The sequence below is a fragment of the Microcoleus sp. F4-D5 genome, assembly GCF_036704885.1.
Taxonomy (GTDB): domain Bacteria; phylum Cyanobacteriota; class Cyanobacteriia; order Cyanobacteriales; family Microcoleaceae; genus Microcoleus.
Map to the genome: position 1 here is coordinate 54,861 of NZ_JAUBSX010000009.1, position 56,170 is coordinate 111,030.

A 56,170-nucleotide genomic window follows, 5' to 3' on the forward strand; every position below is an offset into this window, starting at 1 on the left:
ATCTCGAAAGGGCGATCGAGTTTTATCGGGCTGCTTTAACTGTTTATACCCTTGAGGATTTCCCCGAAAAATGGGCAATGACTCAAAATAACCTAGCTGCTGCCTACAGTGACAGAATCAACGGTTCGCGGGCTGATAATCTGGAAAGGGCGATCGAGTTTTATCAGGCTGCTTTAACAATCATAACTCGTGAGGCTTTCCCGCAAAATCATGCAGTAACTTTATATGGTTTAAGCGATCTTTACCGAAGCAACCAGCAATGGCAACTAGCCTATGATAATTACGCCCTAGCGATGGAAACAGTAGAAATTTTACGGGGTGAGGAATCTGGGGATGAAAACAAACAGAAATTAGCCGAAGCATGGAATCAACTTTACCTTGGCATGGTAGAAGTTTGCATCGAACTGAAACGCTACACCGAAGCTGTGGAATATGCGGAACGTTCCAAGGCGCAAAACTTAATCGAGTTGCTATCGGTAAAAGATTTGTATCCCCAAGGAGAAATCCCTCCCGAAGTGCGCCAAGAGTTGCAACAGTTAAGGCTGAGAATTGCTGAGGAAAATCAACGGTTAAAACAAGCTGAAGAGAAAAACTACGACACCATCAACCAACTTCGCCAAGATTTAGCAGCAAAATATCCCTATACACCTCTCAATTTTGGTGATATTCAGCAGTTAGCAGGTCAAAAAACAGCAATTGTTGAATGGTACATTTTGAATAATATCTTTTGTGCTTTTACGCTCACCAATAACAACTCCCAACCACAATTCTTATCATTTAATGAATCAGATTTAGACAAGTTAACTGATTGGACAAATGAATATTTAGGAGATTATTACAGCAACAGCCAACAATGGCAAAACAGCCTGGGAACCAAACTAGCAAACCTCGCCCAAATTCTCCACATTGATGAAATACTCGCAGCCATTCCCGAAACTTGCGATAAACTAATCCTGATTCCCCACCGCTACCTGCATTTATTCCCAATTCACGCCCTCCCTGTCAGCGGGGAAATTTGGCAGCGCTTTCACCGCGACAACGAAAATTGCCCTCTAAATCCCTGTCTCGTTGACTGCTTCGACAATGGAGTTTCCTACACCCCCAGTTGCAAAATTCTCCACCAAGTCCAAAAATACAAACGGGGTAAATTCGATAAATTATTCGCCATTCAAAATCCCACAGATGACTTGATGGCTGCCGACATGGAAGTAGAAAGCATCAAAAACATCTTCCCCAGCCCAGAAGTATTAGCCAGCCAAGATGCCAAAAAAGGCGCCAAATCAAAGGAAACACTAGAAATCGCCGAAAGAGTCGCCGACAGCCATCATCTGTTCTTTTCCTGTCACGGTTTCTTCGACCCCAACGATCCGCTAAAATCGGGTTTGCAACTAGCCGACGGTACTCTCACCCTAGAAGAAATCATCTGCTATTTCAACCTCAGCGAATGCAGTCTAGTCACCCTTTCCGCCTGCGAAACCGGACAAGTCCAACTCGACAACACCGACGAATACATCAGCCTTACCAGCGGTTTCCTACTAGCTGGTAGTCCCAGTTTATACGTCACCCTGTGGTCAGTAAATGCCTTTTCCACAGCAATTTTACTCATCAAAACCTACGAAAACCTCTACCACCAACCGGGTAAACTCGCCCTAGCATTAAATCAGGCCCAAATCTGGGTACGAGACACCGACATCCAAGGCTTCCTCGACTGGACAAACCAAAGTCACCTTTTAGACGATACCTGGCGGCAAATCTTACAAGACTGCTTGGAAGAAGAGAAAGAAACTCAAGGAGTTAGTGCTAAAATTTATCAAAACCCCTATCATTGGGCCGGCTTCTGTGCCGCTGGCAAAGGAGAGCAAAACATGGCTAATAGCACCAGCAAACTAGAAATTTTCCAGGAATTAATTAAAGAATCAGATTTATTTGTTAACCTGAGAGATGCCCTAGTTTCTCTCAAAGGTAAATTAACAGACAATGATGAAGAGAATATCAAAATTATTGAGACTTGGTTGCAAGACAAACCAGAAATCAGGCGAAAATACAATACTAAGTTAATGCAAGCGGGAGTTAAATTAGGCAATAGAGCGCAATCAACTACCAAGCCGGGACAAGAAAGCCAAATATTGAAGGAAATCATAGAAAATCTTATTGTCGCCCCCGAAAAACCTCCCGAACAAAATAAAGATACGCCCTAGTCTCCATGAAAAACTTTAGTATCAGTGTTTGTTTTTTCCATCTAAATCAGACCTTGAATGAACCTCTCGATCGAGTTTCACCGCAAGCCGATTTAATCTGGGAAAATCTAATTAAACTCAGCGAAAAACTGCCTTTCACTGAACTAAAAGATTTGAAATCAAAATTAGCGTGTTATGAGTTCGATTCCGAATCAAATGTTTTCCAGCACAAAGGAGAATCATTAAATTTAATCAATCTCTGGCTGACCAAAGAACAACAGCCGATCGAACTTACTGCCATTAACCAAAATGGATTAGCGATCGGCGGGAAGCTGCAACCCTTTTTATTGAACGATACCTACGCCTTCGACTTAGCTTTATATCCCGAAAATCCCGATCGAGAAATCGCACCAGAAGAACTCTATTTATTTGAACCCAGCAGCCTCTTTTTAGACTGTTCCGAAAACACCCTCGGTGAAACCATCTGGTTTTACGGAGAAACAGCAGTAGGTGATGCAGAATGTCAAGATGCAGCCGATACATTGGTGACAAATTTTCTGAAAAACACTAAATTTACAGCTAGATTAGTCGATGAAGGTAAAGGTAAATTACTGAATGTTCCATTATTGGAATATGAAATTAAACAAGAAAATCAGCCGAATAAACTCTATAAGATTTTAGTCTGGATTAATAATCAAGCCATCAATCCAGACTTTACCTCAGCTTATGACAATTTATTTGGCGCGCTATGGACTCGCCACAAAATAGAATATGTCTACCCACAAGGGCGAGAAAGTTATAAAAAATCCCGAAAAATTTATAGCGAACTAGAAGCAAAAATTAAAGAATTCAAGCAAGATTTGCCTTTAGAAGAACTGCAAAAACTTCTGGAATCAATGCCAGAACTATCAATGCAGTATCAACGGCAACTGAGAAATCTGCAAGCGCATTATACCACAATTAAAACCAATCAGATAAACTATCAAAACTATTTGCAAGAATTCTGGCGATCGGGCGATATTCCCAGTTGGCGGGAGTTTGGCGAAAATACCTGCAAGCGCTATCTCGACCAAATAGAAACCTACCTCAGTTATATCCAGCCGGGTAAAGACTTGATCGGCGAATTTATCAATACATTGCGGGGTTTGGTGGAAATAGAACAAGCCAAGTCCGATCGCCAACTGCAACAAACTTTACAGAAAAAAGAGGAAAAAGAAAAAGAGCGCGATCGCAATTTACAAAACACGATTCAAGCAGTCGGTACCGGCATCGGTGTCGGAGTCGGCTTTGCCGGAATCGTAGCAGCCGGCTACCCCTTAATGGAAAAACCTTGGGATTTCCCTTCTCCCCAACATCCTCTGCTACCGCCGCATCCCTTCATTATTGCCGTTGTACTTAGTTGTTTATCCGGTGGAGGCTTGGGATGGTTGGCTTGGTTTTTCACTAAACGCCTCCTCAACGCTAAATCATCACCTCAGCAGACAAGTTTACCTAGTCCCCAAAATCAACTTCCCTCTGGGGATGTGTAATCGCCCTCTGCTTTCTTTGTTAATTACATTTTCGCAGTCATATTCTCGCGACTTACTGATAAATCTGTTTACTCTTTGACAACATCCATCAACTCTTCAATCAAAACATCGAGGGTGCGAGCTATTTTTTGAATGGATGTGATGTCAACCGTTGCTAGTCCTTCCGATCGCGCATAGTGCCTGACTGTGCTGTACGGAACCTCCGATCGATCGGCAACATCCTTTAGCGTCCATCCTTTTTCGTCAGCCAACTCTCGGATTCGGAACCTAACTAACCCCATTCTACTTGACAAACGATAACTATCTATGTTTTTAATTCAAACACAATAGTCGATCGACAGTTAAACAGTATTTTGTATGGTGCGGATCTGTCAGAAGTTCGATCGCACTTAAAGATATCTGATGAATCCGCACCCTACCGTACTCGATCGACTTTCTAGAAAAACCACTCAATATAAAACAACTGCCGACAGCCAAAACTGTCAACAGTTGTTTTACATATTCAATGCGGATGGCGAGACTCGAACTCGCAAGGACATAATGCCACACGCACCTCAAGCGTGCGCGTATACCAATTCCGCCACATCCGCTCTTTCTGGCACTCTCCGGGATTTTTTCGTTACGAGTTAAAGATTCACAGGTTGAGGTTCCTGACATTTAACTTGTGACTTGCCCTTTTGCACCGCCGATTTACAATCATAGCACCACTACCAGCAAAATGTAAAATAAATTTTTATGAACAATTTCTGGAAAACGATTATCCAGAACATACCGAAAGGCATTATTGTACAGAATATTGAGTGAATTAAGCAGCGAAGATGGGGTTCTCGAAAATTTTAATCGCTAATCGGGGAGAAATAGCTCTCCGCATACTGCGTACGTGCGAGGAAATGGGGATTGCCACGGTCGCCGTTCACTCCACCGTAGATAAACACGCCTTGCACGTCCAGTTGGCAGACGAAGCCGTTTGCATCGGCCCCCCCACCAGCAGCAAAAGCTATTTAAACATCCCCAACATCATCGCGGCCGCCCTGACGCGCAACGCCGCAGCCATTCACCCCGGTTACGGCTTCCTCTCGGAAAATGCCCGCTTTGCCGAAATCTGCGCCGACCATCAAATTACCTTCATCGGCCCTTCTGCTGCCGCGATGCGGGCGATGGGCGACAAATCCACCGCCAAAGAAACGATGCAGCGGGTGAAAGTCCCCACAGTTCCCGGTAGCGACGGATTGCTGGCGGACGAACACGAAGCTTTGTCGATCGCCCGCGACATCGGCTATCCTGTGATGATCAAAGCCACCGCCGGCGGTGGTGGCCGGGGGATGAGGCTAGTGAGAGAAGCATCCGAACTCCCCAAACTGTTCTCCGCAGCCCAAGGCGAAGCCGATGCAGCCTTCGGCAACCCCGGACTTTACCTCGAAAAATTCATCGAAAAACCCCGGCACATCGAAATCCAAATTCTCGCCGACAACTACGGTAACGTCATCCACCTCGGCGAGAGAGATTGTTCCATTCAGCGCCGACACCAGAAACTCCTCGAAGAAGCCCCCAGCCCAGCCCTCACCCAGAAACTCCGAGATCAGATGGGTCACGCCGCCGTCGCTGCAGCCAAATCCATCAACTACACGGGTGCCGGCACAGTCGAATTTTTGCTTGACAAATCGGGCAAGTTCTACTTCATGGAAATGAACACCCGCATCCAAGTAGAACATCCCGTCACCGAGATGATTACAGGCCTCGACTTGATAGCCGAACAAATTCGCATCGCCCAAGGCGAAAAACTGCAAATCAAGCAAAACCAAGTAATTCTCAACGGCCACGCCATCGAGTGCCGCATCAATGCTGAAGACCCCGATCGCAATTTCCGACCTCACCCCGGCAGAATCAGCGGTTATTTGCCTCCGGGCGGCCCCGGCGTGCGGATGGACTCTCACGTTTACACCGATTACGAAATACCCGCTTACTACGATTCTTTAATCGGTAAATTGATCGTCTGGGGGCGCGATCGACCTACAGCCATCCGGCGCATGAAACGCGCCCTGCGGGAATGCGCCATCACCGGCGTCCCCACCACGCTGGGCTTTCACCAAAAAATCCTCGATTCCCCCGAGTTTCTGTGCGGCGAAGTTTACACCAATTTTGTCGAACAGTTCTTGAACCAAAACACTCATTAGTCAGTTGGCAGTTGGCAGTTGGCAGTCAACCGCCAACAGTCAACAGTCAACAGTCAACCGCCAACTCTTACATCATCATCGTCAGCAGCCCTTGCTGACCTAGAATCATTTCTCGCAGCAAGCTACAGATACCGACCCAAATAATCGGCGTAATGTCCACCCCGCCGATCGGCGGTACAATCTTTCTAGTTACGGCTAAAAAAGGTTCCGTCGGCCAAGCAATCAGACTCAACGGCAACTTGCTTAGATTCACCTCGGGATACCAAGTCAGAACGATCCGAAAAATAAAGAGCAAAGTCATCAGCACTAGGACAGAGCCTAGAATCCAACTTGCAACGGTAATACCAGTCATGGGTCTTATCTCGAAATCTTAAGTTTTGTTAAGTCTGCTATTCATAATTTTAACCGTTTGACAGGTGCGATCGAAAGTATAAAATTAATAAAAATCAAATTGTTGTAACAAAGGCTTTGAATCTATGACTCCTTCTCTCGCGAACTTTTTGTACAGCCTGCTGGTGGGCGTGGCTGTGGTAGTGATTCCAACAACGGTCGCCCTGATCTTCATCAGCCAAAAAGACAAAATCAAGCGCACCTACTAAAAAGTCTGGGGGGCTTCGAGTCAGGCGTAAAAGTCAATTTTCGCCTGCACCTCAGGCCTTTTCCCGATCTGAGAAACCTCAGCTACCAGCAACTGTCAAGGCAAAACCTTCAGTTGACTGCCAAGCTGAGGTTTTTTCCCGTTAAACTCATTATTATACTCACTTCCCAAGCTGAAACCCTGACCGGACGCTGCCCCAGAAAGCACAGTCGGGATAACAGACTTAATGATAGATGTAAAATCTAACTCGCTAACATAGGAAAGACATAGGAGATAGGCTAATGGTCAATTTAGGATTGAACTGGAGCAGCCTGTTAGGGATCATCCTAGCAGTAGCAGGGGCAGGACTGTACTTTCTGCGATCGTGGCGTCCCAAACTAGCCCGAGACCACGATATTTTTTTTGCAGCAGTCGGCCTGCTGTGCGGCGGTATTCTGTTATTTCAAGGATGGCGGCTTGACCCAATTCTGGCCTTCGGTCAATTTCTGCTCACCGGTTCGGCAATATTTTTTGCAGCAGAAAGCATTAAGCTACGGGGAGCGACCACAGCCCAAGCCAAAAGTCGCGCTCAATACATAGATGAAGACCGACCTGTCAGCAACGCCTACGCTTACGACGGCTACGATGCCGACATTGAGCAGCTAGAACCAGAAGAAGACTATCCGCAGCGTCGTCGGATTAGAGGCAGCCAAGACTACCGTTCCTCCCGGGAAGCCGAGGACGACGAACCCCGCCGCCGTCCCTCGAATCGCAACGGCAGCGTTAACACCACCAAGCCCGACTCGCCCGATCGACGATCGTCGCGCAAACGTCCCTCTCGCCCAGAAGCCCCGCCCGCCCAAGAGTCTGACAACTGGGACGTTACAGACAACCCCGAAGAAAGACCGGCCCGCAGCCGCAGCAGTCGCCCCCCTGCTTCGGAAAACCGCAGATCCGATACCCCGCCGAGAACCAAAAAACCCCGTCCTGCAGAAACATCGAGGTCTCGCCCCAGCAACCGCGACGTGGAAGCACCGCCGTCAGATTACGTGGAGTATCGACCTGTAGAATACCCGGAAGACCAACCGGATAATTCCCCCAGTTTCGACAAATAGGCAAACACTCAGTAGATGGGTGAAACTAAACATTTATCCCGCAGAGCCGGTTTGGGAAACTTCTGAACTCTAAGTGGCGTTTATGGATACCCATCTACTTATTCTCTGATGTTATAGTTATTAAAAAGACGGTAAATTACGAGTTTGAAACCGCAGATAAACGCAGATATACACAGATAAAAGCTAATTTTTGTATATATATTTTTTTACATACCGAACCTGTGGAACTAATCGACAGCATAATAATCTAAATATAAAATCCCGAATATCCAATCAGCAAGATGCCATTACTCGAAATAGGAGATCCGGCTCCCTGGTTTTCCATTCCTTCTACAAATAACCCCTTATTTCATTTCTCGACGGTTGCCGGCCGGCGAGTCGTGCTGTTTTTCTTTGCCAGCACAGCTTTTGAACAAATCCAAGTTATCCTTAAAAGCTTCCAAAAACTTTCAGAAGAATTCCAAAGCTTGCAAGTACCGCGGTTCGGAGTGAGTGTTGACCCAGCAGACAAAGAACACAACAGACCGACAACAATTGCTCCGTCATTCATATTTTTCTGGGACTTAGACAAACAAGTCAGCCAGCAGTACGGTGTTTTCCGAGATGTCGAAGAAAATGGAGTTGCGGGAGTTCACTATGCACCACAAACTTTTGTTCTCAACGAAAACCTTCAGATCGTTAATATATTGCCGATGGGCGAACCGCAGCAACACGCCCAGCAAGTATTAGATTGTCTCAAAAGTTTGCCCCCAATTGAGGAAGCCCGAGCCGCTACTCGCCACGCACCGGTGTTAGTAATTCCTAACGTTTTGGACAAACAATTTTGCCGTACTTTGATCGATATGTACAAAGCTGACGGTGGCAGTCCGTCGGGCTTTATGAGGCAAATAGACGGGAAAACAGTTGGCCTGCACGACGACAGTTTCAAGAAGCGCCGAGATTTCTTTATTAAAGATGAGGATTTCCAGCGACAATTGAGTGCGATTATTTTCCGCCGGGTGCGGCCGGAAATAGAAAAAGCTTTCCAATTTACAATTACCAGGTTTGAACGGTATTTGATAGGTTGTTATGATGCCGAGACTGGCGGTTATTTTCAGCCACACCGCGACAACACTAGCAAAGCTACGCTGCACCGCCGGTTTGCGATGACGCTAAACTTGAATGTGGGAGAGTACAAGGGGGGATTTTTACGGTTTCCAGAGTACGCGCCGCACGGTTATAAAGGCGATTCTGGCACGGCGATTATTTTTTCGTGTTCTTTGCTGCACGAAGCGACTCCCGTGATTAGCGGCCAGCGTTTTGCTTTGCTGTCATTTTTCTACGGCAATGAGGATGCCGAGGTGCGGAAAGCTAATTTCAAGTATCTTGCTGCTGACTCAGATTCCCGAATTGGAGAACCGGCGTGAGGAAGGTCACTACCGCGGTGCAAGTCCTAAAATAATTAGAGAAGGTAGTTAGCGGTTAGCCACAAAACCTAATTCCTAGCTGCCGATCGCTAAATACTAATCGATCGCCATGAATTTCAAACTTCTAAGTTTAGCAGTATCGGGAATTTTAACGGTTGGGGTAACAGCCAGCGCTGCTGCGGTTGTGACGGCATCCCCTGGGCCGCAATCAACAGATTCAACGGAATTTAACTCGGTGCATTCACAAGGTGCGATCGCCCAAAATGTCGAAGAACAAACCAACATTCGAGTCTACGAAAAGGCCAGTCCGGCGGTTGTTACCGTCGATACAGATAAATCTAACGGCAGCGGCACAATTATCAGCCCTGACGGCATGGTGTTAACCAACGCCCACGTTGTTTCGGCAGGCGGTACCGTCAATATCATTTTGTCAGACGGCAGAAAACTTGTCGCCGATGTCATCGGATTCGGCGAAGAAGGTCTAGACTTAGCCGTGGTGAAGATTCGCGGTCAAAATAATTTACCTACCATTCCTTTAGCCCGTCCCGGTTCGGTGAAAGTCGGGCAACAAGCATTTGCGATCGGCAATCCATTCGGTCAATTTCAAGGTACTTTTACAGTCGGAATCGTCAGCCGCATCGACCAGCAGCGGGGCTTAATTCAAACCGACGCCGCCATCAATCCCGGCAATTCAGGAGGCCCGCTGCTCAACAGTTCAGGAGAATTAATCGGCGTCAATAGTTCTATTTTTACTCGCGGTCGGGGTGGAGGCAATATCGGTATCGGTTTTGCAATTTCCGCAGACAAATTACCCGCTTTCCTGACAGCGGTGCGAGAAGGGCGAGCTCCCCGCGTGGCTCAAGCCCGATCGCCCTTTGGTGGCAACAAATCACCTCAAAAAGTTGCGTTAAACGGGCCCGCCGTCAGCGGCCTCCTCACCGAGAAGTCTAGCGTTCTGCCAACCGACAACAGCTTTTTTGACCTCTACTCCTTTGAGGGAAAAGCCGGCCAGCAAATCACAATAGAAATGAAAAGTCAAGAAATTGACCCTTATTTAATTTTGCTCGGGCCCAACCAGCGCGAAATCGCGCAAGATGATGACGGGGCAGGCAGTAAAGACGCCAGAATTACAGTCAGGCTGCCAGCAGACGGGACTTACACGTTAGTGGCAAATTCCTACCAAGCTAGGCAGTCCGGGGCTTATACGTTAGAACTGAAAGCGAGTGCTCCTACCGCACCTTCTCGGGCGATTTTGCAAGAAGAAGGCGCTTTAGTCGCAGGCGGCCCAGTATTGCCGTCTGACAACAGTCTGTATCGCGAGTATACTTTTGAAGGTCGATCGGGTCAGTCTGTAGTGATTTCCCTCGAAAGCACAGATTTCGATCCCTATGTGGCTATCTTTGGTCCTAACAGCCGATTAGTGGCAGAAAATGACGATGCGAGCGATTCGACTAAAAATGCGTTTTTGAGTGTTACTTTGCCCGCTACGGGTCGCTACCGCGTAATTGTCAATGCTTACGACGCTTCGGGTCGGGGTCGTTACACTCTAACTGTCCGGTGAAAATTGGCCAAACAGGCCAAACAGGCCAAACAGGGCATTGGTAGCACCTAACAAATAACTCATGACTACTGACTGCTGACTACTGACTACTGACTACTGACTTATTCCTTCCTTCTTCTTTGCAAATCGAGGTAATTCATGCGTCAAGTTAGATTTTGGGCGATCGCGCCAATTGCTCTACTAGCTACTTTTTCTGGCAAGCCGAATCTCTCCCTGCCAGTTTCAAATTCAAGTGGAGTTGCTAACAGCAGTTCCACCCTCATTTCAGCAGAATTTCCTCAAAATTTACCTGATGCGAGGCTTGCTGGCAAGGCTGTTGTAGCTCAGGCAACCCCCAATCCGTCGCCATCACCACAGAGTTCGCCAACTCAGAGTCCAACTGTAGAAACTTCGCCGAGTCCCGATCCGGGTTCATCTAAAGTCATTTTAGAGCAAAACGGAGAACTCACCCCTGCTAAGTCTTCTGTACTGCCCTCGGACAGCAGTTTGTACGATGAGTATACCTTTGAAGGCACTCAGGGTCAGAAAGTGGTTGTTACCGTGGAAAGTACCGAGTTTGATACTTATCTCGCTATTTTCAACTCCCAGGGCGAGCTACTTGCAGAAAATGATGATACCACGCAGCAAAATTCCAATTCTGAGCTTACTGTTACTTTGTCTGCGAACGGTCGCTACCGCGTCATTGTCAATGCTTACGATCCGCCTCCAAAAGGTAGAGGCAAGTACAGTTTGACAGTCCGTGAAACAACTGGGAATTAGTTTAAACAAAACTTTGGAGTCAGGGCACGGCATTGCCGTGTCCCGATAATCCTAGGTCGATCGCACTACAAGTAACTGCGATCGACCGGATTACTTCTACAACACATTGTTTGCGATACCGATGCAGTCAATTCATCTGTTTGCTTGCAACTATAAAAGTTATAATCTTCTACCTCTAATTTGATAAACTGTATCTTAAGAAATGAGAATTAAATAAAATCCACTTTTCCTGTTTGTTGTGGGATGGGCGTCCCGCCCGTCCTTTCTGGGCGATCGGGACGACCATCCCACAACAAAAAAGGGAAATTATTTAATTGACGATCCTAAATAAGCATTAAAAATCAAAGGGAAGCTGAAATATCGATAATTTTTCAGCTTCCCTTTTTAATTAATTTTGATTAATTTAACGCAGACCCAGCCATGTCCAAAAATCCTGGCGGGTGAAGAATTCTAGCAGCAAAAGTCCCACGAACCCCACCATCGCAAATCGTCCGTTGATTTGTTCTGCATAGGCATTCCACCCAAACGCTGGTTCTGGTTGTTTTGGGGTATTTGGGGTTGTCGGTTTTGGGGATGGAGGAGTTTGAGCAGTCATTTAAGTCATTTAAAAGTTTTAAGTTTCGAGTTTTGAGTGATGATTTTGGGGAAACTTTGCGATCGCACAACTTGTAATTTACCAGGAAAATGACAGCCGATCGCTAATCTGCTGACTTTTCTAAACTTTGAACCGATTCGATCAGATTTCGCACGGTTTCGGTACCTTCTGAAGGCTCAAAAAACAGGGGGAACTTGCCGCGAGCGATCATTCTCAAACCCAACGGGCCCAGACTCAGCAAACCTTGAACGTCGCGGAAGTAGTTTCCTACTACTTCGATGCCAAATTTGCGCTCATCTATCCAGCCGCCTTCTTTGACGAGATCGATTAAGACTTTGCGGTGGCGGATCGATCGACTGGCTTGGTCGTCTTTGCGATCGAGAATCTCTTGTTTGATCTTACCAATTTGATCCATCGGTGCAACTTCCATCGGACAAACCGAGTTGCAGTAGTAACAGCGGGTGCATCCCCAGACGCCTGCAGTACCCTCGTTGTATTTTTCGAGCCGATTTTCGGTTTCGCTGTCGCGGGAGTCGGCGATCGTGCGGTAAGCTTTGGCGAGGGCGTGGGGGCCGACAAATTCCGGGTTGACTTCGCGGGCGTTGCACTCAGAATAGCACGCGCCGCAGAGGATGCAGTTGCCGGTTTGGTCGAGTTTCGATCGCTCTTCTGGAGTTTGCAGAAATTCCCGTTCTGGAATTGCTCGCGAGGCAGTGCTGACATAGGGTTCAACTGCTTCTAGGTTGTCCCAAAAACTGGTCATGTCAACAACCAAATCTTTAATGACCGGCATATTTCCCATTGGGGCGACGGTGATTTCTGGGATAAAATTGGCAGGCTTTTCTGCTGAGCTGGAATCGGCTATTTTTTGCAGTCTTGCGAGTTCGCCGGCCACATTTTCTTTGCAAGCTAATGCCGATCGACCGTTAATTCGCATAGAACAACTGCCGCAAATTGTATTGCGGCAATTTTTGCGAAAAGCTAAAGTGCCGTCCTGTTCCCACTTGATACTGTTGAGGCAGTCGAGGATGGTATTGCTTTCTTCCACATCTATGGTGTAAGTGTGAACTCGGGGAGGCGCGTTTTGATTTTGGCGGACTACGTTAAAGCGGACTTTCATATTTTGAGTAAGGAATTTAATGTCTATTTTAAGCTAAATTTTCCGACTTGATAGAAAGCTTGTATTTTTTTAACAACTACCTAAAGTCAGATATTTAACAACTTTTATTATTGTTTGCTCGACAGCAATAATTCTTAAGTTATAAATCCGATAATTGCAACTTTTTTAAGGGGATTTTTGAGCTATTAATAGGAGATAAAAGTAATTAATCGCTGCAATTCGCTAGTCGGAGGTGCGTGATGTCCAGCTTGTTTGTATTAACTTTCATGTTTTCAACGCCGGCCTTTTGTCTGGGTTTGCTAAATCCTCAATGGGTGGGACTGGACACTCGCAAGCGATCGGCTGCCTTGTACGGCGGGTTGATGGCAGTTTCGTTCGTTTTGCTTGGGGTTACAGCACCTAAGCCGCCGCAACCAGTTTCCTCGGGGCTGCTGGCCTCAACTGAATGGCCAGAATTTAGGGTAAGCGGACTTTTTCGCTGAACGTAGGTGCTGAGTCTGCACCTCACTTGTATGGCATCGAGATCGAGACTCGATCGCTTGCCAAACACTGCGTTAGATTTGCTCTGCCAAAAACCTCGGTTAATGATGAAGGCTTTTTTCGGTGATTGTACCAATTGAAGAACGCAAATCGATCGGCTAAAATCATCTAATTGTTGAGCTTGCGGTGCTGGTGCAGCTATGACTTACAGCTTGAGAATTGTCGATTTGCCAACGAGCGAACGGCCGCGGGAGCGGCTGATGGCCGGTGGGCCCAAAAGCTTGGCGACTGCGGAATTGATTGCAATTCTCCTCGGTACCGGACAGGGAAAAGGCAAACTTTCGGCCGTCGGGCTCGGACAGTATATTTTAAATCAGTTGAGCTTGCACCAGCGCGACCCTCTGGCTGTGCTCCGCAGTATTAGCGTTCAGGAGTTGACGCAGATTCACGGGATTGGGCCTGCTAAGGCAACGGGGATTTTGGCTGCGGTGGAGTTGGGGAAGCGGGTGTTTCAGTCGCGGCCGCCGGAAATGGCTGTCGTTGACTCTCCGCAAGCGGCGGCGGATGCCCTGAGTCAGGATTTGATGTGGCAGTCTCAGGAACGTTTTGCTGTGGTGCTGCTGGATGTGAAAAATCGGCTGTTGGGTACTCAGATAATTACGATCGGCACAGCTACGGAAACTTTGGCTCACCCGAGGGATATATTTCGGGAGGTGATCCGCCAAGGGGCGACACGGGCGATTATCTCGCACAATCACCCCTCGGGCATTGTGGAACCCAGCCCGGAGGATATTGCTTTGACGCGGCAGTTGCTGGCGGGAGCGCAGTTTTTGTCGATTCCGCTACTGGATCACTTGATTTTGGGGAATGGCGATTTTCGGAGCTTGCGGCAGACTACGACGCTTTGGGACGAGTATCCTCAGGGGGATTGAACTCTTATACTTAACTAATTTGATTGCTGTCATTAGTTATTTGTATCTTTGGGCTGTGCGACGGCTGAATCAGCCCTGACAGCAGGCGAATGTTCAGGCTAGAGTCCCGGACTAGAGCCTGTTTTGGCTGAATGTCGCTGCTGATACTTAGTTTCTAGCCCAACTCGGTTAATCTATTATAGGTAGGCTGAAGAGGTCGCTAATCCGATTTTTTTTGAGCATACTAAACGTATACTAAACCAGCACCTAAATACCCACTTATTAAGAAATTATTAAATGGGATGTAAAATACACGGTGTGGTGATAGGAGGAGAACGTGTTTCTGAGACTTGCAGAACAACACCGTAAATTCGTTCAAGATTTGGTAATGAACCTCCAAGCTTTAGCGATCGTGCTGGAGCATCGGGGTTATCTGGCATCCTGCTACACTTGCGGGGGTCAGATGAACAGTGCCTCATTTATGGTCAGTTTGACGGACAACCATCTGATTCGATTTTTAGTGTCAGATTACGGTATCACTTGGACTGAGATGCGGGACGACCGCGAATTGATGAAACTAGAAGGTGCAGAAGCTATTAGTCAGTTACAAGAACTGGCAAATCTCGTAAAGTATCAAATCCAACCTTCGGAAGCTACTTTAGCGAAGGCGCAGCGAGTTTAGCGATTGCACGGTTCCGAGGAAGGCGACGCAAGAAAGTCGGTGCTTGTCTGCGACAACCGAATCCCCAACGAGTTAGTTGAGAGGGTTCACGTATTGCAGAGCGATGCCTGTTCAACAGACAAGGGTGATCTCAGGGTGCCTTCAGACGCTCAGTTTAGCGCTGAGTCGATCGAACTCTCATCGGGCAGACGGCATACTTTATGCAAAAATTGTCAAACTTGGAACCTCTAGTTTTTTTAGCAGTCGATTCTCCCTTGAGAGCGATTAGCAAAAAGTAGAAGTCTGACTGCGACTCGGCTGCGATGTTAATTTCTAATTTTGGCATTCAAAACTTTGGCATTCAAAAGTCAAAGACTTGAAATTAACTTTGAGCAGGCAGGTAGAATTTAACATCCAGAGTGAGGATAAGGCTGTGAAGATGGGGTGAAGGGCAGACCGCCAGCTATGGCCTACGGCCGATTCAGGAGTCAACTGCAAAGCCAGTAAGGCTTAATTCCAGCCATTAGTCGTCTGGGCTTGATTGAAAACATCTTCATTTGTCTAAAATTCCTGGTTTGGATAGCCGCGAATTCCACTAGACTGTTGGCGCATCAATACTTTGTTGCCTTGGGGGGGTTGAATAATGAACCGCCAAGATGCCAAGTACGCCAAGAAGGAAGAAGAAAGAACAACAGGGATAGAACAAGTAATTGCCGACAATTACCGGAAACGATCTAAGAGGGGTGCGACGGAAGCAAATGTGGGGTGTCACCCTTCACGGATTCGCCAACAGCATCACAATCTTGGCCCAGAGATCAAATTGACACTAATGTCCTTGTGGTCGCCCCAGTAAAGTGTTGCGCACCCCCTACACTCGTCCCAATTCCGGTTGCATCCCCAGTTCTGCCCACACCGGCAGATGATCTGAACCAATTGTTGGTAAAACCTTGGCTGATTTTGCCCCCCAGTGCTGAGAATACCAAACATAGTCAAGCCTCACCAGGGGAAAAGTTAATTTCCAATTTAACTGTTTAACCAGTAAATTCAGATCCCACCCGTTAGGAAAAGTAAAGCCAAAACCCAGTCCTGCGGTTCGGAAAGCATCTTGCATAACCGCTCTCAAATAATAGTAATCTTGAGACTGGTCAGTCAAATTAAAGTCCCCAGCGGCAATAGTCGGCAGCGTTTCTTTCTGGAGTCGCCCCACTAAATCTTGAATTTGTGCCGGCCGGTCGCCGTACTCGTAAACTGGGATTTTGAGGAAAGGCAAAATTTTATGCTGGCGAAACCACGGTGGGGTTGTTGAAATGTTATAAATAACTACATCTTGCTGGTTCATTTCGATAATAGCTCGTTCCTGTGGTTCGTTCCCAGCGGCTAGCTGTAACTTTTGGAAAGAGCGAATCGGATATCTGCTGAGAATCACATGGTATCCGCGCCCCAGGTGGTGCGGGTATAATGCACTCAACTTAGAGAATACTTCTTCGGCGTAATCTTCCTTAATTTCTTGCAAACAAATGAGGTCTGGTTTTTCTTCCTGAATTAGGTTAACCAAAGCTTGTGGGGATTCGTGATGCCAGCCGAGGTTGAGAGAAAAAACCTTGAGGGTTGGCTGAGAGTCACTGATGTTCGCGGGCTGGGGAGAAAAGTAGGTGACGTGTAGCCAACCCAGCAGGCAGATGCCAGCCACAGAGGAAACTATCGCGAACCAGCGTTTCTCGATCAGAAAAAACCCTACAATTGGCAGCAGGAAGATGGGCAAGAAAATCCAAGGAACAAAATCCCCGGTCAAGGCAACCGGCCACAGCCTGTCCCAAAAGATCCGTCTCAGAATCAGATAGCCGACAATCAGTGCTGAGTAGGCGTAGGCGAGAAGTTGAGCAATTCGCTGCAAAAATCGGTAAGACTTAATCATAGCGCCGTCTGCAATAGCATCCTCTTACTGGTCTGCGGACAAAAAACAGGATATTGTCAGCTCAAATTAACTGAAATGGCCGCTCTCCTGCTGAGGCTAGGCAATACACTTCTCCTGTGTCCGGCTCTTTTATTTTATACAGACTTCTGGCTGGAAACAGTGATTGAAAATGGCGATCGGTATTGTCAAACTTCATTAAGCTTGTCAGCATTAATAAACAATATTACTATCATATATAACGCTCCTAATTGAGTTGTGAACACTAACCATACATATAAAGTTTGGGAAATTCAAATATTTGACTATAAACGAAAAAACATAAATAACCTCTTTACTATGGCAAAATATTTACAGCGATAGGCAAATTTATTTAAAAGATTCTTTCCTTGCCACCAAATATCTTAGACTGGATTTTGTTCGGTAGCATTCGGGGAAAATAAAATACAATTTATTTGCCATTTTTCGGGAGGTTTTCCGTGATTTACTAATTTTAAATATTCTCTTAATTCTTGTGATTTATGATAGCTCGCTCCCAAATGATTGTCATTCTTGAGTTGAGGCGTTGTTTTATCAAATATTTTAAAAAGCTAATTGTATTTGATGAATCTCCTTTTTCATAGGGCTGTACTAAAAAATATTTATTTCCATAGTCTAAGGCTCCATAATAGGTTTGCCTCTGTTTTTGATCGGTCATTTCTACTTCTACTCTACGAGCGCTTTTTACCCCAACATACCCACATAAATCTCCCCACAACAAATGACATTCATCTAACACGAACACACATAACTTACCTTGTTTTATATCTGACTGCCATGTTTCTAAATACTCGTTAATTTCTTTTTTTTGAGATTATACCAATTCTGGGTATCCTTTAGGATTCTTCTTTTGAGACTTTTTATAACTAATTTGACCTGATTTAAATAAATAATAGTAACGGGCGTTGTGATTGATACATTACTCCATATTTGGATTATATATAGATAGCTAATTCTGCCAAATCCCACATTGCTGTCTGCCTTAACCAGAGAATTATTTCGGCTTTTTCTGATTTACTTAAGTAGCCCTGCTTCCCTTTGTACGACAGGTTCATCCCTTTCACTTCCAGATTAAAAATTTATTATTCCATTTACTAATAAATCCCACCAACTAAACGTTTAACAGTTTAATATTTTGACGATAAGATATCCCTGACAAACTCCATTTAACTACAAATGCTAGTTTAAGTTATAGAGAATTTGAAATTGATTGAATAAAACCATCTAACTCTTGATTTTTGCGATTGAGTACCTGGCTATGTATTTTGGCAATTTTCTGTTTATTATGTTTTTTAACTTTTATCACATGGGTGTTCAAAAATCAATTATAATTGCTATATTTAGAGTAAGTTGTTGGTTAAATCAAAATTAGCGATCGCGAAGTTAGGAATCTCAAGCAAACGATCGATCTCAGCGAACTACTAGAACCCATCGCCAGTCAATTTCGCAGTCTGGGAATTCCCGAACCAATTACCCATTGGGGGCACCCTGTAATGATGGGGATCGTGGTACTGGCGATGGGCAGTTTTGTCGGGTATACGGGATGGCAAGGACGTTTGGCAACCGATAAAGATGTCGCACTCAAAAGTCGATCGGATCACCGCAAGCTTGCACCGTGGATGTTTCTGTTTTTAGCTTTGGGCTATACAGGCGGCTTGCTGTCGCTGGTGATGCAGCACCAGCCAGTAATGGAAAGCCCGCATTTTTGGACGGGTTCGGCAGTCCTGGTTTTACTGGCTGTTGGCAGCTTGATTTCGCTAACGGGTTTTGGGGGTGGTAAACTAGCACTGCGCGCGGTTCACGCTTATTTAGGCACGGCGGCTCTTGCACTTATGGTGCTGCACGCAGCTTTCGGTTTAAAATTGGGGCTGTCTATTTAGAAGAGGAAGAGGAAGGGGAAGGGGAAGGGAAAGAATGTCAGGAAAGAATTTTTGCGATAACTTACGCACGGGCGGCCAAAAATAGGGTTTTTTATCTATAGTCCTGGACGCATAAATACCAAAGAAACCGGGTTTTTACCAGTTTTAAAGGTCGGGATGCAGTATTTTCGCAAAAACTCGGTTTCTGACCACCCGTGCGTAATATCGTTTGCGGTAGCATCGGAATGATACTGAGGAGACGGCGAGATCGAGAGTGTCCCTACCCGGATTAATTGTAGGGACACTCTCGATCTCGCGGTGTCCTGACTGTGGGTAATATTAATTCCGATGCTACCGGAGTTGATATAACTCCTAATCTAAATACACGGCATTTAGCTTTTTATCTAGTAGGAGTTACGCATGATTGTTTAGAAACCGGGCTTTTTTACGAAAAGACGGGTTGTAGACCCCAGATTCGGTAAAAACCCGGTTTCACCGGCCCCGATGCGTAAGTCCTGTCTAGGTTGAAAAACCCGGTTTTTTTTGTAAGGAGTGCATAAGTCCCGCATAGGTTTCCCTGAAATATTCCCCCTCTAAATTACTAATTAATGAATCAAGCAACGGGTGCAATTTTCTGTCTTGCCTACATTTTGGGATTGATTTCTACAGCGGTTCCTTGGGGTAGATACGCGATACTTGCTTTGGGAATAGCGGTGGCGATCGCCCTGCCGAAATTATTGCGAAAATTTGCTCGAAATTCGGTCAAAGTTACCAAGAAAAGACGCAGCAGACAAAAAGAAAATGCTCTAGAAGAACCCTTAGATGCGAGGGAAGAGTTGAGTTTGTTGGAGATGCTGCCGAGAGCGAAATGGGTGTGGGCAGTTGCGGGTTTGCTAGCATTTCTAGCTAGCGTTTATTTTGCAGTTCGATCGCCCCAACCGGCAATAGATGACATCAGCAAACTGATTCCGGCTGGCGGAAATACTCAAGAAGTCGCAGTGACAGTTCGCGGTAGAGTGGTCGGTACGCCTCGATTGACTCGATCGGGTCGATCGCAATTTTGGCTGGAAACAGATTTAGTTAGCGAAATCAACGGCAGCGAGGGAGGAGCAGTTGTAAACCGCCCAGTATCCGGCAAACTCTACGTTACAGTGCCCCTGCTGCAAGCAACTGGCTTGTACTCCGACAATACGATCGCAGTTGTGGGTTCCTTGTACAAACCGCAGCCGCCGTCGAATCCGGGGGCTTTTGATTTTCAAGAATATTTAGCCAGGGAAGGAGCTTTTGCAGGGCTAAAAGGGCGTCAAATTGACTGGAGGAGAGAAAATGCGATCGCGGATGTCAATCGAGTTAACAGCCAAACGGCTGCTTTCTTCGAGCCAAGCGGGATGCAGCCATCGAAAATTCAAGCGATGCGGCAGCGGATCGTGCGATCGCAGCTATCTCAGTTGAATGTTCCTGAAGGCCCGCTGATCGGTGCGATCGCCCTCGGCAAACAAGCAGTAGATTTACCTTACAACATCCGCGACTATTTTGTGCAGGCTGGATTGGCCCACGCGATCGCAGCTTCCGGCACTCAAGTTTCGATGGTTTTGGCTTTAGTTCTAGCTTTAACCAGGCGTTTTTCCAAACAATTACAATTTTGTTTTGGCGTCGGTGCTTTATTTTTTCTCGTGGCGTTAACTGGCTTTGAAGCTTCTGTATGCCGCGCCGCTTTGATGGGATTTGGAACACTATTTGCTTTGGTGTTGAACCGTGCAATTAAGCCGCTGGGATTGCTGTTAATCGCTGCTACTATTTTACTGATTTTTAACCCTTTGTGGATTTGGGATTTAGGTTTCCAACTGAGTTTTTTGGCCACTTTGGGGTTAATCGTGACAACGCCGCCACTGATGGCAAAGTTGGACTGGATGCCTCCCGCGATCGCTTCAATTTTTGTGGTTCCGATCGCCGCTTCAGTTTGGGTCTTGCCGCTGTTACTTTACGTTTTTAGTGTCGTATCACCTTACAGCATTTTAGTTAATATTATTGCGGCTCCTTTGCTGTGGATTTTGAGTATTGGGGGGATGGTTAGCGCTTTAGCTGGATTGATTTTTCCGCCGGCTGGCACTGTTTTAGCGCAACTTCTGGACTATCCGGCAAAGGGCTTAATTGCGATCGCCCAATATTTCTCGCAATTACCCGGTAATTCGGTAGCTGTCGGTCAAGTATCGGTGTTTCAGCTAATCGCACTTTACAGTTTAATTTGCTGGGTTTGGCTCGGGGGCAGAAAGAAGAAGGAAGAAGCAAGTTCGGCAACAGATTCTGTAACGGATGTAAAGGATAGAAGTAGGAAGGAAGAAAAAAGACGGAAGCCGGAAGCAGTCCGAGGGAAAAACCAGGAAAAGGGGAAAGGGAAGAAAGGGAAAAGTAGAGTTATTGCGCTGCCAGTTTTTTCTGCGGCTTGGATTTTACCGCTGGCGCTGGTGGCGGGAATAAGTATCATAGTTTTGCCAGCTTGGCACGTTCAAGCATCTTTATTTCAAGTTACTTTGCTGGCGACATCTGGGGAACCAGTTTTAGTAATTCAAGATAGGGGAAAAGTGGCGCTGATCAATAGCGGTGATGAAAATACTGTGAGGTTTACAGTGCTGCCTTTTTTGCAGCAACAAGGAATTAATTCTGTGAATTTTGCGATCGCCTCTCACGGTCATTTAGGTTTGAGCGGTGGTTGGGGAAAATTACTAGAACGCTTGCCAATTAAAACATTTTATGATAATAGAGTTCCGAAACAAATTCACCGCCCTAGCAATCAGGAATTTATGACTGCTGTGCAATCGCGCCAATGCGTTTACATTCCTTTAGAAACTAACAGTACAGTCGATCTGGGTTCGACGCGGTTGCAGTTCGTGGATGCGGAGATTCCGGTGGTAGAATTGCTGGTGGGCAATAGAACTTGGTTGCTAGTCGGTGAAATGACACCGGAAGCGCAAAAAAAATTGGCAGCAACGGGAACATTGAAGCCGGCTCAAGTGCTGTGGTGGTCGGGAAAAACCTTGACGGCTGAGTTATTAAGCGCGGTTGGGCCGCAAGTGGCGATCGCATCTGCTGACGAAATCGACCCAGAAACCGCCGCCCAACTGCGCCAAAGCAAAACCCAGATATTCTGGACAGGGCGCGACGGAGCCCTCCAGTGGACTCCAGCAGGGGGATTTAAGACCACTTTGGAATCTGAAGAAAATCAAACTTCTTTTTTATAAAGATTTACAATCTGGCACACTGTGGGGTAAGATGCTTTTAGCTCACATCTCAAATCAATTGGAGAGGTGGCAGAGCGGTTGAATGCGGTAGACTCGAAATCTACTTTAGGGGTAACTCTAACGTGGGTTCAAATCCCACCCTCTCCGTATATCCCTTACTCCACAAAGCTTTGAGGCTATCAGCTTTTTTAGCCACAGGTGCAGTTTTACAGGCAGTGGTATATATGAGTGGTATATGCACCACTGCGGTATATACCACTTTTTGCTTTACCTCCACACCTTGTCAGGGCGATCGGTCAGGACAAAAGTATTTCTAAAATTGTCTCCACGTCTGCCAAGTCCGCCCTTGACTTTTTGCGCCGCGCTTTTAACTGGTTGAGCAAGTTGGCCGCTTCTGGAAATACTGCGACGATCGGAGCTGATTTTTTATTTGCGGTAGTCCTGCATAGTCAGGATAACTGAGGGTTTTATTTAATACCCACATTCCGCAGATCGGGCCCGGAGGGCTGATACTTTTCATGAATTAAGAGCCCTCAAAAATTTTACCATCTAATTTTTGTGGATTTAGTGTCACTTTTTTTCAAATTACTCGACAATTAAAGAAATTAACTTGACAGATACAGCAAATTGCAGGTTTATGAGGTACAGTCAATTTGGGAGTTTACAAGCTAACAGTACGATCGCCTATAGCAGTCAGTGTACGATCGAACCGCAACCTGTGTACGATCGCATAACTAATCGTCTAAAATCCGCTGAAATCACTCGTTCGCCAGCAAGTGTCTTATGAAAGCTTACTCGATCGAATTTAGACAAAAAATAGTCAAAGCGTACTCACAAGGGAACACTTCGATTAGAAAAGTAGCTGCCAGATTTGATGTCTCTAAAAGTTTTGTCCAAAAACTACTGAAAAAACAGAAAGTTGCAGGGCATCTTCACCCAAAAAAAACGGGAGCCCGAGAGCGGAGTGAATTAGCTCAACGTGCACATGAGTTAACCTTAATGGTAACTCTGTATCAGTCATGCAACCTGATATGAATACTGCGAATATTGGGGAAATACCTACGAGAGTTGGGTGAGTAAAAGTAGGATGTGTCGTGCTTTGCAGCGACATCAACTGACATTAAAAAAACTTTACGCAGTAGTCAAGGCTTGACAGCAAAAGTGAGAGAACTACGCTTAGACCTGGAGTTTAGACTAAAAGCGATATGAGAGAACGCAAATCAAATGGAATTAGAGATTAAAAATATTATCTTTTCAGCCTCAAAGCATCCGCGACCTTTGACAATCCTGTAGTATATTTGCTCCAATTATCAGACAATAATCATAATCATGAAAAGGGTGGGAGAGAAACGATTGTCGCTCGTTTCTCTCCCACCGCCCCATATTCGATTATCATTATCAGATGGGGAACGATCGAGAAAAAAAGGGGTGTCTGATTGAATACAGCCCCCTTTTGGCAGAAAGTGAGAAAAGAACTACAATTACTCACCTGCCAACATGAAAAATGCCAGACTTGAAGAGTTTCGTCAAGTAGCTTACAAATATTTAGGTAGAGCTAAAGATTTGGAGTTTAGACTGGACTTCCCCCGTACAAATGTAATAAAATATCTAAAACATTTATCAATTATAGGTTTCAATTGTTGAGTGAAAAAACTGTACCCAAGTTAAAGCAATAGCCGTTTTGGCGAGATCGCAGAACGCCATAGATTCAATATAATTGGCGTAAGCTTGCAGGCGTGAATAACCTACATGGCTACAGAAATTTTACTCAACAATGGAAACTTTTGCAATGATAGGCTTTTGAGCCTATGTAAGTATATTTGCAGGGGGAAGTCCAGACTAAACCTATTCTGTCAGCAGAATCGAGCGTGGCTTCAGCCCGCTTGAGTGTCAAGTACGATAAACTCCCCAGCTTTTCAACCGGGGAGTTATCTAAAAAGGTCAAATCTAAAATTTAGTTGCCTGCTGCTACGTCTGCCCAAGAATTTACGCTCGATGCTTAAAAAATTAAGCTTTTCTAACTAAAATGCTGTTTGCAAGCTGGTCAAAAGACCGATCAAGAATTCCGAGCCGAACTGAAGTACAAAAAACGCAATCAGCGGCGAAAAGTCAATCCCTCCTAAGGGAGGAATAATCGATCGGAATAGATTCAGGTAAGGGTCTGTTAACTGACTCAAGATTGAAAACGGGGGGTCGTACCAATTGATATTCGGGAACCAGCTTAACAGCACCCGAAAAATCATTAGGACTACATAGATTTGCAGAAATGTGGACAGCGTGGTTGCCAAAAGGCCTATGGAATAACTCATATATTCTCGTTGAAGTTTGAGTAAAGTTTACAGACACTTTAACTTAAAGTTTAGCATAGGTGGGGCAGAGGGTGAGCATGAGGCTGTTTGCGGGCGCGCTAGAAGAGCGACGGCCACTATAAAACTCACTCTTGGCTTCACAGGCCAGAAAGGCCCGTTAAGCGAGAATGGTGCTCGGGGCGTGAGTAGCCAGCATCTGCCCGACTAATCTCAAATCTTAAATTGAGTTAGGAGTCTGGGGCGATCGAACCCTCGCTGCCCGGCGCCGGCGCGTTCCCGTTTACGTCGCCGAGTTGCAGCCGCACGTCATCTATTGCCTGATTTAGCTGGGCAATTTTATCTTCTAAACTCAGCCTCGCTACTTCCATCCCTTCGGCTTCGAGTTGGCTGGCTTTCCTCTGGCGGATTTTTCTGGTTTTTGTGTCTGAAGGTTCACTCAGCAAAGCTTCAGCAGCGCGCTGCGACAGCACCGCGCCCAAAACTGCACCCACCAAGCCGCCAACAGCAGCTCCGGCAATAAATCCCCCTGTAAAACCCTCTCGATTGCTCATGGCTCAACTCAACTGCGCGATATTTCTTTAATTTGTTTATTTTGACACTCTCCCGGTGAGAAACCGGGAGATTTTTAGTGGTCACTCAGGTAAGGCGAGAATTCCGACTTCAGAGTTAAAGCGGATCATCTCCAAAGATCGATCGCCATAAAGGTCTTCTATGTGCTCTAAGCAGCACTCGATCGCGAAATCGTTCAATTCAGCAGTCTCAATGCCGTACATTTCCTCAAACACCTCTGAGTCTACCCGACAAAAGCGCGGTCGATCGGGATAAATTCCGCATTCTCGCGTCGCTTTGTCAAAATTGATACACCAACCGTCGTCTCCGACTAAGCTCAAGTAGAGCGCTAATTCGTCTTCAGATAAATACTCGTCTAAGTCAGGGCGTTCTGTTGGGTCGAGGTAACAACAAGCACCGCACTGCTTTACGCAACGCCAAGTAGCCATAGTTTGATTTTAGATTTTAGATTTTAGATTTTAGATTTTAGATTCGGATCGTTATGTGGAAAATCCCAAACTTTAGGAGATTGGGGCCCTTCAAGTATATCAATTGCCAGCCCCGGAGGCGGATATCCCCAAGGGGCGGTTCGATTTTAGATTTTAGACTTTAGATTTTAGATTGGGGGGACTTTCCGGGAAGGGGCATCAAGTCCCTGGTTTCTTGTGACTGGGAGGTCGATCGTAGTTTACATTTTGTTGAATTTTGTAAAGTTCCTTAAAAAATAGGGACGGTAGCCCGGTAAAATCAGAAGCGGATTTTCTAATTCAACAATCTAGACTTAATCACTACAGTCAGGAGGACACATGGACTTTATAACCGATCTTTTCAGCGGCCTGGGCGGTATAAACTACCAACTCATTGTTCAGGTAGCTTTACTCGCAGCCGTCGTGCTTTCGGGCCCGATCGTGATTTTTCTGCTGGCAGCTAGAGGCGGCGACCTGTAATTATAGCACGCTCCGGGGCGATCGAGAGTTGGGAGTTTGGAGTTTTAAATTATGCAAAATTCAAAACGCTCGATCGCCAATTTTCCCTGCTGCACCTGCTTTGTTATCAAATACCGAGCGCTCGAATACCGAGTTATCAAATACCCAGGGCGTGTTTAGCAGTTTGAATCAAATTCTCAAAAAAAGGTAGAGATACATCGACTTCTCTAGCATCTTTGCGGGAGTTGCCCAACAAACCGATGTTTTGTCCGGGTGCAACCACCAGAACTTGCCCTTGAGAGTTGCGAATTCTCAATTCCTCGCTCGATCCGGCGGGAGACAGACTGCAAGAATAAGTGCGATCGCAATAATCAAACTCCACTTTGCCGAACATCGGCGGCCTCGAACTAGCAGCACCTGCCGGCAGCCGAACACCCAACAATTCTAACTCAACCGATGTCTTGCCATTAAAACTATTTTCCCGCAATCGGTAAGCAATATCAACCCGCCGGGGCAAAGGAAAATATTCGCCCCAACGCCAAGCAATCGCCTTCACACTAGCCGATAAATTTCCATCTTGAGTTGCAGTTAGTTTAACGTGACCTCCTTTACCGACAATTTTCTGTTCAGTTATGCAAACATTAGGCGTCCAAAATACAGGAGCCTTATTTTCAATACCGCAAGGTTCCAGAGCATCAATTTGTTGGTAAAGGTCGAGATTAATCTCAGCAAAATCGGCTCGCACATCTACTGAAACCAGAGGTTTTAGATGTTCCGGCTGCAAACATTGATTGGCAAAAATTGACAGTTGATTGCGGAATTGTTCGAGGTTGTCAGCCGGCATCGAAAAACCGCCCGCCGCTTTGTGTCCGCCAAATTTAGTTAATAAATCCGCGCAAAAATTCAGCCCGTCAAATACATTAAACTCAGGAATTCCCCTCGCCGAACCCCTGACAATTTTATGGGCAACCGCCCCTGCAGCCTCATCCTCAAAAGTACCGATAAACACGGGTACGCCGTAGCGTTCCACTAACCGAGAAGCTACAATCCCGATCACCCCGTGGTGCCAACCGGGCTGCACGACAACTAAAACCCGTTCTTGCTGCAAGTCTATCGCACTATTCTCGCACCAAGCAATGGCTTCCTGCTCAATTTCCTGGCACAACTCCTGCCTGCGCTGATTGATTTGTTCGCACTGCATCGCATTTTTGAGAGCCAATTCGCGATCGTCTGCAGTCAGCAACTCTATCACAATTTGAGGGTCAGCCAGCCGCCCCACAGCATTAATCCGGGGCCCTAGCCGAAAACCAATATCTTCAGGCTTTAAGGAATTCTTAGTTTTATTTTGCGAGTTAAGAATTGAAGGACTTTCTGCACTTCCCGGCTGCACTCCAGACACCTGAATCAAAGCCTGAACACCCGCCAATGTCGAGTGAGGTAACAGCCGCAAACCACGCTTCACCCAGCGCCGATTAACTCCTGTCAAAGGCGCTAAATCCGCAATAGTTCCTAAAGTAAATAACTCCAGCAGCGGATTCACCAACCCGCCCACTTTTTTCATATCCTGAGCCAAAGTAATAGCCAAAACATAAGCAACGCCTACGCCAGCCAAACCGCGATAAGGTGAAGATTCCGCAATTAATTTCGGGTTGAGAATAGCATCTGCCGGCGGTAGCTTTGGCGGCAAATCGTGGTGGTCTGTAATAATAACTTTGACACCGAGTTCTCGCGCTCTGGCAACCGGGCCGCAGGCTGCAATTCCGTTGTCAACAGTGAGAATGAGAGCCACACCTTCGGAGTGAAATTCTTCTACAATGCGATCGTTAATCCCGTAACCTTCTCGCATCCGGCTGGGAATAGCATAATCCACATTCGCCCCCAGAGTCCTCAGAGCTCGCAGCAACAAAGCCGTGCTCGTCATCCCGTCAGCATCGTAGTCGCCGCAAATCGCAATTTTTTGCCCTCCCGAAATCGCCTCCCGCAACAATTTGACACTCGCAGCCAAATCTGGAAACTCATCCGTTGGCGCGGGCAAAACCAGAGATTCCGGTTCGATAAACCCTTGCACTTCTTTAACAGAATCTATGCCGCGGTTAATCAGCACCTGTGCTAGCAAGGGCGACAAACCGATTTCGGAGGCCAACTGTTCGGCTTGCTGTGTTTGAGGTGAATAAATTTGCCACCGTTGGTTTGGCAATCGGTGAAAATACGGAGGCACAGATGTCGGTAGCTCTTGCACGGAAGCTGAGGTTTAAAGATACATGATTAATCTTACCGAATTAAGTGCCTCAGTCAATCAATTTTAGATTTTAGATTTTAGATTTTAGATTGATGCTGATGAGTTTTTTGGTTAAAATCCAAAGGTTGTTTGTAGGAAAGCTTTTTTCGGAAGCTCTCACCCACCCAAATAGGGATACAAGCGCTGACAGCAGTCGTGGAGACCAAAAAATTTTAGACCAAAGTTCAAACCCCCAGATTTATCTGTGGAGTCAATCTAAAATCTTGAATCTCCAATCTACTGGCGGGAGTCGAAGAACTAAGTCTAGCAGGTATTTGCGACACCCGAGCTAGGGCGCAGAGTGCTAATTTAAGGAGGAGACTTGCATGAGTGACGATCGGCCGCCTTGGTTTAAAGTTGTATTACAGGTTCGAGGGTCTGTCATTCCCTCCATTTTGCCCCGCGTTTTGGTGTGCGGCGGCTTTGGAGTTTTTATTTCCCTGCTGCACTTTTTTGAGTTGCCGGTTTCCCTGCCGATGTTGTCGAGTATTGTACCGAGCATTGTCCTGGGTTTACTGTTAGTTTTTCGGACAAATACAGCCTACGAAAGATTTTGGGAAGGTCGAAAATTTTGGGGTACGTTAATCAACAATGTCCGCAATTTGGCGCGTCAAATCTGGGTAGCCATTGAAGAAAAAGAGCCGCAGGATATCACACTGAAAAAGTCTGCCCTGCGCCTGTTACCTGCCTTTGCAGTGGCGATGAAACTGCACTTGCGGCAAGAATCTGTAAATCCAGAAGTGGAGCCGTTAATGTCCCCAGCCCAGTACCAAAAGCTCAAGTCGATGAACAATCCGCCCCTAGAAATTGCCTTTTGGATTGAGGATTACTTGCACGAGCAGTATGAGGGCAATTGCATTGATGTCTATCAGTTAACTGCTATGAAGGAGTTGCTCAACTCTATGATTGATGTATTAGGCGGCTGCGAGCGGATTCTGAAGACGCCTATTCCTTTGGCTTACGCGATTCACCTGAAACAACTATTGTTGCTTTACTGTTTGGCACTGCCCTTTCAAATGGTGAACGATTTGACTTGGGGAACCGGCCCTATTGTGGCTTTAATTAGTTTTACTTTGTTCGGCATCGAAGAAATCGGCATTGAAATAGAAAATCCCTTCGGACACGATGCAAATGATTTGCCTTTGGACAACATTTGTGCTACCATGAAGCGCAATATCGATGATTTAATTTCTTTATCTCCTAGCATTCACGAACACGTGAAAGATAAGTAGAGTCATTCGATTTTAGATTTTAGATTTTAGATTTTAGATTGGTATATAAAATCTAAAATCTAAAATTTTCTGGTTAATTTCTAACACTCAACCGCATTAACCCAGCCAATACTAACAATACTGGCGTCAGCCAATCTCCCCACTTCACGTAGAAAGTTCGAGTTTGCCGCCGATAAATAGTAGCATCTCGGACTTCATACGTATTAATTCCCGACTTCCAAACCGTCTCGCCGCGAGGAGTTACAAAAGCAGAGTAACCCGTATTAGTTGCGATAACTGCCCATCTATCAGTTTCAATTGCCCGCATTACATCGAGAGCATGGTGCTGAGCCAACATGGGCGGTTTATAATGGGCATTGTTGGAAGCTGTGAGCATAAATTCGCCTCCATTCGCCGCCTGATATCGGAAAATTTCAGCAAACGCCGAATCGTAACAAATTCCGACAATGGCGCGGCCAAACGGTGTATCAAACAATTGTTGAGAATTGCCGGGTACTAAATGAGCATCTAAGGGAGAAAGCCGATTAATAATACCGCCTAAGATTTCGTAAAAAGGGATATATTCGCCTAAAGGTACTAGCTTTAGTTTATCATAGCGGCCGACAATTTCTCCCGTGCGATCGATCGCCAATAAGCTGTTAGTGATACTATTCTCTTGCTGTCCGAATCCTCCCACCCATGCCACAACGCCGCGTTCGAGAATAGCTTGGTAAAAAGAAAGAGTAGAACGCTGATACTCGTTTGTCCAGATAAAAGGCAAAGCTGTCTCTGGAATTAACACAGCATCGACTTTCCTGTCTGCCAACTGTTTGTATCCAGTGGTGTAACCTTCCAAAGCGCGCCTCCAACCCCCTGAATCAAACTTAATCTCGTTAGGAATGTTGCCTTGAATAATACCAATTTTTAAAGCGGTTGCAGCTTCTTGATTCAAAGGGCGGTTGTATAAGCTCCATCCTGCAATATGCAAAACTAAACACAAACTCGCAGGCAAAATATAAGGAATCCACTTCTTCCTTCTTCCTTCTTCCTTCTTCCTTCTTCCTTCAATAAAAGCTTCGGCGATTAAGCCGTTTACTGCTACAATTGCCGCTGTTACTGCGCTGGGCCCGGAGAGTTGACCGAGGTGCAATATTGCTAAATTGTGGGGGCTTTGCGTGTAAGATAGGGATGTCCACCACAGCGAACCTGTACTCCAAATACTTTCTAAGGCGCACCACAAAGCTGTGCCAATTAAAACGCGAATCACAGGCAAGATGCCTGTGCCACTAATTTTTTGGGAAATCACAGGCAAGATGCCTGTGCCACTAATTTTTTGGGGAATCACAGGCAAGATGCCTGTGCCATTAATTTTGGAAATTGCGATCGCAAATAGCCACGCCCAAACGGCGACTAAGGCGGCTCCCCACAGGGTGATGAATGCCCAGCAAAAAAGTGCGATCGCCAAACTCGGCCACCAAGGAACTCCCAACCAAGTCATCGGGTGAATTCCCATAATCCAAGATAAAGCTAATCCGTGATAGCCAATTCCCCAGAGTAAAGGAAGAAGGAAGTTCGGCAACGGATTCTGTAACGGATGGATGTTGAGGAAAGAAGGAAGAAAGAGAAATTTTTGTTTTTGTTCTTCTATTTTTGGCTTTTGATAACTGACAACCAAAACCCACAGGGGAGCTAATGCTACCCAAGCCAACAGCCAAGCATTTACTGGTGCGGTTGTCAATGCCATCAAAATGCCGCTCAAAAATGCGATCGCCCAGGCTAATATTTTAGAGTTATGAACCGCGAGTTTTTCCAATTTTGGCCTGTTAAATATCGCCACTTTGATGCTTGCTAAAAATAATAATTCTCAATCAATATATCAGATCGATCGGGAAGTTCGGCAACGCCCAGTGTATGGGATTTAATGGATTTAACGGATTTAACAGAAGGAAATCTATCAAATTCTACTTGCCAAAACAAAAAGCGCCCCTATTTCTAGGAGCGCTTTTTGTTAATCAAAAGCTAAATTTAGCCGTTGATGGAAGGAGCAACCATTGCTACAGGGGTGACTTCACTAGCGGCCAAGTCAAGGGGGAAGTTGTGAGCGTTGCGCTCGTGCATTACTTCCATACCCAAGTTAGCGCGGTTGATCACATCAGCCCAAGTATTGATGACGCGACCTTGCGAGTCGATAATCGATTGGTTGAAGTTGAAACCGTTGAGGTTGAACGCCATCGTGGAAATACCCAAAGCGGTAAACCAGATACCGATAACTGGCCATGCACCTAAAAAGAAGTGCAAAGAACGGCTGTTGTTAAAGCTCGCGTATTGGAAGATCAAACGACCGAAGTAGCCGTGGGCTGCGACGATGTTGTAAGTTTCTTCTTCTTGACCGAATTTGTAACCGTTGTTTTGCGATTCGGTTTCGGTTGTCTCGCGAACCAAAGAAGAGGTAACTAAAGAACCGTGCATTGCGGAGAACAAAGAACCACCGAAGACACCGGCTACTCCCAACATGTGGAAGGGGTGCATCAGGATGTTGTGCTCGGCTTGGAACACGATCATGAAGTTGAATGTGCCGGAGATACCCAAGGGCATACCGTCAGAAAAGCTGCCTTGTCCGATCGGGTAAATCAAGAATACTGCGGTAGCAGATGCCACAGGTGCAGAGTAGGCTACGCAGATCCAAGGACGCATTCCTAAGCGGTAGCTCAGTTCCCACTGACGGCCCATGTAGCAAAAAATGCCGATCAGGAAGTGGAAAACTACGAGCTGGTAGGGGCCGCCGTTGTACAACCACTCATCGAGGGAAGCTGCTTCCCAGATGGGGTAGAAGTGAAGCCCGATCGCGTTTGACGAAGGAACAACTGCACCAGTAATGATGTTGTTGCCGTACATCAAGGAACCTGCTACTGGTTCGCGGATGCCGTCGATGTCCACTGGAGGAGCAGCGACGAAGGCGATGATGTAACAGACGGTGGCTGTCAGCAGAGTAGGAATCATCAGAGTCCCGAACCAACCCACATAAATGCGGTTGTCCGTGCTAGTTACCCACTCGCAGTAACGTTCCCAAACGTTGGCGTTTTCACGACGCTGTAAGGTTGTTGTCATTTGGTTTATGATTGCTTAATTGAATTTTCAAGGTTCGTTGTGGGGATATCCCACGTTTATATTAGTAACATCATTTACTAAAGTTTGCCAAGGGATTAGTGGTTACTATTTAAATATTTTACAAACATTTACACAAGCTTAAATTTTAGTAAATTTTTGTAGTTTTTTACAAAGTAAAATTACACGCCGAACGGGTTAAATATAGCGACCTGAAGAACTGAATCTATTGTTTGTAGATTGGTTCAGCAGCTTGAGCGAATTATTTTTGTTCAGGTCGATTATCTTTCTATTTAAATATCTGTTAATTAGCTCGTGAAGAGATGATTTTTAATATTTATTTACATATCGTCGGTGGATTCTCGGAGGGTAAGTTTGTATCGGGAGAATGCTGAAAAGCTGGTTTTGAGTGCGATCGGGCTGCATTCTCAATAAGAGCCAATCAACCGGGTTTATTGACGAAAAAAGAAACCCGGTTTCTGAGGCGCTTGGCAATAGAAATCAACCGGGTTTCTGAGGATGAGTCCGCAATTTATGCGTAAAAATTAGCCTTTAGCCTGGAGGCCACTTCATCTGCCGTCCGCCGAGAATGTGAAGGTGCAGGTGGTCTACAGTTTGACCGCCGTCGCTGCCAGTATTAATGACGACGCGATAACCGTTGCTGAGTCCGAGTTGTTCTGCTACCCGTTTGACAGTCAGCAGCAGGTGTCCCATGAGATCGCGATCTCCCGACTCGGCATCGGCTAATTTGGGAATAGGCTGTTTGGGAATGACGAGGATGTGGACGGGCGCTTGCGGATGGATATCTTTAAACGCCAGGGCCAAGTCGTCCTCATAAACGATGTCTGCGGGAATCTCTTTGCGGATGATTTTGCTGAAAAGCGTTTCTTGAGTTGTCATGGGTGTTAACGAAGTTCGGCAACGGATGTAACGGATGTAACGGATGTAACGGATGTCGGGAAGAGGGAAGAGGGAAGACCCAGCAGGAGAGAGGGAAGAGGAGAAAAAGAAGAGGCAAGGAAAAGTTTTTCTTGCCTCTTCCGATATTCATTAGTCATTGTTAATCATAATAGATGATGAATCAGGGACAGGCAAATTAAGGATAAAGAAAAATGCTTGCTAGGGTTTGGAGTGCATCGATCGTAGGAATTGACGCGGTAAAGGTGGGTGTCGAGGCTGATGTATCGGGGGGACTCCCGAAAATTGTGGTTGTGGGATTGCCAGATTCTGCGGTGCAAGAAGCTAAAGAAAGGGTTAAGGCTACGCTAAAAAATTCGGGATATGCTTTTCCGATGCGGAGTATTGTGATTAATTTAACTCCGGCGGATTTGCGGAAGGAAGGGCCGAGTTTTGATTTGCCGATCGCCATTGGGATTTTGGCAGCATCGGAACAAGTCAGCCCTGAACTTTTGGGAGATTATTTGTTTTTAGGGGAACTTTCTTTAGATGGGAGTTTGCGGGCTGTGGCTGGGGTTTTGCCGATCGCCGCTGCTGCTCAAAAAATGGGTATTTCAGGATTAGTTGTACCGGCTGGTAACGCGCAGGAAGCGGCTTTGGTGCACGGAATATCTGTTTATGGTTTTGAGAATATTTTTGCAGTTACTGATTTTTTAAACAATCCTGAAGTTTATTCGCCTGTAGAAGTAAACGGTCGAGAAGAGTTAGCTAAAACGCGGTTTTCGGGTTTAGATTTAAAGGATGTAAAGGGGCAAATTCACGCGCGGCGGGCTTTGGAAATTGCGGCGGCGGGGGGGCACAATTTAATTTTTGTGGGGCCGCCAGGGAGCGGTAAGACGATGTTGGCGAGGCGTTTGCCGGGTATTTTGCCGCCGCTGACTTTTGAGGAAGCTTTGGATGTAACTCAAATTCATTCGGTGGCTGGGTTGTTGAAGGATAAGGGAAGCTTGGTGGGCGATCGGCCTTTTCGCAGTCCTCACCATTCGGCATCGGGGCCTTCTTTAGTAGGTGGCGGCAGTTTTCCGCGTCCGGGCGAAATTTCTTTAGCACACCGCGGCATACTTTTTTTGGATGAATTAACTGAGTTTAAAAGAGATGTTTTGGAGTTTTTGCGGCAACCGCTGGAAGACGGTTATGTGACAATTTCTCGAACTAGACAATCGGTGATGTTTCCGGCGCAATTCACATTAGTTGCAAGTACGAATCCTTGCGCTTGCGGTTATTACGGCGATTCGATTCAACAGTGTACTTGTTCGCCGCAAAAGAGGGAGCAATATTGGGCAAAACTTTCGGGGCCTTTGATGGATCGGATTGATTTGCAAGTGGCGGTTAATCGTTTGAAACCCGAGGAAATTACGCGACAGCCGACGGGCGAGGAGTCGGAACCGGTCCGGGTGAGGGTGCAGCGGGCGCGAGAGATCGCAACTCGCCGTTTTCAGTCGGAATCTAGCTTGCGCTGCAACGCAGAGATGCAAAGCAGTCACATTAACAAATGGTGTCAGTTGGATGATGCTTCTCGGAATTTATTGGAGATGGCGATTCGGAAGTTGGGGCTGTCGGCGAGGGCTAGCGATCGAATTTTGAAGGTTGCTAGAACTATTGCTGATTTGTCGGGGGATGAAAGCTTGAAAACGAATCATGTGGGAGAGGCAGTGCAGTATCGGACGATCGATCGGATGCAGTAAGGTGGATGTGCGATGTTTTTCAAGTCGTAAGTTGATATATTGCAGGTCGGTATTTTGGTTCGGGAATGGGTTTTCCCGCAGCTTTTGCAGCTTCCAGCCATGCTGTTTTAGCAATCTGTACTTCCTGCAAAGCTGATTCTGGGGTTTCGCCAAAAGCAGAACAGTATTTTAAATCAGGAATATCGGCAATGTAGCTTTCATCTTCGTTGCTGTAAAAAATATTGATGTGATAGTCTTTCATGATTCATCATCCTTAATTGTGAGCTATATCGTGTATTCCTGCTTCGTAAAATCCTTCCTCTTGAAGAAATTGAGTTAATTCCTTAAGTCCTTGGCGACGCATCACTTTTCGCTGTTCTCGATAAATGATTAAATCCTTAAATCGAATCCGCCGATGGGAACCTACTTTGATATAAGGAATTGCTCCTTCATCTAGCAACTTGACAAGGAAAGGTCGCGATACATTCAGGATATTAGCAGCTTGCTGCGTCGTCAGTTCGCGATTGTAACGAACTATCGAAACAGCCCGATCTGATGCCATTGCTTGTACAGCTTGACGCAGGATATTGCAGACTGATTCTGGAATTAGAATCTCTTCTCCGTTACTTGTGACTAATTTTGGTTGTGCAGATTCTCGGCTAAGTATCTGTGCTAATTGTGCTATGGATTCTTGTTCTTTTTCTGGAGGTAAAACAGACTCTGGCGATGATTTTTGCTTCAACATAGCAAGTCTCTCTTTTAATGTGTTTTTGTCTGATTTATGTAGTTTTGGACTCACTTCGACCAAAGAAACCGGGTTTTTCACGAAAATATTTCGTTGCTACCAGCAGAGTCGCGAAAAAACCTGGTTTCTGGCTAGCCGCGTGTAAGTCTCCGGCGCATACTCAGTTGTTTTGACGATAACACTTTTCGTGCCGTAAACGCAATATCCGAAACAAACGAAATATTCAAATCCAGAAATCGGAAAGTTCGATCGCCCGAAATTTCCCATGCCGACTCAAGACGGATGCCTTGCAGATGTACAATAGGACGATCGCACTCTCCGACTCCAAGCGCGATCGAGCCCTACACCCTGCCCCAAGTGGGCAACATCAGATAGAACTCAGTAAAAAAATATAAAATGGAAGCAATACAACTGTCTTTATTCTCAAACGAAAAAGAACCAATTCCTGTCAAAAAGCAGAAGAAAGCAAAATTAGGGCGTTACGAACGCATCCAACGCGAACTAGAAGCAAATGACTGCGATCCCTACAAGATATTCATTGATGTTGAATCTCAGTCACTGCCAAAATCAGACTATACATTTGTCGATCTTTTTTGCGGTGCGGGCGGCATGACCCAAGGTTTATTGCAAGCAGGTTTTCGACCAGTAGCAAGCGTTGAAATTAATGCGATCGCCTCGGCAACTCATACAAAAAACTTTCCCGATTGCCATCACTTGTGCGACGATATAAAAAACTTAAATCCCCAAAAGTTGCTCGCTGAAATTGGTTCGCCAGAAGTTCATGTTGTGGTAGGCGGGCCGCCGTGTCAAGGCTTCTCAGTTGCAGGAAAACGCGACCCCAACGACCCTCGAAATCGCCTCTTTAGAGAGTTTGTCCGCGTTGTCTCTGAAATACGTCCTTGGTATGTTGTCATGGAAAACGTACCCGGAATATTGACTATCCAAAAAGGGGCTGTTAAGCAAGCGATTTGCGAGGCTTTTGAGGAAATTGGCTATCCCCATATGTCCGTTGCTGTTCTGGAATCCGCAACCTATGGAGTCCCGCAAATCCGCCCGCGAGCTATTTTTATTGCCAATAGATTCGGGATGCAAAATCCCTATCCGAAACCGCAATTGTTACCCGAACAATACAAAGCGATTGAGTCAGCAATTGATGATTTACCAGAATATACTCCCATACCAGAAATTAACCACGAATGGACTCGTCATTCTGTTGAGTACATGGAAAGACTTGCTAAAGTTCCACCAGGCGGTTCTTTGTATGAAAGCTACGCCGATGCTTTCAAGCGACAGTATCCGGGCAAACCGAGTATGACTGTTAAAGAAAATCACGGCGGCACTCATATTCATCCTTATCTCAACCGCGTGATTTCAGCTCGTGAAATGGCTAGATTGCAAACTTTCCCGGATTCATTTATTTTTGAAGGTTCTATGAAAAAGGCAATGTGGCAAATTGGAAATGCCGTGCCGCCCCGTTTAGCGGAGTGTATCGGCTTTGCACTTATTCCCTATTTGAGCTATATTGCTTTGAACAAACCTAGTAAAGTTACTCTTCCAGGCAAAGCCTAAGAATTAGCAAATAAGATATTACTGATTTTCCTCGCGACGCTGAACTTTTAATAATATATTACTGGCAAACTTTGGTGTACCTGCTTTTTCACCTAAAAAATTAATTAATTCAGTAAAAGTCTTGGGGGGATTTTTGTACTTTTGAGACTGTTGCTGTAATAAATCAACTATTGAGTCCGGGTATTCGTCCAATAAATCGCTCAGAAACTCATCGGGTGACTGTGCTTTAATGTTCCAAGGAGCTAGATCGTTTTCTCTGAAATCATTGAGATTATTGGTAACGATGACATCAGCCTTAGCCGTTACGGCTGCGGCAAGAACGTGACGGTCTTTAGGGTCATTTGTCATTGCTTCCTCTAGCCCGACAGGCACTTCAACCATCGCTTCAGGAAAAGCTAATTTGATTTGATTTTCAAGATTCTTTGCTTTCTCCTGCGAAAGCTTTCCTCCACCGATCAGGTTGTCTATTGCCTCATCGAGGATTTTCTGAGACCAATATGGTAAATACAAACCTTCATCAGCAGTGGAAAGCAGAGTATCGCGCAAATACATCGGGAAAAGGACACAAGCATCAAGTACAACACTAAGTTTAGTCATATTAGAGGTTAAATTAGTCCTATTCCTCGTACAAGCCAGCTTCCTCAGTCATCTCGATTAGCTCATCCAAGAGTTGGCGGCGCTTGACTTTCCGCTGTTCCTTATAAATCATTAAATCTTGGAAAAGTATGCGCCGATGGGAACCAACTTTGATATGGGGAATTTCTCCGTTTTCCAGTAATTTTACTAAAAATGGTCGCGATACATTCAGAATATTAGCAGCTTCCTGTGTTGTCAGTTCGCGATTGTGACGCACGATGGAAATAGCTTGACCTGATGCCATTGCTTGGACAACTTGACCGAGTAAACTGTAAACTGATTCGGGAATGAGAATTTCTTCTCCGTTACTTGCCACTAATTTTAGTTGTGAAGATTCGAGGCTGAGAATCTGCTTTAATTGCGCTATGGCTTCTTTTTCTTGATCTGGAGTCAAAACTGACTCTGGGGACTCTTTTTGCTTCAACATAGCAAGTCTCTCTTTTGAGGTGTTTTTCTCTGATTTATGTAGTTTTGGACTCACTTCGAGCAAAGAAACCGGGTTTTTCACGATATTTCGTTGCCACCAGCAGATTCGCGAAAAAACCCGGTTTCTGGCTACCCGCGTGTAAGTCTCCGGCGCATACTCAGTTGTTTTCACGATAACACTTTTCGCGCCGCAAACGCAATATCCGCAACAAGCGAAATATTCAAACTTGTATGAAGCAAGGTGTGCAGTGCACTTCCTTGCAGTAGCTTGGGAAAATTAGCTTTGTATTGGCTTATGATTCAGACTTTTTGAGTATTCTTACTATTTCTTCAAGCAGTCTCTCTATAGCTGATGAGCTGTCTCTGACTTGAGTTACGTTGGGGAGAGATTCGCTATTTCTAATTTTCTGATGCAGAAAACCATCAGCTATGTTTCTGTAAAAATCCTCTAGGTACTTCATAGATTTTCTGAAAGATTGGTTTTCATTTGGTGAAGTTTTGCTTCCATAATTATTGGCGACTTCGGCGAATTTTTCAAATTTAAATATAGGAGGTACATGATCCATAATTGCACGAGTAAGCATGGCAGTCGCATAATAGTTTTTATTAGAATAGCTACTGTTTAGTTCCTCACATAATCTTATAAGTTTGGAAAGGTCAAACTTTAATTCCTTTGATGAAATGTCTCTAATTTCCTGTAGTCTACCTTCATCAATAAAAGGGGGATTGGGTGACACAGTTAAAGTTTGAGCAACCTGATTTGTGGGTTTATTTGTAATCGCGATCTTCTCCACTTCAGCTATTCCTTTAAATGTAATACAAACAGCATAATTAATAGAATCCAGATCAAATCTATTACATAGAAAACCTTGATCTATTAAGTAGTTAGTAATACTGATAACTTGATTTTCAGATAAACCTATATCCTTAGTAATATAACCAAGACGAATATATTCATCTGGATCGTCTTCGGTAGCTTTATAAATACAATATAGGACTTGATAACGCTTGATTTGTTGTTTTATAACTGCGATATCGACATTTTCGACATTTGGAGTTGACTTCAATAAACGCTCAGTGCTATCGCTCAGATTTTGAGTGACCTGATTTTCTACTTCAGCTATTCCTTTAGATGTAATCGAAACATCACGATCAATCTCATCTCTCCATGGAGGACATGAATTATCTATTTTTATGAAATCCTGCGTGGATAAGTATTCGGAAATATTGAGAATTTCACTTTCCGGTAAATTTATAGACTTAGCAATATAAGCAAGAGAAATATTTATCGGATATATATTTAGATCCGGAGCTTTATAAACACAATGCAAAAAATCAAAATGTTTCTTGTTTAGTTGTTCAGAATATTGACTATCGACGTTCATAGTTAACCTCAATAAAATCTTTGTACTAGCGTTTACATTCAGTATCTCTCAACAGTATATTATATACTGCTTTGTACAAATATGCCCACGTCATGCGAAGGAATCTGAAATAATCGTTCTAGATTCTTAGTTGCTGGCAATGGTTTACCTTCAGCTTGACGAGTCTCGATTAGTAACTCTATTACCTCTCGTACATTGTAGATAGCTTCTTCATAAGAATCTCCGTGAGTTACCGGCTGCATTACATCCTCAAATTCAGGCAAAAACACGACAAAGCATCGATCTTCTTCTGACCATTGGATAACAATTGTATATTTCAGGGTTCTGTCTCCTCTGCTTCGATTTGCCTTAAAGCCTCAAGTATTTCGTTGACTAACTTCTCTAAATATAGTTTAGCATCATTTCCGTTTATAACTATTTCTTAGGTCATCCAAATCTTCATTTTTGATAATTAAAGTTGATGGACGGTTATTGGGGCTTTTTACTATGTAGCTACTATTTTCACGGAGATGAGGCTTACAAATTGTATTTTTACCCGGAACCAAAGAAATCTCTCCTGACAGATTGTTGTATTCTATGGGCAACAAATGATTGCAATTTAAGCTAGAAGTAATGTCTATAGAAACTCCAGAAAGCACAGACCAAATTTCTTTTTCAGGGGAGTATGGATAATAGCAGGGTGCTATTGTATAACGTTGATACTCATCTATAGGAAATTCAGTGTAATGAACGGAATCTAGAATTAATGGCCTGAAGGTTTGACCCATCGAAAGCGTATAGACTACTAGCACATCCTTGATATAGATTAGCTTATAAGCTTTCTTTACTAACTCTAGTTTGGGGTTACTGCTTTCACAATTTGAAACGTACGACAGAAAATAAGTTATGTCAACCTTATGAAACATCCCTTGTTTGTTTAAGGTAGCAATTTCAAAAGATCCTCCATAACTAGATAATATGTTCTTAAACTCTGTAACTAATAATGCTCCACAGATACATTGCGATGCTATAACAGCATCGTCGTATTCACTGGTTTTTTTAGGTATTGAGGGCTGTCTTGGTACCGTAGTTTCTAATAGATGTATTAGGTCGTTACTACCCGAACCAGATATGAAGGTATTCCCATACGTCGGTATTTTTATTTCATTAATTTTTGCTCCATTAAAAGAATACTGAAATTCTTTTATGCCGTCAGCATCAATAATGTATCCTATGAAACACACCTCTGCCTTTCCCATCCAGTCTCTTATTTCGTCGCTTTCAAAAAAAGTTTTTAAAGAATTTCTTGTGAAATTTGCGGCATCAGAACGGGCTTTTAATTCTTTTAAAAGTGTATGGGCGGCGCACCAGTCTCCGCACCATGCAACCATTAGATTCGAGCTGATGATATTAACTTTTTGGCGCAGTTCCAGAATCCCGCGCTCTAAATCTTCAGGAGGAGATATTTTTCGGTCACAAGTAGGGATATCAATAAGTTGTGAGGGGCCGGGACAACTTATTAATACATCTCCTATTAGTACAGGATGATTGTTGATGTAGAACGCAGCTATTAATGTCATTTAACAAATGCTTAAATTTATTGATAGCTCTAATATAACAAAAATAGATTTTTGGGGAAGGAGAAATTAATCTCGGCAGTTGTCTTACAAGATGACCTAAAACACGCAGAATCTTCTGTTTCGATCGACTCATCTGCCAATTCTCAGTCTCTGCGGACGATCGGTCTACGGACGATGTGTCACATATCTGGAAAGTTCGATCGCCCGCAATTCCCCATCTCGGCTCAAGAGGGATGCCACACAGAGGTACAATAGGATGATCGCATTCCCTAACTCAAAACGCGATCGCTCGCTACACTTTCACCGCAATCTCTGCGATCGGGGGTTGATATTGACAACTTTTGACTCGTTTATTACTCCTGCTCAAGCAAACGCCATTAAGATAGGGCGATCGCCAAAAAATAACGGATAATGAGACTATCGCCAACATTGAGGGGAAAAAGATGACTTCTCAAACGATCGAACTTTTGGAAGAGTTGCTAGGCAAGTTACAGCACTTACTCCCGGAAAATCAGCAGCTTTTGTTAACTTTTGCAGAGTTTTTGCTGGAACGACAGATGCGATCGATCCCCGAAAACACTTCAGTTGAAGCTGCACCCCCTCCTGGGCAACAACGGGTTTTGGGTCTGCATCAAGGGATGGGCTGGATGAGTGAGGATTTTAACGAGCCACTTCCTGATGCGTTTTGGTTGGGTGAAGCATGAATATTTTGCTGGATACGCACGTCTTGATTTGGCTAGCGATCTCTCCCCAAAACTTATCGCAACAAGCGACGAATATTATCACCGATCCAATTCATACTTTATTTACGAGCTTGGTTAGTATTTGGGAAATGCAAATTAAGCTTCAGCTTGGGAAGTTAACACTGAACGTGTCCTTAACTGAATTGATAGAACGCCAGCAGCAAGTCAATGGATTGCAAATTTTGCCGATCGAGCTAGCTCATATTTTTGCATTAGACACATTGCCAAATGCTCATCGCGATCCATTCGATAGACTCTTAATTGCTCAAGCCGTTGTGACTCGAATGCCTATCTTAAGTATTGATGCTGTATTTGACAGCTACCCCGTACAAAGATTGTGGTAGAGAGATCGGTTGAATAGGCTTTAACTTATAATCGGCGATCGGTAAAGAATATCGCATTCAGACTCAGAAATCGGGTTTTTACCGCGTCTGCAGGTTGCAACGAAGTATTTTCGCAAAAAACCCGGTTTCTCGGCTATTTGGCTCTTGTACCCCCACACAGAGGTACAATAGGACGATCGCATTCCCCAACTCCCACCGTGATAGAGCGCTACACTTTGCCCGAAATGGGCAACATCTGGACTGAAACCGCCAAACTGAAAACGTGGCTGCAAGTAGAAATCGCTGTCTGCGAAGCTCAAGCCGAACTCGGCTACATCCCCGCCGCCGCAGTCGAAGAAATCAAAGCTAAGGCTAATTTTGACCCGAAACGAGTCCTCGAAATAGAAGCCGAAGTCCGCCACGACATGATCGCCTTCTTGACAAATGTCAACGAATATGTAGGCGATGCCGGCCGCTACATTCACCTCGGCTTAACCAGTTCCGACGTGCTGGATACCGCTTTGGCGCTGCAATTAGTCGCTAGCGTCAATATCTTGTTAGAACGTGTCGAAGAATTGAGTCAAGCTATTCGCTATCAGGCACAACAGCATCGCAATACCGTGATGGTTGGCCGATCGCACGGAATTCACGCCGAACCCATCACCTTTGGCTTTAAACTAGCAGGATGGCTGGCAGAAGTCTTTCGCAACCGCGCCCGATTGGTGAATTTGCGATCGTCCATTGCAGTCGGCAAAATCTCCGGCGCAGTCGGAACCTATGCTAATATTGACCCGCGAATTGAAGCGATCGCCTGTCAAAACCTCGGACTCGAACCCGATTGTGCATCGACTCAAGTCATTTCGCGCGATCGGCACGCCGAATACGTCCAAACCTTAGCACTCTTAGCAGCATCGATCGAGCGTTTTGCAGTAGAAATCCGCAACCTGCAACGCACCGACGTTCTCGAAGTCGAAGAGTTCTTTGCCAAAGGGCAAAAAGGCTCATCTGCCATGCCCCACAAACGCAACCCGATTCGATCGGAAAGACTCACAGGGATGGCGAGAATCGTCCGCGCCAATGCCGTCGCAGCCTTAGAAAACGTAGCGCTTTGGCACGAAAGAGACATCTCTCACAGTTCCGTAGAACGGATGATTTTGCCCGACAGTTCTACAGTAACTCACTTCATGTTAGTAGAAACCACAGACTTAGTAAAACACCTGCTAGTCTATCCCGAAAACATGAAACAAAACATGAACCTTTACGGCGGAGTCATCTTCAGCCAGCGAGTCATGTTAGCTTTAGTAGAAAAAGGCACCAGTCGCGAAGAGGCCTACAAAATTGTGCAATCTTGTGCTCACGAAGCTTGGAACAAACCGGGCGGCAATTTCTACAATTTAATTGCTAAGGACGATCGGGTAACAGCTAAGATGACCACCAAAGAAATTGATGATTGTTTCGATCCGCAGTATCAATTGAGGCACTTAGATTTAGTGTATCAGCGCTTGGGAATTTAAAAATCTTTTGAATTTCTTACTAAAGATACAAGATCGATCGTAATCCTTCATCTATTTCATCCTGTAAATCCTGTGGTATTGTGCCAATGCACTCAATTAAAAATGTTTTGTCCACAGTAAAAATCTGAGAAATATTAGCCACAGAATCCTTGGATAAACCTGTGGCTTTACTCGGTAACGAGCATTACCTGGTGCTTCCGCTAACCGCAGATTAGAAGTAATGATGACGACGATTACAGTGCTAATACGACTCTGAGTAAAAGTATCATCCTGAACAATTAAGACGGGACGACGATATCCAGGTTCTGAAGCAATTGGAGAGGGTAAGTTTGCCCACCAAATTTCTCCGCGATACATTACCAATCCTCATGGGGTAAGGACATAAATTGCATCTTTGCCAAGACTGGATCTAGTTCAGAGCACTCTTCAGAATAGACTTGATTGAGTTTGCTCAAAATTCGCTCGCGGTTGTGTCGCCGCAGATACGCCTGCAATGCTTTTGTATAAAGCTCACTGCGTGATAACCCTAACTGACTAGCCAAAGCTTCGGCTTCTTCAAAAACTAAATCTGGAAGTGAAATTGCAGTTTTCATAGCTCCGCTTGCTGTCACGGTGACATCATAATATTGGTTATAGCATAGAACAACGACCTCAATCTACTTTTTAACACTCACAATCAGAACAGCTATGAAATTTAATCGTTTTGGACAATACCCGATCGCATTTATGCTAGTGTTGCTATGTACGATCGGTCTGCACCATATAACATTTGTCCGCGCCCAGGAGCCGCCACAAGTGCAAATTATCCAACCAGAACCAAACCCAGTAGTACCTGAAAGTATTTTCATGAGTCAACTCCCCAGTTGGGCGCGACTGGTTGACATCCGCACCGTAAATCGCAACATTCGCCTCGATATCCGATACGCCACTACTAACAATTTCTTGAAACGAAAACTTTATCCTATATCGAAATGCGCCTTGAGAAGTTCTGTTGCTCAAAAGTTAGCGCTAGTTCAAACAGATTTGGAAAAAATTGGATTGGGTTTGAAAGTTTACGATTGCTACAGGCCTTTTTCTGTGACTGAGCAAATGTGGGAAGTTATGCCAGATCCTCGCTATGTTGCCAATCCTGCTAGGGGCTCGCGGCACAATCGCGGTGCTGCTATTGATTTGACTTTAGTCGATCGCACTGGCAAAGAATTAGAAATGCCAACACCTTACGATGATTTTACCGAAAAAGCTCACGCAGATTATCAAGGCGGCAGCGCCCAATCTCGGAAAAATCGTCAAGTGCTTAAGGATGCAATGAAAAAACACGGATTTATCGGTATCACAACAGAATGGTGGCACTTTGATTCGGAAGATTGGCAGAAATTTGCGATTCTCGATATCTCGCTTGGGGCTATTCCTTAACTATACTATTTATTAATAGTCGCAGATCCAGGTAGGACACGGCAGTGTCGTATCCCTACAGATATCAGGAAAATTATCGCAATTTTACCGAAAATTCGTATTCGTATCCCCGGAAATTTGAATCTAATTGTAATGTGTAATTGCCTGTTACTGGCACTTTTCCAGTCCACTCTGTTTCATTGCCTTGATAAGGATCTCCGGCTAAAAGTTTGCCGCTGGGAGTTATAATTTGCGGGAAAACATCTTTCCGATTCCTAACAGTCATTGTTTGACCTTTTCTAGCGCGAATCCGGTAAGAATGGCTGCCGCCGCCAATAATTCGACCTTTGACGATCGCCTCATCTCCTCCCGGCAGAAAATTAATCTGCTGGTTGACGTTGGAACAACTGCTTTCGGTGCGGTTTTTGGCAATCCAACCGGGAGGATCGGTAATTCGCAGCCAACCGTTTTGTTCTTCGGCGACTGAAACAAAGGTATTATTTTTAAGTTTTCCTACTATTTGGCTGCCCCTTACTTGCGGGATCGATCGCACGTTTAGCGGTGGATTCGGATCGCTGACTACAGCTTGGCTGATTTTGCAACCCGAATTTGGCGGTGTGACAACTACTGGCTCAACTTTTCGCGGAGAGACTCCTGCAACTAGCGAGGATGGAAGTTTTGGGGTTTTGGCAGGTTGGGCTTCGGATTTCGGAGATTCCGCAGCCTGGGTTTTTGGTTGCCGAGATTCGGGGTTGTTCGTCGATTCCCCTGCAATCTGGTTTCTGGTGGATACCGGTGATTCAGCGAGGGAAGGATGGGATTGTTTCATCGCACCCGACTGTATAGTTGCAACAGCCACTCCCACCGCTGTTGCCACTCCTGCTAAGCTTACTGTGATGATTTGAGCCTTAGTAAATGACATAAAAAACCCTCTCTGTATCTATACTAATAATTTTTGTTTGGGAGTTGGGGCGATCGCCAGTTAATTTATAGTGGAAATACCTAGTGCGGCCCACAGGGTCAGGATTTTTAGATAAAATTTCAGATCCATAATTGCCGCAATAATTTGAGTCAACATATACTGGATGCCTATACTGATGGTAATCTTGCTCTGGGGTATTTGCGCGCAAATTTGCGAAAGTAAGCGTTCAGCGCGAGGTACATAAAATGTCAAAATTGATTCCTCTGAGATTACAACCGCCTCGCGATCGATTGTTGGAGGAGGTGAAGCAAGAAGTCCAAGCAGGACGATCGCAGTCTTTGCACGCGGCTGTGCTGGCTAACCTCAGCCAAGACTCGCAGCCAACGGGTGTTAACCGCTGTTGGGATGTGGAAGTGAAAGCGGGCAACCGTCCGAGTTTTCGGCTTCCTCCCAAAGCCAGCATTGCTAAAGTGTTCGATCGCACCGGCGGCAAATTGGTAATTTTGGGAGCGACGGGTGCAGGCAAAACTACGACGCTGCTAGAATTAGCTCGCGTGTTAGTTTCCCGCGCCCAAAAAGATGTTAGTTTGCCAGTACCAGTGCTGTTTGAACTCGGATCGTGGAAAGCAGAATCTGGGGCGATCGCAGATTGGTTAATTGCTCAACTTCAGTTTAAATACGGCATCTCTCCTGCCGCAGGCAAAAAATGGCTTGCCGAACAAAAATTGCTGCCTCTCCTCGACGGCTTGGACGAAGTAGAAACCCACCGCCAAAATATCTGCATTCAAGCAATCAATCAGTTTGTTGAAAGCGAATTTAAACCCAAACATTTAGTAGCTTGCAGCAGTTTTGAAGCTTACAAAAACTGCCAGACTAGATTTCGCCTGCAAGCAGCGGTTTTATTGAAACCTTTAACAGAAACTCAAATCCAAAATTATCTGCTAGAAGCCAGAAGCCGCGAACTTTGGTACAGCATTGAGCGGGAGCCGGAGTTGTTGAAATTGGCAAAAGTTCCCTTGCTTTTGAGCATGATGGCTTTGGCTTACGACGATATTTTAATCGAAGCTTGGAAGCGCATAACTTCTGCCGAAGAACAGCGCAAATATCTGTTAACTGCCTATATCCGGCACCAAATCACCGGGGAAGTCAAGCAGTATCCCAGAGGTAAGGAACTGCGGCCGGAACAAATTCGCCACTGGCTGGGATGGTTGGCGAGAAGGATGGAACAGCAAGGAATGCAAGAATTTTATCTCGATCGCATACCGTATAGCTGGCTGCAAACAGACGAGGAACGGCGCAAGTATCAGTTTGGAGTTAAGCTGCTTGGCGGGCTGATTTGGGTGATTTTGGGATTAATTGCCAGCCTAGTCTCCGGGTCGATTTGGGGATTAATTGCGGGTGCTGTTGCTGCGGTAATTAGTGCTTTGCTGCCGGGAATTCCGGGGATTGAAAGTTTTATATTGCGCCTGGTGCTGTGGTCTAACGGCTACATTCCTTGGGATTACAGGCGTTTTCTCGATGCTGCGACCGATCGCCTGCTGCTGCAAAAAACTGGCGATCGGCGCTATCGATTTATTCACGATTTGTTGCAAAAGCATTTTGCTGAAATATAAATTATCGATCGCCCCTACCTGAAAAAAAATAGCGATCGAATTACTGACTGCCATTAGTTCAAATTATCTGGGTCTACTCCCAACTCTCGCAATCTTTGAGCTAATTGTTGGGCGCGCCGATCTAATTGTTGGGCGCGCCGATCTAATTGTTGGGCGCGCTGCTCTAACTGTTCGGCGCGCTGCGCTTCCTGCTTCACTTGTTCTTCAGGTGTCAAATAGCGTTTGCCATCGGCATCGTACCAATACAACCACTCTCTTGTCACCCCAGAATAATTTCCCCTTTCACAACCAATTCCCAAACCGATTTCTGGCATCCAAACAGGATTTCCTGACTGCAGTTCATACTTGCCATTGACTAACTTGTGTACTTCCAAACGCGGTTTACGGCGGCGGCGGGAAGAATAAATCACGTAATAAAGTACGCCTAAAGCTTGATATTCTTCCAATTTCGTGGTGTATTCCTTGCGATAATTTTGGGAAACAACTTCTAGCACGAACAGCGGCATGACATTTTCATCCCACACCACGTAACTGGGACGCAATTCTTCGTCGTAAAACCGTTCTACTCCTAAACTCAAGAAAGCATCTGGGACAATAGCTGGCTTGTCAGGGTGATAGTAAATACCCATATCTATCCCAAAAAACCAGTCCATGCGTGACGACCAAAGTATCAGCAAGATTGCCTTTAGCAACCCCGGTATTAGTTCTTGCAGTTCGTTATCCACAGGCGTTTCATCCGAGTCTGGCAGTTCGTCGGCTGAGGGCAAGTTCCTCGGCAAGTTGTACTGTAACATTGCTGCTTTCCTCAATACTAATTCATATTATATAAACGCAAATTACTCTTGAACAAAAGAATAGTTTTTCAATAATTTGACAAAAATAGCCAAACATGATAATGGCATTGCCAATTCTGCACGCTTTAAGTACAAAATGTTCGATCGACTCCTAGATCGACACCCCCAAAAGGTTAAGATTCTAATCTGACCCTCCTGCAATCATTGCTTCACCTCCTATGGCAGAAACCTTATTGTTCAACGCCCTCCGCGAGGCGTTAGACGAAGAAATGGCCCGCGACTCCGCCGTATTCGTACTCGGCGAAGACGTAGGTCAATACGGCGGTTCCTACAAAGTCACCAAAGACCTCTACAACAAATACGGCGAACTTAGAGTGCTCGACACCCCGATCGCCGAAAATAGCTTTACAGGCATGGCAGTAGGCGCAGCAATGACGGGACTCCGGCCGGTCATCGAAGGCATGAACATGGGCTTTTTGCTGCTGGCCTTCAACCAAATTTCCAACAACGCCGGAATGCTGCGCTACACCTCCGGCGGCAACTTCAAAATGCCAATGGTAATTCGCGGGCCCGGCGGCGTGGGCCGGCAACTCGGCGCGGAACACTCCCAGCGCCTAGAAGCATATTTCCAAGCAGTACCGGGTTTGAAAATAGTCGCCTGTTCGACTCCCTACAACGCCAAAGGACTCTTAAAATCAGCCATCCGCGACGATAATCCGGTTCTGTTTTTCGAGCACGTCCTTCTTTACAACCTCAAAGAAAATTTGCCAGAAACAGAATATTTAGTGCCGCTGGACAAAGCAGAAATCGTGCGATCGGGCAAAGATGTCACCATCCTGACATATTCCAGGATGCGGCACCACGTCTTGCAAGCAGTGCCCGCCCTGCTAAAAGAAGGTTACGATCCAGAAGTCATCGACCTAATTTCTCTCAAACCCCTGGACATGGAGACAATTGGCGCATCCATTCGCAAAACTCACAAAGTAATTATTGTAGAGGAGTGCATGAAAACAGGAGGCATCGGTGCCGAATTAATTGCTTCGATTAGCGATCGATTTTTTGACGAACTCGACGCACCGGTTTTGCGCCTGTCTTCACAAGATATTCCCACACCTTACAACGGGAATTTGGAAAGACTGACCATTGTCCAGCCCACTCAAATTGTCGAGGCAGTCCAAAAAATGGTAGCTTTGCGAGTATAAATAGTGATTAGTCAATAGTCATTGGTTGACTGTTGACTGTTGACTGATGACTGTTGACGGATGACTGATGACTGTTGACTAAAATCTGCCAACCGCCAACTGCCAACTGACAACTACCAACAGACCAATGACTAATAATTAAATATGCAAAAACAACGTTCCATATTAGCCTTAATTTTTGTTTTAATCATCGCCGCCATTACTGTAATAGTAACAATTCCGACGCGGCTGGGATTAGACTTGCAAGGAGGGTCGCAACTCACAATTCAAGTAAAAACTACCCCGACAATTCCCAAAATTGACCAGGGAATGTTAGAAGCAGTGCGGCGGATTGTCGAAAACCGCGTCAACGGTTTGGGCGTTTCCGAAGCATTAGTCCAAACAGTAGGAGAAGACCAAATTCTCGTGCAGTTGCCCGGAGTAAATGACCCGCAGCAAGCAGAACGAGTTTTGGGCGGCACCGCCAAGCTAGAATTTTTGGAACAACTGCCCGGAACAGAAACACAATTAGCCATTGAAAGGCAGTTGCAGCAGGAATTGCTGGTCAAACAAACAGCATTGAAAACTAGCAATAATGAGGCGGCTATCAAAGAAAATCAGGCTGCTTTGAAAAGAAGCAATGAGGCGATCGCCAAACTCTTCAAAAGCAGCGGCCTCGGCGGCGAAAACCTCAAAGACGCTCAACCTCAACCCTTGGCGGCTGGGAACAACTGGAACGTTGCTCTCCGTTTCGATACCAAAGGAGGCGAACTCTTTGCCCAACTAACTAAAAATTTAGCCGGCACCGGACGCAGTATCGGTATTTTCCTAGACGAAAGAATGATCAGTTCTCCAGTCGTCGGCGTTGAATTTGCCCAGACAGGAATTACTGGTGGGAGTGCCGTAATTCAAGGCAACTTTACAACGCAAGAAGCCAACGATTTAGCAGTGCAATTGCGGGGCGGCGCTTTGCCCGTGCCGGTCGAAATTGTAGAAAACCGCACTGTCGGCGCTAGCTTGGGTAAAGACAGCATTCAAAGCAGTATTAACGCAGGTATCGGCGGCTTAATTTTGGTCTTGATTTTCATGGTTGCCTACTATCGACTCCCCGGCGTAATTGCCAATATTGCGCTGTTAATTTATGCTCTGTTAACTTGGGCAGCTTTCGTGCTTTTGGGCGTGACATTAACGCTGCCGGGAATTGCTGGTTTCGTTCTCAGCATCGGGATGGCAGTGGATGCTAACGTGCTGATTTTTGAGCGCACGCGGGAAGAGTTGCGGGCGGGAAAAACGCTTTACCGATCGGTCGAATCGGGTTTTTACCGCGCTTTTTCCAGCATTTTAGACGGCAACGTCACAACAGTTATTGCTTGTGCTGCTTTGTTCGGGTTGGGCGCTGGTTTAGTTAAAGGGTTTGCTGTAACTCTGGCATTGGGCGTAGTAGTGAGTATGTTTACTGCTATTACTTGCAGCCGCACTCTACTTTTGGTAGTGTTGGGCTTTCCTGCCCTGCGGAAACCTCAGTGGTTCTGTCCCGATTTGTCGAAAACTGCTAATAGTTAACTGTTGACTGTTGACTGTTGACTGTTGACTGACTAGGTAAGGTGCGCCGTAGGTAAGGTTCGCATTGCGCACCCTACATTGAGAAATTTTTCTTCCCTCTTCCTTATTCCTTATTCCCTCTTCCTTATTCCTTCTTCCTTCTTCCTTCTTCCTTCTTCCCTCTTCCTTCAAATTATGAAATTCAGTGTTATCAAACAGCGATCGCTCTGGTGGAGTATTTCCACCGCTATAATCCTTGCAGGTATAGTGTCGATGGCGATTTCTTGGACTCGTCCCGACATTCGCGCACCGCTGCGGCCCAGTTTGGACTTTATCGGCGGCACTAGGCTGCAATTTGAACTCGACTGCACGAAACCGGAAAATTGTAAACCCATCGATATTGCTGCTGTCCGCGAAGTCCTGGACGCCCAAGGTTTAGGTGGCAGCAGCATTCAAGTTATCGGCCAAGAACAGCGAGGTTTGTCGCTGCGAACGAAAACTTTGGATGTCGAACAGCGGACTAATTTACAAACAGCTTTGAGCGAAAAGATAGGCGCTTTTGCTCCTCAATCTACTCAAATTGATACAGTTGGGCCTACCCTCGGTAAACAATTATTTACTTCGGGATTGTTGGCTTTATTTCTGTCCTTTGCGGGAATTACGGTTTATCTAACATTCCGGTTTCAGTTGGATTACGCCTTTTTTGCTTTCGTTGCTCTATTCCACGACGTGTTTGTTACTCTTGGTGTTTTCTCGTTTTTGGGTTTAGTCCAAGGAGTGGAAGTTGACAGTTTATTTGTGGTCGCTCTCTTGACAATTATCGGTTTTTCTGTTAACGATACAGTGGTAATTTACGATCGCGTGCGCGAAGTAATCAAGCTAAATCCGGGACAGTCTATCGATCAAATTGTCGATGATGCGGTCATGCAGACCCTGGGAAGGTCAATTAACACGACGATGACAACGCTGCTGACATTGTTTTCAATCTTTTTGTTTGGCGGCGAAACCCTCAAATACTTTGCTTTAGCTTTGATTGTCGGTTTTATTGCTGGTGCATATTCGAGTATTTTCATTGCCAGTACGCTGCTAGCTTGGTGGCGCAGTCGCACCGGCAACCCTATCCCCGTCCCCGCAGAAGGAATCAACCAGTCAGAGGAAGTTTAATTGTCATTGCTCATCAGTCATTAGTTATCAAGCTGCTGACTGCTGTTAACGGTTAACTCAGGGCTAAGGCAAAAAAATGGTTTGATGCGCCACTGATAGCGGTAAGCTGCGCGCTGGATACCCTCAATACTAATGACTAATAACTAATGACTAATGACTGATGAAAGCGACGCAAATTTTCAAATTGAAGTCCAAAGGCTTCACAAACTAACAGTTTACGCCCGCTGGTTAACTGTGATATTGCTCTGGATTAGCGTCGGTTCTTTGAGCATTTGGGGTTTGCGCCGCGAAATCGCTTTGTGGTTAGAACACTTCACTTGGGCGGCGGTGCGCTACGGTTTATATTTTCACCGCTTGCCGACTCTCGGTTTGGGTTTGTGCTTGGGAATGACTTTAGCTGTGCTAACTTGGCAAAGTCGCAATAAAGTGCGAGGATTGCCCCAGCGGGAAAAACAGAGTTTGGAACAACAAGTGCGCCGCATTCGCCAGCGCGGGCCTAGTCATCCTTTGTGGAAGTGGGTTTGCAAAGGTTCGCGGTAGCAATGGGCTTTATTCTTCACTCCTAGACGCACTCCAACCTCAGAAACCGGATTTTTTACCGAATCTGTGCGCTGCAAGCAAATATGAGGGTGAAAAAACCCGGTTTCTGACCACCTTTGAGTAGATGCTAGTTATTTTAAATCCGTTAAATCCCGTACATTCCTCGTTGCCGAACTTCTTTCTGCTGTATCACGCAAAGCGAGGCAAAATCTGTGCTGCAGAAGACTGTTGAAGTGGAATTTCGATCGCAAATTCTGCTCCTTTTCCCGGTTCCGAAAAGCATTTCAATTCGCCGCCGTGTTGGTTCACAATAATTTCATAGCTAATCGACAGTCCCAAACCAGTTCCTTTGCCGACCGGCTTAGTAGTAAAAAAAGGGTCAAACAACCGCTTCCGAACATCTTCTGTCATTCCCGGGCCGTTGTCAGAAATTTTAATTATTACCTTTTTTTTCTCAATTAACTCCGTGCGAATCCAAATCGCAGGAAGCAGGCGAGTAGAGTTAGAAAGTGATGGTTGACTATTTGTACAAGACTGCTTTCGATCGCCTGGGGACTTGTGATGGCTTTGTTTATCGACTTTTTCGTCTTTTTTCGACTCCACAAGAGCGTAAATGGCATTAACTAAAATATTCATAAATACCTGATTGAGCTGTCCGGGATAGCACTGCACCAGCGGCAAGTCGCTGTATTCTTTGTGAATGGCGATCGGCTCTTGCCCCGATTTCCCTTTAAGCTGGCTTTGCAACAGCATAATCGTGTTGTTGATACCGTCGTGAATGTTGACCTGCTTCATTTCAGCTTCGTCTAATCTGCAAAAATTCCGCAGCGACAAAACGATGTCGCGCACTCTTTCTGCACCTTGCTGCATGGAATTTAACACTTTCGGCAAGTCTTCAACTAAATAATCGAACTCGATTTTTTCTGCTTCTGCTTCAATTGCTGCGATGGATTCGGGACAGTGCTGTCGGTAGAGGTCGAGCATCCGTATTAAACCTTGCATGTACTCTTTAGCGTGGTGCAAATTACTGTATATAAAGCCGATCGGATTGTTAATTTCGTGAGCTACTCCTGCTACTAACTGCCCCAAAGAAGACATTTTCTCGGTTTGAATTAGTTGAGTTTGAGTGCGCTGAAGTTCTAGCAGGGCAAGTTCGAGCTGTTGGGCTTGATGTCTTAATTGCGCTTGGGACTCGCGCATCGCCACTGTTGATAACTCGTGAATTTGCAACTGAGAAAGCAGCAGTTGATGTACGTCTAAAAGTTTGTAAGTTTCGGGTTCTACTTGTACTACAATGGGTTCGTGGATTAGTTCGGGCGATCGCTCTAAAGACTGCCGCACAGCCGTCATAATCGAGGTTTCGCTATCGAGAACCAACATATCAGTTTTAGTAAAGCGGTAAAGAATGAACAAAGGCTGTTGAGAAAATAACTCCAAACTGTAGGGGCGGCTCATGTGTTCAAAATAACGCCGCCGCGAAATCATCCCTGTAAACTTTCCTTGCTGAGTGATGATAATGCCGGGAACTAAAGGGTTTGCTTGAAAAATTTTAGCAACTTCATCCCCCGGACGATCGGACTCTAGGAGAAAGTCGTACAGGGTTAATTCCTGTAGAGTCGATCGCAAACCAAGCGGCGATTTCAGGGGACTCAACCCGTCATTTTCATACACTGCTCCCTCCTTTGGTAATTGGCAGTAGCGGTTGGCTGCTGGAGTCTTGCCTACTATTTAGACTGCCTTTTCAACTCTTTTTATAGCTTGGTCATCAACTTCTCTCTGCTCGCTCGAATCCAGTTAATTCAGCAGGATTTTCTTTGCCTTAAATCGTGCTGGTATCCCCCGAAACGATATTGCAGGTTAGATGGATTTAACAGCAGACACCCGTTTGAAACGTGACTATGTAGTAAATTTTATATATCCAAGCTTCTACTAATCCGAATATAACAGTCATAACTATTGTTAATGTTTGAGGACATTAATTTGCTTCAGATTAATAGACATCTGCGACTTGTGGCACTAAATTGGGGATTACCCGTTGCGTAAAATTATATTACAATAAGACAAGAATAGCGACAAGTAGCCAGCCGATCGCCTATTTGAGAATTCAGGCCAAATCGGTGTCGGGGAATTGCCAATAAATCTCAATAGTCAGTTGTTTCGCACAAATGCCGATCGCACTCAACCCACGGATTGTATTGCAGGTAGTCTTCGCACTAGGGGCAGCCGATTGCGAGCAATTTGTCAAGTTCGGCAACTTATACTTTAGCCGCATCAAGACTCCAAAGCTTCACAGACGAATTTTTTCCGTCAGATCCTAAAGTTGTGCGATCGCAACTAGAACTCACATTCACACATCCGCTTGATGTGCTTTAAAAATTTGCAAAAAAGTAAAGTCAGGCCGCCAACTTGATATTCAAATTTTGTCGCTGGCAAATCTGATACGGAGAATAAAGAGGAAGCAGAAGGAAATAATTTTATTTTAGCCGACTTTTCCCCAAGCTCAACTTCAATTTGAGGAAGTTGGTTTGGTTGCGATATTTCGATCGCTGTTAGTTCTCCTCCCCCTTTATTTTAGGCAATTCTCATTAGAAACTCTAAGATGTTGATTTGAGGAAGCTCAGGGGGTCGCGTTTGGTTTGGCGATCGCACTGAGCTAAATTGAAATGACACTTGAGGAAAGTAAGCGACGGTTTCCATGTGCGGTTTGCCGAACTAAATGTGCTAACTCTATACACGGGCTGACGATCGCAGTTTCAGTACAATGTCAGTATTTCAACCTGTACACCTGTTGAGTCTGAGTCTCTGAGACTGTGAATGTCCCTCTAATCCTTTGACTGTCAGGATCTGAGGTTTTTGAAGACTGCCGCAGTGCGAGGCTCAGAGGCTGACAGTTAACCAAGCAGCACAAGGCGAGTCGGCACCTAACGCCCGCGCAGGCAGGATTTTAGGCTCTGGCCGTCAATCAATTTTAGATTGTAGATTTTAGAAAGCGACCCTACTGATAAATCC

The 56,170-nt window shown here is 45.3% G+C and carries 59 protein-coding genes, 2 tRNA genes and 1 pseudogene; 32 read left to right on the plus strand and 30 right to left on the minus strand.

Annotated features, from left to right (window positions below):
• Together QUA80_RS06575 and QUA80_RS06580 are read left to right on the plus strand one after the other, a co-directional pair.
• The coding region (locus QUA80_RS06575) for a CHAT domain-containing protein (protein WP_333422529.1) at window positions 1-2,198 on the plus strand (2,198 nt) is incomplete at its 5' end.
• A gap of 53 nt (window positions 2,199-2,251) precedes the next feature.
• The gene (locus tag QUA80_RS06580) at window positions 2,252-3,706 is read left to right on the plus strand and encodes a hypothetical protein (RefSeq protein WP_333422531.1); all 1,455 of its coding nucleotides are present in this window, start codon (window positions 2,252-2,254) and stop codon (window positions 3,704-3,706) included.
• A gap of 68 nt (window positions 3,707-3,774) precedes the next feature.
• On the opposite strand, the gene QUA80_RS06585 is transcribed toward QUA80_RS06580, so the two are convergent.
• From QUA80_RS06585 to QUA80_RS06595, 3 genes are all read right to left on the minus strand, one after another.
• The gene (locus QUA80_RS06585; RefSeq protein WP_332973393.1) at window positions 3,775-3,987 is read right to left on the minus strand and encodes a helix-turn-helix domain-containing protein; all 213 of its coding nucleotides are present in this window, start codon (window positions 3,985-3,987) and stop codon (window positions 3,775-3,777) included.
• A gap of 31 nt (window positions 3,988-4,018) precedes the next feature.
• Entirely contained in the window at window positions 4,019-4,192 is a 174-nt protein-coding gene (locus QUA80_RS06590; protein ID WP_333422533.1) for a hypothetical protein, read from the minus strand.
• Between the two features lie 20 nt (window positions 4,193-4,212).
• Window positions 4,213-4,296, minus strand: a tRNA-Leu gene (locus tag QUA80_RS06595).
• A 228-nt stretch (window positions 4,297-4,524) separates the two neighbouring features.
• Here QUA80_RS06595 and accC point away from each other — a divergent pair.
• Window positions 4,525-5,880, plus strand: coding sequence for an acetyl-CoA carboxylase biotin carboxylase subunit (gene accC / locus QUA80_RS06600; protein ID WP_333422535.1), 1,356 nt, complete (start codon window positions 4,525-4,527; stop codon window positions 5,878-5,880).
• Between the two features lie 67 nt (window positions 5,881-5,947).
• Here the strand turns inward: accC and QUA80_RS06605 are convergent, their stop codons facing one another.
• Window positions 5,948-6,232, minus strand: coding sequence for a YggT family protein (locus QUA80_RS06605; RefSeq protein WP_015176974.1), 285 nt, complete (start codon window positions 6,230-6,232; stop codon window positions 5,948-5,950).
• A 124-nt stretch (window positions 6,233-6,356) separates the two neighbouring features.
• Between QUA80_RS06605 and psbX the strand changes: the two genes are divergently transcribed.
• The 5 genes from psbX to QUA80_RS06630 all read left to right on the plus strand — a co-directional run bounded on the left by psbX (window position 6,357) and on the right by QUA80_RS06630 (window position 11,298).
• Window positions 6,357-6,479, plus strand: coding sequence for a photosystem II reaction center X protein (gene psbX / locus QUA80_RS06610; RefSeq protein WP_333422537.1), 123 nt, complete (start codon window positions 6,357-6,359; stop codon window positions 6,477-6,479).
• Window positions 6,480-6,759: 280 nt separating this feature from the next.
• Entirely contained in the window at window positions 6,760-7,572 is an 813-nt protein-coding gene (locus tag QUA80_RS06615) for a Ycf66 family protein (RefSeq protein WP_333422539.1), read from the plus strand.
• 281 nt (window positions 7,573-7,853) lie between these two features.
• Window positions 7,854-8,978 carry a redoxin domain-containing protein gene (locus QUA80_RS06620; RefSeq protein WP_333422541.1) on the plus strand — a complete coding sequence of 375 codons (1,125 nt, stop codon included), beginning with the start codon at window positions 7,854-7,856 and terminating at the stop codon, window positions 8,976-8,978.
• Between the two features lie 109 nt (window positions 8,979-9,087).
• Window positions 9,088-10,539 carry a trypsin-like peptidase domain-containing protein gene (locus QUA80_RS06625; RefSeq protein ID WP_333422543.1) on the plus strand — a complete coding sequence of 484 codons (1,452 nt, stop codon included), beginning with the start codon at window positions 9,088-9,090 and terminating at the stop codon, window positions 10,537-10,539.
• A 138-nt stretch (window positions 10,540-10,677) separates the two neighbouring features.
• Window positions 10,678-11,298, plus strand: coding sequence for a pre-peptidase C-terminal domain-containing protein (locus QUA80_RS06630; protein ID WP_333422545.1), 621 nt, complete (start codon window positions 10,678-10,680; stop codon window positions 11,296-11,298).
• 403 nt (window positions 11,299-11,701) lie between these two features.
• Here QUA80_RS06630 and QUA80_RS06635 read toward each other — a convergent pair whose 3' ends face one another.
• From QUA80_RS06635 to QUA80_RS06645, 3 genes are all read right to left on the minus strand, one after another.
• Window positions 11,702-11,893, minus strand: a complete 192-nt coding sequence (locus QUA80_RS06635) for a chlorophyll a/b-binding protein (RefSeq protein WP_333422547.1) — start codon at window positions 11,891-11,893, stop codon at window positions 11,702-11,704.
• Between the two features lie 103 nt (window positions 11,894-11,996).
• On the minus strand, window positions 11,997-13,013 hold the full coding sequence (locus tag QUA80_RS06640) for a succinate dehydrogenase/fumarate reductase iron-sulfur subunit (protein ID WP_333422549.1): 1,017 nt from the start codon (window positions 13,011-13,013) through the stop codon (window positions 11,997-11,999).
• A gap of 307 nt (window positions 13,014-13,320) precedes the next feature.
• Window positions 13,321-13,629: a hypothetical protein gene (locus tag QUA80_RS06645; RefSeq protein ID WP_333422551.1), complete on the minus strand. Its 309-nt coding sequence runs from the start codon at window positions 13,627-13,629 to the stop codon at window positions 13,321-13,323.
• Between the two features lie 64 nt (window positions 13,630-13,693).
• Here QUA80_RS06645 and radC point away from each other — a divergent pair, with 64 nt between their 5' ends.
• Together radC and QUA80_RS06655 are read left to right on the plus strand one after the other, a co-directional pair.
• The gene (radC, locus tag QUA80_RS06650) at window positions 13,694-14,425 is read left to right on the plus strand and encodes a RadC family protein (RefSeq protein WP_333422553.1); all 732 of its coding nucleotides are present in this window, start codon (window positions 13,694-13,696) and stop codon (window positions 14,423-14,425) included.
• 316 nt (window positions 14,426-14,741) lie between these two features.
• Complete coding sequence (locus QUA80_RS06655) at window positions 14,742-15,086, plus strand: DUF1815 family protein (protein WP_333245150.1); 345 nt, start codon at window positions 14,742-14,744, stop codon at window positions 15,084-15,086.
• Between the two features lie 154 nt (window positions 15,087-15,240).
• Here QUA80_RS06655 and QUA80_RS06660 read toward each other — a convergent pair whose 3' ends face one another.
• Window positions 15,241-15,411 carry a hypothetical protein gene (locus QUA80_RS06660; protein ID WP_333422555.1) on the minus strand — a complete coding sequence of 57 codons (171 nt, stop codon included), beginning with the start codon at window positions 15,409-15,411 and terminating at the stop codon, window positions 15,241-15,243.
• A 297-nt stretch (window positions 15,412-15,708) separates the two neighbouring features.
• On the opposite strand from QUA80_RS06660, the gene QUA80_RS06665 reads away from it, so the two are divergent.
• Window positions 15,709-15,918 (plus strand): hypothetical protein, encoded by a 210-nt coding sequence (locus QUA80_RS06665; RefSeq protein WP_333422556.1) that lies wholly within the window; start codon window positions 15,709-15,711, stop codon window positions 15,916-15,918.
• A gap of 15 nt (window positions 15,919-15,933) precedes the next feature.
• On the opposite strand, the gene QUA80_RS06670 is transcribed toward QUA80_RS06665, so the two are convergent.
• Window positions 15,934-16,980: an endonuclease/exonuclease/phosphatase family protein gene (locus tag QUA80_RS06670; RefSeq protein WP_333422558.1), complete on the minus strand. Its 1,047-nt coding sequence runs from the start codon at window positions 16,978-16,980 to the stop codon at window positions 15,934-15,936.
• 262 nt (window positions 16,981-17,242) lie between these two features.
• A pseudogene (locus QUA80_RS06675) lies at window positions 17,243-18,205 on the minus strand (IS630 family transposase); the annotation flags it as partial.
• Window positions 18,206-18,419: 214 nt separating this feature from the next.
• On the opposite strand from QUA80_RS06675, the gene QUA80_RS06680 reads away from it, so the two are divergent.
• From QUA80_RS06680 to QUA80_RS33710, 6 genes are all read left to right on the plus strand, one after another.
• The gene (locus QUA80_RS06680) at window positions 18,420-18,896 is read left to right on the plus strand and encodes a DUF4079 domain-containing protein (protein ID WP_333422679.1); all 477 of its coding nucleotides are present in this window, start codon (window positions 18,420-18,422) and stop codon (window positions 18,894-18,896) included.
• 587 nt (window positions 18,897-19,483) lie between these two features.
• On the plus strand, window positions 19,484-22,114 hold the full coding sequence (locus QUA80_RS06685) for a ComEC/Rec2 family competence protein (protein ID WP_333422560.1): 2,631 nt from the start codon (window positions 19,484-19,486) through the stop codon (window positions 22,112-22,114).
• A gap of 60 nt (window positions 22,115-22,174) precedes the next feature.
• Window positions 22,175-22,261 (plus strand) — tRNA-Ser (locus QUA80_RS06690).
• Between the two features lie 81 nt (window positions 22,262-22,342).
• Entirely contained in the window at window positions 22,343-22,576 is a 234-nt protein-coding gene (locus QUA80_RS06695) for a hypothetical protein (RefSeq protein ID WP_333422562.1), read from the plus strand.
• A gap of 175 nt (window positions 22,577-22,751) precedes the next feature.
• Window positions 22,752-22,901, plus strand: a complete 150-nt coding sequence (locus tag QUA80_RS06700; RefSeq protein ID WP_333422564.1) for a hypothetical protein — start codon at window positions 22,752-22,754, stop codon at window positions 22,899-22,901.
• Window positions 22,898-23,149 (plus strand): helix-turn-helix domain-containing protein, encoded by a 252-nt coding sequence (locus QUA80_RS33710; RefSeq protein WP_445302208.1) that lies wholly within the window; start codon window positions 22,898-22,900, stop codon window positions 23,147-23,149. The genes QUA80_RS06700 and QUA80_RS33710 overlap by 4 nt, the downstream gene beginning before the upstream one ends.
• A gap of 986 nt (window positions 23,150-24,135) precedes the next feature.
• On the opposite strand, the gene QUA80_RS06705 is transcribed toward QUA80_RS33710, so the two are convergent.
• The 3 genes from QUA80_RS06705 to QUA80_RS06715 form a co-directional block, all read right to left on the minus strand.
• Window positions 24,136-24,423, minus strand: coding sequence for a YggT family protein (locus QUA80_RS06705; RefSeq protein ID WP_333238974.1), 288 nt, complete (start codon window positions 24,421-24,423; stop codon window positions 24,136-24,138).
• A gap of 227 nt (window positions 24,424-24,650) precedes the next feature.
• On the minus strand, window positions 24,651-24,974 hold the full coding sequence (locus tag QUA80_RS06710; protein WP_333422566.1) for a hypothetical protein: 324 nt from the start codon (window positions 24,972-24,974) through the stop codon (window positions 24,651-24,653).
• An 81-nt stretch (window positions 24,975-25,055) separates the two neighbouring features.
• Window positions 25,056-25,421, minus strand: coding sequence for a YkgJ family cysteine cluster protein (locus tag QUA80_RS06715; protein ID WP_333422568.1), 366 nt, complete (start codon window positions 25,419-25,421; stop codon window positions 25,056-25,058).
• Window positions 25,422-25,778: 357 nt separating this feature from the next.
• Between QUA80_RS06715 and psb30 the strand changes: the two genes are divergently transcribed.
• Window positions 25,779-25,919 (plus strand): photosystem II reaction center protein Ycf12/Psb30, encoded by a 141-nt coding sequence (psb30, locus tag QUA80_RS06720; protein ID WP_172188356.1) that lies wholly within the window; start codon window positions 25,779-25,781, stop codon window positions 25,917-25,919.
• A gap of 136 nt (window positions 25,920-26,055) precedes the next feature.
• Here the strand turns inward: psb30 and recJ are convergent, their stop codons facing one another.
• The gene (recJ, locus tag QUA80_RS06725; protein WP_333422570.1) at window positions 26,056-28,137 is read right to left on the minus strand and encodes a single-stranded-DNA-specific exonuclease RecJ; all 2,082 of its coding nucleotides are present in this window, start codon (window positions 28,135-28,137) and stop codon (window positions 26,056-26,058) included.
• A 365-nt stretch (window positions 28,138-28,502) separates the two neighbouring features.
• Here recJ and QUA80_RS06730 point away from each other — a divergent pair, with 365 nt between their 5' ends.
• Window positions 28,503-29,408 carry a bestrophin family ion channel gene (locus QUA80_RS06730; protein ID WP_333422572.1) on the plus strand — a complete coding sequence of 302 codons (906 nt, stop codon included), beginning with the start codon at window positions 28,503-28,505 and terminating at the stop codon, window positions 29,406-29,408.
• Between the two features lie 73 nt (window positions 29,409-29,481).
• Here the strand turns inward: QUA80_RS06730 and lnt are convergent, their stop codons facing one another.
• From lnt to QUA80_RS06745, 3 genes are all read right to left on the minus strand, one after another.
• A complete protein-coding gene (gene lnt / locus QUA80_RS06735) occupies window positions 29,482-31,131 on the minus strand; it encodes an apolipoprotein N-acyltransferase (RefSeq protein ID WP_333422681.1) in 1,650 nt (549 codons plus the stop codon).
• Between the two features lie 281 nt (window positions 31,132-31,412).
• A complete protein-coding gene (gene psbA, locus QUA80_RS06740) occupies window positions 31,413-32,495 on the minus strand; it encodes a photosystem II q(b) protein (protein WP_333422574.1) in 1,083 nt (360 codons plus the stop codon).
• A gap of 549 nt (window positions 32,496-33,044) precedes the next feature.
• On the minus strand, window positions 33,045-33,392 hold the full coding sequence (locus QUA80_RS06745; protein WP_333422576.1) for a histidine triad nucleotide-binding protein: 348 nt from the start codon (window positions 33,390-33,392) through the stop codon (window positions 33,045-33,047).
• A gap of 212 nt (window positions 33,393-33,604) precedes the next feature.
• On the opposite strand from QUA80_RS06745, the gene QUA80_RS06750 reads away from it, so the two are divergent.
• Window positions 33,605-35,134: a YifB family Mg chelatase-like AAA ATPase gene (locus QUA80_RS06750; protein WP_333422578.1), complete on the plus strand. Its 1,530-nt coding sequence runs from the start codon at window positions 33,605-33,607 to the stop codon at window positions 35,132-35,134.
• Window positions 35,135-35,153: 19 nt separating this feature from the next.
• On the opposite strand, the gene QUA80_RS06755 is transcribed toward QUA80_RS06750, so the two are convergent.
• Together QUA80_RS06755 and QUA80_RS06760 are read right to left on the minus strand one after the other, a co-directional pair.
• Window positions 35,154-35,375, minus strand: a complete 222-nt coding sequence (locus QUA80_RS06755; RefSeq protein WP_333422579.1) for a type II toxin-antitoxin system HicB family antitoxin — start codon at window positions 35,373-35,375, stop codon at window positions 35,154-35,156.
• A 12-nt stretch (window positions 35,376-35,387) separates the two neighbouring features.
• Window positions 35,388-35,858: a helix-turn-helix domain-containing protein gene (locus QUA80_RS06760; protein ID WP_333422581.1), complete on the minus strand. Its 471-nt coding sequence runs from the start codon at window positions 35,856-35,858 to the stop codon at window positions 35,388-35,390.
• Between the two features lie 396 nt (window positions 35,859-36,254).
• On the opposite strand from QUA80_RS06760, the gene QUA80_RS06765 reads away from it, so the two are divergent.
• On the plus strand, window positions 36,255-37,427 hold the full coding sequence (locus tag QUA80_RS06765) for a DNA cytosine methyltransferase (protein WP_333422583.1): 1,173 nt from the start codon (window positions 36,255-36,257) through the stop codon (window positions 37,425-37,427).
• A gap of 18 nt (window positions 37,428-37,445) precedes the next feature.
• Here the strand turns inward: QUA80_RS06765 and QUA80_RS06770 are convergent, their stop codons facing one another.
• The 5 genes from QUA80_RS06770 to QUA80_RS06790 form a co-directional block, all read right to left on the minus strand.
• Window positions 37,446-38,024 (minus strand): PIN domain-containing protein, encoded by a 579-nt coding sequence (locus tag QUA80_RS06770; RefSeq protein WP_333422585.1) that lies wholly within the window; start codon window positions 38,022-38,024, stop codon window positions 37,446-37,448.
• Window positions 38,025-38,043: 19 nt separating this feature from the next.
• Window positions 38,044-38,490 carry a helix-turn-helix domain-containing protein gene (locus QUA80_RS06775; protein WP_333083361.1) on the minus strand — a complete coding sequence of 149 codons (447 nt, stop codon included), beginning with the start codon at window positions 38,488-38,490 and terminating at the stop codon, window positions 38,044-38,046.
• Between the two features lie 292 nt (window positions 38,491-38,782).
• Complete coding sequence (locus tag QUA80_RS06780) at window positions 38,783-39,874, minus strand: hypothetical protein (protein ID WP_333422587.1); 1,092 nt, start codon at window positions 39,872-39,874, stop codon at window positions 38,783-38,785.
• A gap of 59 nt (window positions 39,875-39,933) precedes the next feature.
• A complete protein-coding gene (locus QUA80_RS06785) occupies window positions 39,934-40,194 on the minus strand; it encodes a type II toxin-antitoxin system HicB family antitoxin (RefSeq protein ID WP_333422683.1) in 261 nt (86 codons plus the stop codon).
• Window positions 40,195-40,272: 78 nt separating this feature from the next.
• Complete coding sequence (locus QUA80_RS06790) at window positions 40,273-41,433, minus strand: hypothetical protein (RefSeq protein ID WP_333422589.1); 1,161 nt, start codon at window positions 41,431-41,433, stop codon at window positions 40,273-40,275.
• Window positions 41,434-41,484: 51 nt separating this feature from the next.
• Between QUA80_RS06790 and QUA80_RS06795 the strand changes: the two genes are divergently transcribed.
• From QUA80_RS06795 to purB, 5 genes are all read left to right on the plus strand, one after another.
• Window positions 41,485-41,688 (plus strand): hypothetical protein, encoded by a 204-nt coding sequence (locus QUA80_RS06795; protein WP_333422591.1) that lies wholly within the window; start codon window positions 41,485-41,487, stop codon window positions 41,686-41,688.
• A gap of 1 nt (window position 41,689) precedes the next feature.
• On the plus strand, window positions 41,690-41,845 hold the full coding sequence (locus QUA80_RS06800; RefSeq protein WP_333422593.1) for a hypothetical protein: 156 nt from the start codon (window positions 41,690-41,692) through the stop codon (window positions 41,843-41,845).
• Window positions 41,846-41,876: 31 nt separating this feature from the next.
• Window positions 41,877-42,137, plus strand: coding sequence for a DUF2281 domain-containing protein (locus tag QUA80_RS06805; RefSeq protein WP_333319915.1), 261 nt, complete (start codon window positions 41,877-41,879; stop codon window positions 42,135-42,137).
• Window positions 42,134-42,520: a type II toxin-antitoxin system VapC family toxin gene (locus tag QUA80_RS06810; RefSeq protein ID WP_333422595.1), complete on the plus strand. Its 387-nt coding sequence runs from the start codon at window positions 42,134-42,136 to the stop codon at window positions 42,518-42,520. Before QUA80_RS06805 ends, QUA80_RS06810 begins: the two co-directional genes overlap by 4 nt.
• Before the next feature lie 197 nt (window positions 42,521-42,717).
• On the plus strand, window positions 42,718-44,013 hold the full coding sequence (gene purB, locus QUA80_RS06815; protein WP_333422685.1) for an adenylosuccinate lyase: 1,296 nt from the start codon (window positions 42,718-42,720) through the stop codon (window positions 44,011-44,013).
• Window positions 44,014-44,032: 19 nt separating this feature from the next.
• Here purB and QUA80_RS33715 read toward each other — a convergent pair whose 3' ends face one another.
• The 3 genes from QUA80_RS33715 to QUA80_RS06825 are packed head-to-tail and all read right to left on the minus strand — an operon-like array spanning window position 44,033 to window position 44,606.
• On the minus strand, window positions 44,033-44,155 hold the full coding sequence (locus tag QUA80_RS33715; RefSeq protein WP_445302209.1) for a type II toxin-antitoxin system PemK/MazF family toxin: 123 nt from the start codon (window positions 44,153-44,155) through the stop codon (window positions 44,033-44,035).
• The gene (locus tag QUA80_RS06820; protein WP_333422597.1) at window positions 44,110-44,370 is read right to left on the minus strand and encodes a type II toxin-antitoxin system PemK/MazF family toxin; all 261 of its coding nucleotides are present in this window, start codon (window positions 44,368-44,370) and stop codon (window positions 44,110-44,112) included. Before QUA80_RS06820 ends, QUA80_RS33715 begins: the two co-directional genes overlap by 46 nt.
• Window positions 44,370-44,606, minus strand: a complete 237-nt coding sequence (locus QUA80_RS06825; RefSeq protein ID WP_333422599.1) for a hypothetical protein — start codon at window positions 44,604-44,606, stop codon at window positions 44,370-44,372. Before QUA80_RS06825 ends, QUA80_RS06820 begins: the two co-directional genes overlap by 1 nt.
• A gap of 94 nt (window positions 44,607-44,700) precedes the next feature.
• On the opposite strand from QUA80_RS06825, the gene QUA80_RS06830 reads away from it, so the two are divergent.
• A complete protein-coding gene (locus QUA80_RS06830; RefSeq protein ID WP_333422601.1) occupies window positions 44,701-45,426 on the plus strand; it encodes a M15 family metallopeptidase in 726 nt (241 codons plus the stop codon).
• 73 nt (window positions 45,427-45,499) lie between these two features.
• On the opposite strand, the gene QUA80_RS06835 is transcribed toward QUA80_RS06830, so the two are convergent.
• Window positions 45,500-46,327 (minus strand): SH3 domain-containing protein, encoded by an 828-nt coding sequence (locus QUA80_RS06835; RefSeq protein ID WP_333422603.1) that lies wholly within the window; start codon window positions 46,325-46,327, stop codon window positions 45,500-45,502.
• 245 nt (window positions 46,328-46,572) lie between these two features.
• Between QUA80_RS06835 and QUA80_RS06840 the strand changes: the two genes are divergently transcribed.
• Entirely contained in the window at window positions 46,573-47,940 is a 1,368-nt protein-coding gene (locus tag QUA80_RS06840; RefSeq protein ID WP_333422605.1) for an NACHT domain-containing protein, read from the plus strand.
• 53 nt (window positions 47,941-47,993) lie between these two features.
• On the opposite strand, the gene QUA80_RS06845 is transcribed toward QUA80_RS06840, so the two are convergent.
• Window positions 47,994-48,734: a Uma2 family endonuclease gene (locus tag QUA80_RS06845; RefSeq protein WP_333422607.1), complete on the minus strand. Its 741-nt coding sequence runs from the start codon at window positions 48,732-48,734 to the stop codon at window positions 47,994-47,996.
• A 218-nt stretch (window positions 48,735-48,952) separates the two neighbouring features.
• Between QUA80_RS06845 and QUA80_RS06850 the strand changes: the two genes are divergently transcribed.
• From QUA80_RS06850 to QUA80_RS06865, 4 genes are all read left to right on the plus strand, one after another.
• On the plus strand, window positions 48,953-49,936 hold the full coding sequence (locus QUA80_RS06850; RefSeq protein WP_333253381.1) for an alpha-ketoacid dehydrogenase subunit beta: 984 nt from the start codon (window positions 48,953-48,955) through the stop codon (window positions 49,934-49,936).
• Between the two features lie 144 nt (window positions 49,937-50,080).
• Window positions 50,081-51,478 (plus strand): protein translocase subunit SecD, encoded by a 1,398-nt coding sequence (secD, locus tag QUA80_RS06855; protein WP_333422609.1) that lies wholly within the window; start codon window positions 50,081-50,083, stop codon window positions 51,476-51,478.
• 174 nt (window positions 51,479-51,652) lie between these two features.
• Window positions 51,653-52,621 carry a protein translocase subunit SecF gene (gene secF / locus QUA80_RS06860; protein WP_333422611.1) on the plus strand — a complete coding sequence of 323 codons (969 nt, stop codon included), beginning with the start codon at window positions 51,653-51,655 and terminating at the stop codon, window positions 52,619-52,621.
• 153 nt (window positions 52,622-52,774) lie between these two features.
• The gene (locus QUA80_RS06865; protein WP_333422613.1) at window positions 52,775-53,161 is read left to right on the plus strand and encodes a hypothetical protein; all 387 of its coding nucleotides are present in this window, start codon (window positions 52,775-52,777) and stop codon (window positions 53,159-53,161) included.
• Between the two features lie 189 nt (window positions 53,162-53,350).
• Here QUA80_RS06865 and QUA80_RS06870 read toward each other — a convergent pair whose 3' ends face one another.
• Window positions 53,351-54,832: an ATP-binding protein gene (locus QUA80_RS06870; protein ID WP_333422615.1), complete on the minus strand. Its 1,482-nt coding sequence runs from the start codon at window positions 54,830-54,832 to the stop codon at window positions 53,351-53,353.
• Between the last annotated feature and the right edge of the window lie 1,338 nt (window positions 54,833-56,170).

What these genes read in the sequence shown, in the direction of transcription:
- QUA80_RS06865 (WP_333422613.1), top strand. Translation starts at nt 52,775, where the DNA reads ATGACTGATGAAAGCGACGCAAATTTTCAAATTGAAGTCCAAAGGCTT.
- QUA80_RS06715 (WP_333422568.1), bottom strand. Translation starts at nt 25,421, where the DNA reads ATGGCTACTTGGCGTTGCGTAAAGCAGTGCGGTGCTTGTTGTTACCTC.
- QUA80_RS06810 (WP_333422595.1), top strand. Translation starts at nt 42,134, where the DNA reads ATGAATATTTTGCTGGATACGCACGTCTTGATTTGGCTAGCGATCTCT.
- lnt (WP_333422681.1), bottom strand. Translation starts at nt 31,131, where the DNA reads ATGGCATTGACAACCGCACCAGTAAATGCTTGGCTGTTGGCTTGGGTA.
- psbA (WP_333422574.1), bottom strand. Translation starts at nt 32,495, where the DNA reads ATGACAACAACCTTACAGCGTCGTGAAAACGCCAACGTTTGGGAACGT.
- QUA80_RS06705 (WP_333238974.1), bottom strand. Translation starts at nt 24,423, where the DNA reads ATGAGTTATTCCATAGGCCTTTTGGCAACCACGCTGTCCACATTTCTG.
- secD (WP_333422609.1), top strand. Translation starts at nt 50,081, where the DNA reads ATGCAAAAACAACGTTCCATATTAGCCTTAATTTTTGTTTTAATCATC.
- QUA80_RS06745 (WP_333422576.1), bottom strand. Translation starts at nt 33,392, where the DNA reads ATGACAACTCAAGAAACGCTTTTCAGCAAAATCATCCGCAAAGAGATT.
- QUA80_RS06835 (WP_333422603.1), bottom strand. Translation starts at nt 46,327, where the DNA reads ATGTCATTTACTAAGGCTCAAATCATCACAGTAAGCTTAGCAGGAGTG.
- psb30 (WP_172188356.1), top strand. Translation starts at nt 25,779, where the DNA reads ATGGACTTTATAACCGATCTTTTCAGCGGCCTGGGCGGTATAAACTAC.
- secF (WP_333422611.1), top strand. Translation starts at nt 51,653, where the DNA reads ATGAAATTCAGTGTTATCAAACAGCGATCGCTCTGGTGGAGTATTTCC.
- QUA80_RS06750 (WP_333422578.1), top strand. Translation starts at nt 33,605, where the DNA reads ATGCTTGCTAGGGTTTGGAGTGCATCGATCGTAGGAATTGACGCGGTA.
- QUA80_RS06770 (WP_333422585.1), bottom strand. Translation starts at nt 38,024, where the DNA reads ATGACTAAACTTAGTGTTGTACTTGATGCTTGTGTCCTTTTCCCGATG.
- QUA80_RS06685 (WP_333422560.1), top strand. Translation starts at nt 19,484, where the DNA reads ATGAATCAAGCAACGGGTGCAATTTTCTGTCTTGCCTACATTTTGGGA.
- QUA80_RS06620 (WP_333422541.1), top strand. Translation starts at nt 7,854, where the DNA reads ATGCCATTACTCGAAATAGGAGATCCGGCTCCCTGGTTTTCCATTCCT.
- QUA80_RS06845 (WP_333422607.1), bottom strand. Translation starts at nt 48,734, where the DNA reads ATGTTACAGTACAACTTGCCGAGGAACTTGCCCTCAGCCGACGAACTG.
- QUA80_RS06630 (WP_333422545.1), top strand. Translation starts at nt 10,678, where the DNA reads ATGCGTCAAGTTAGATTTTGGGCGATCGCGCCAATTGCTCTACTAGCT.
- QUA80_RS06760 (WP_333422581.1), bottom strand. Translation starts at nt 35,858, where the DNA reads ATGTTGAAGCAAAAATCATCGCCAGAGTCTGTTTTACCTCCAGAAAAA.
- QUA80_RS06805 (WP_333319915.1), top strand. Translation starts at nt 41,877, where the DNA reads ATGACTTCTCAAACGATCGAACTTTTGGAAGAGTTGCTAGGCAAGTTA.
- QUA80_RS06775 (WP_333083361.1), bottom strand. Translation starts at nt 38,490, where the DNA reads ATGTTGAAGCAAAAAGAGTCCCCAGAGTCAGTTTTGACTCCAGATCAA.
- radC (WP_333422553.1), top strand. Translation starts at nt 13,694, where the DNA reads ATGACTTACAGCTTGAGAATTGTCGATTTGCCAACGAGCGAACGGCCG.
- QUA80_RS06730 (WP_333422572.1), top strand. Translation starts at nt 28,503, where the DNA reads ATGAGTGACGATCGGCCGCCTTGGTTTAAAGTTGTATTACAGGTTCGA.
- QUA80_RS06665 (WP_333422556.1), top strand. Translation starts at nt 15,709, where the DNA reads ATGAACCGCCAAGATGCCAAGTACGCCAAGAAGGAAGAAGAAAGAACA.
- QUA80_RS06605 (WP_015176974.1), bottom strand. Translation starts at nt 6,232, where the DNA reads ATGACTGGTATTACCGTTGCAAGTTGGATTCTAGGCTCTGTCCTAGTG.
- QUA80_RS06830 (WP_333422601.1), top strand. Translation starts at nt 44,701, where the DNA reads ATGAAATTTAATCGTTTTGGACAATACCCGATCGCATTTATGCTAGTG.
- accC (WP_333422535.1), top strand. Translation starts at nt 4,525, where the DNA reads ATGGGGTTCTCGAAAATTTTAATCGCTAATCGGGGAGAAATAGCTCTC.
- QUA80_RS06755 (WP_333422579.1), bottom strand. Translation starts at nt 35,375, where the DNA reads ATGAAAGACTATCACATCAATATTTTTTACAGCAACGAAGATGAAAGC.
- QUA80_RS06840 (WP_333422605.1), top strand. Translation starts at nt 46,573, where the DNA reads ATGTCAAAATTGATTCCTCTGAGATTACAACCGCCTCGCGATCGATTG.
- QUA80_RS06625 (WP_333422543.1), top strand. Translation starts at nt 9,088, where the DNA reads ATGAATTTCAAACTTCTAAGTTTAGCAGTATCGGGAATTTTAACGGTT.
- QUA80_RS06710 (WP_333422566.1), bottom strand. Translation starts at nt 24,974, where the DNA reads ATGAGCAATCGAGAGGGTTTTACAGGGGGATTTATTGCCGGAGCTGCT.
- QUA80_RS06635 (WP_333422547.1), bottom strand. Translation starts at nt 11,893, where the DNA reads ATGACTGCTCAAACTCCTCCATCCCCAAAACCGACAACCCCAAATACC.
- QUA80_RS06615 (WP_333422539.1), top strand. Translation starts at nt 6,760, where the DNA reads ATGGTCAATTTAGGATTGAACTGGAGCAGCCTGTTAGGGATCATCCTA.
- QUA80_RS06780 (WP_333422587.1), bottom strand. Translation starts at nt 39,874, where the DNA reads ATGAACGTCGATAGTCAATATTCTGAACAACTAAACAAGAAACATTTT.
- QUA80_RS06820 (WP_333422597.1), bottom strand. Translation starts at nt 44,370, where the DNA reads ATGTATCGCGGAGAAATTTGGTGGGCAAACTTACCCTCTCCAATTGCT.
- QUA80_RS06700 (WP_333422564.1), top strand. Translation starts at nt 22,752, where the DNA reads ATGAGGTACAGTCAATTTGGGAGTTTACAAGCTAACAGTACGATCGCC.
- QUA80_RS06660 (WP_333422555.1), bottom strand. Translation starts at nt 15,411, where the DNA reads ATGCCAAAATTAGAAATTAACATCGCAGCCGAGTCGCAGTCAGACTTC.
- QUA80_RS06825 (WP_333422599.1), bottom strand. Translation starts at nt 44,606, where the DNA reads ATGAAAACTGCAATTTCACTTCCAGATTTAGTTTTTGAAGAAGCCGAA.
- QUA80_RS06800 (WP_333422593.1), top strand. Translation starts at nt 41,690, where the DNA reads ATGATCGCATTCCCTAACTCAAAACGCGATCGCTCGCTACACTTTCAC.
- QUA80_RS06850 (WP_333253381.1), top strand. Translation starts at nt 48,953, where the DNA reads ATGGCAGAAACCTTATTGTTCAACGCCCTCCGCGAGGCGTTAGACGAA.
- psbX (WP_333422537.1), top strand. Translation starts at nt 6,357, where the DNA reads ATGACTCCTTCTCTCGCGAACTTTTTGTACAGCCTGCTGGTGGGCGTG.
- QUA80_RS06640 (WP_333422549.1), bottom strand. Translation starts at nt 13,013, where the DNA reads ATGAAAGTCCGCTTTAACGTAGTCCGCCAAAATCAAAACGCGCCTCCC.
- QUA80_RS06765 (WP_333422583.1), top strand. Translation starts at nt 36,255, where the DNA reads ATGGAAGCAATACAACTGTCTTTATTCTCAAACGAAAAAGAACCAATT.
- QUA80_RS06585 (WP_332973393.1), bottom strand. Translation starts at nt 3,987, where the DNA reads ATGGGGTTAGTTAGGTTCCGAATCCGAGAGTTGGCTGACGAAAAAGGA.
- QUA80_RS33710 (WP_445302208.1), top strand. Translation starts at nt 22,898, where the DNA reads ATGAAAGCTTACTCGATCGAATTTAGACAAAAAATAGTCAAAGCGTAC.
- QUA80_RS06670 (WP_333422558.1), bottom strand. Translation starts at nt 16,980, where the DNA reads ATGATTAAGTCTTACCGATTTTTGCAGCGAATTGCTCAACTTCTCGCC.
- QUA80_RS06790 (WP_333422589.1), bottom strand. Translation starts at nt 41,433, where the DNA reads ATGACATTAATAGCTGCGTTCTACATCAACAATCATCCTGTACTAATA.